Genomic DNA, 57,671 nt, shown 5'->3' with positions numbered 1-57,671 from the left:
GGCCCCGCACGCGCCTGGCCTGCGGCCTTCTGAGGGCCGGGCGGTACGGAGGGGGTCTCCGGGTACGCGAGGGGCCTCCGGCGGTCACCGGCGGCCTCCGGCACACCGAGGGGCGGCCACCCGGTCCGGGTGGCCGCCCCTGAGCGTTGCCTATGGATGCGTCTCGGTCTTACTTGCCCTTGGCGGCTTCCTTGAGCTTGGAGCCCGCGGAGACCTTCACGCTGTAGCCGGCCGGGATCTGGATCGGGTCACCGGTCTGCGGGTTACGAGCGGTGCGAGCGGCACGGTGGGTGCGCTCGAAGGTCAGAAAGCCGGGGATGGTGACCTTCTCGTCGCCCTTGGCGACGACCTCGCCGACCGTCTCGGCGAGAGCGGCCAGCACAGCGTCGGCGTCCTTGCGGGTCACCTCGGCGCGGTCGGCCAGGGCGGCCACCAGCTCACTGCGGTTCATGTTGTTACTCCCGTGTTCTTCTTGCCTGTGAGGCGTGAGATCGAAGCCGATGCTGCCAGGGCCCTCGGACAGTCCCCGGACCCGGGTCTGCTGACAGACCCTCGCGCCCGAATACGCATCCTGCCCCCACCAGCGGCGGGAAAGCCAATCCGGCACCCTCCGGAGTCACACGAAAAGCGCCACTGCCTCGTCGTCGTGACGTTCCGTGGACTCTGTGGAGACTCCTTGGAGCCTTGGAGCCCTGAACCCCCCGAAGGCCCTGAAAACCTCCCTGGAGCGGCGGGGCTCATGGTCCGCCACCCTAGAGGGGCCCGTGGGGCCCGGCGAATCGCGACGCGCCGGGTACGCGCGTACGTGGGGCGCGCCACAGCAGTGCGCCACCTGGGCGTATACCCGGATACGGGGACGGCACCGCGCGCCCGGCCGGGTCCCGGCGCCCGGCCGACGTGACCGCGGGCCGGGGGCCGAGGCCGGGCCCGGATTCGGGCCCGGAGGCCGGGATACTACGGGTCAGACCGACGTGGGGGTCGTCACACCGCCCGCGGCCGCCCTGGCCGCGTCGCGCACCGCGCCCGCCACCGCGCCCGCGACCTTGTCGTTGAAGACGGAGGGCACGATGTAGTTCGGGTTCAGCTCGTCCTCGCTGACGACATCCGCCAGCGCGGACGCCGCGGCCAGCATCATCTCCGTGTTGACCGTGCGGGACTGGGCGTCCAGCAGACCGCGGAAGACACCGGGGAAGACCAGCACGTTGTTGATCTGGTTGGGGAAGTCGGAGCGTCCCGTGGCCACGACGGCAGCCGTCTCGCGCGCGATCGCCGGTTCCACCTCGGGGTCCGGGTTGGCGAGCGCGAAGACGATCGCGCCGTCCGCCATGGCCGCGACATCGTCGCCGTCCAGCACGTTCGGGGCCGAGACGCCGATGAAGACGTCCGCGTCGACCACGGCCTGCTTCAGCGTGCCGGTGACACCCTCGGGGTTGGTGTTGTCGGCGATCCAGCGCAGCGGTGACCCGGGGGTCGCCTCGACCAGGTCCTCGCGGCCCGCGTGCACCACACCGTGGATGTCGGCGACCACCGCGTGCTTGACGCCCGCCGCGATCAGCAGCTTGAGGATGGCCGTGCCGGCCGCGCCCGCGCCGGACATCACGACCCGTACGTCCTCGATGGCCTTGCCCACCACACGCAGCGCGTTGGTCAGGGCCGCGAGCACCACGATCGCGGTGCCGTGCTGGTCGTCGTGGAAGACCGGGATGTCCAGGGCCTCGCGCAGCCGTGCCTCGATCTCGAAGCAGCGGGGCGCGGAGATGTCCTCCAGATTGATGCCCGCGAAGCCGGGGGCGATCGCCTTGACGATCTCGACGATGGCGTCGGTGTCCTGGGTGTCCAGGCAGATCGGCCAGGCGTCGATGCCGGCGAAGCGCTTGAAGAGGGCCGCCTTGCCCTCCATGACCGGCAGCGCGGCCATGGGACCGATGTTGCCGAGGCCGAGCACGGCGGAGCCGTCGGTCACGACCGCGACGGAGTTGCGCTTGATGGTCAGCCGGCGGGCGTCCTCGGGGTTCTCCGCGATGGCCATGCAGACACGGGCCACCCCCGGGGTGTAGATCATGGAGAGATCGTCACGGTTGCGGATGGGGTGCTTCGACTGCATCTCGATCTTGCCGCCGAGGTGCATCAGGAACGTACGGTCGGAGACCTTGCCGAGGACGACGCCCTCGATCCCGCGGAGCTGCGCGACGATCTGGTCCGCGTGTGCCGTGGAGGTCGCGGCGATCGTGACGTCGATCCGCAGCTTCTCGTGGCCGGAGGCGGTCACGTCAAGGCCGGTCACGGAGCCACCGGAGGACTCCACGGCCGTGGTGAGCTGGGAGACCGCGGTACCGCTCGCGGGCACCTCCAGCCTGACCGTCATCGAGTACGAGACGCTGGGCGCCGTTGCCATGACCGAGTTCCTCTGCTTTCCCTAGCCACTGTGCCGCGCCGCCCGGACCCCAGTCCCCGCGGCGCGTACCGATGGTCGCACCTACTACGGGGTAGCGGGTAAGGACCCCCACCATCGGAAGGCGCCTTCCACGATGCGGGAGACCCTAACAGCGGTACGCCCAACAGAAGCAGGCCCCCACCAATGGCTGGTGAAGGCCCGCTGACAGAAGTGTGGTCCGCACGCGAAGAAGCGGGCCCGAGAACTCCTTGGTGTGAAGACCCAAGAAGTGTCGGACCCGCGAACTTCTCCGTGTGAAGAAACGGAAAGAGTGAGATGGCACCGACCCGCCATGCTCGCCTCGCGGCAAGTGGTCGCTCGAAGCGACGAAGGTTGGGCCCGGGGGCTTGGATCGGGCCGGTGCCGTACCCAGGCTAACAAACCACTCCCGGAAGTGATTCCTCCGGTGCGAGTTGACTTGGAATCAATCCCGGAGCAGGTCCGGTACTCCCTCCGGGTCCGGCTCGTCACGGGCCGTCGAGACGACCGTGAGCTGCTGGGTCGCGCGGGTGAGCGCCACGTACAGCACCCGCAGCCCGGCCGGTGACTCGTCCGCGATCTCCGCGGGCGAGACCACGACCGTCGCGTCGTACTCCAGGCCCTTGGCCTCCAGGCTGCCCAGCGCCACCACCCGTTCGCCGAGCCCGGCCAGCCAGCGCGCCGCCTGCTCGCGCCGGTTCATGGCGACGACGACACCGACCGTGCCGTCGACCCGCTCCAGCAGCCGCCCCGCCTCGGCCCGTACGGCCGCGGCGAGATCCCCGTCCCGTACGACGGAGAAGCGCGGCTCCACGCCGGTGGAGCGCACCGCCCTCGGGGACTCCATCCCGGGCATCGCGAGGGCCAGCACCTTCGCCGCGAGCGCCGCGATCTCCGCCGGGTTGCGGTAGTTGACGGTCAGGGTGAAGCGGCGGCGCGGCCGGGTGCCGAGCGCCTCGTCGCGCGCCTCGCCCGCCTCGTCCGGGTCCGACCAGGACGACTGCGCCGCGTCGCCGACGACCGTCCAGGTGGCGTGCCGGCCGCGGCGGCCGACCATCCGCCACTGCATGGGGGTGAGGTCCTGTGCCTCGTCGACGATGACATGCGCGTACTCCGTACGCTCCGCCGCCAGCCGCTCCGCGCGCTCGCGCTGGGTCTCCTCGCGCTGCGGCATCAGCTCCTCCAGACCGGTGAGCTGGTCCAGCGGATCGAGTTCACGGCGCTTCCTGGGGCGCGCGGGCGTGCCCAGCAGGGTCTCCAGCTCGTCCAGCAGCGCCACGTCATGGACCGAGAGCGGGCCCTTGCCGTCGGCGCCCAGCCGCTTGAGCGAGCGCGCCAGCCGCCGGGTCTCGCCCTGGTTGAGGATCCGGCGGGACCAGCGGGCGAGCCGCCGCTCGTCGGCCATCGCGGCGAGCACCCCGCGCGGGGTCAGCTCGGGCCACCACGCGTCGAGGAACCCGATGAAGCTGTCCTCGGAGGTGACGTCCTCGTCGAAGGAGGAGCGCAGTTCGGCGGCCAGCTCGGGGTCGGTGTGGCGCCCGGCCGACCCGGACTTGGCCCACAGCGCGTCCAGCAGCAGCCGGCGGGCGCGCGGACGCAGCAGATTGACCGGCGCGGTCCCGCCGAGCACGGACTCGCGGATACGGCGCAGCTCGTCGGCTTCGAGTTCGATCCGGCGGCCGAAGGCGACGACCCGCAGCCGTACCGGCGCCCCGCCCCGGCCGCCGCGCGCCACGCCACCGTCGGCATACGCGGTGTCCTCGGTGTCCGGGGCCTCCCCGGCCTCCTGGGACTCCTCGGCCTGCCGGGACTCCTCGGGCTCCTCACCGAAGGCGAGCTGTCCCGCACCCGCGCCCGCGCTCACCGCGCGGCCCGTTCCCGCACCCGCGCCCACCGCGCGGCCCGGCCGTCCGCCACGGCCGCCGGGAGCCGTCGCCGGGGCGCCCTCCAGCGCTCCTCTGGCCGCCTTGCGCAGCACCTTCAGCATCCGCGCCGAGCCCTTGACCCGGGCGACGGCCGGTTCGTCGTACGCCGTGGCCTCCGCGCCGTCGACCAGCGACCCGACCGCGCGGATCGCGACCTGGCCCTCCTCGCCCAGCGAGGGGAGCACCCCCTCCGTGTACGCGACCAGCAGCGGCGTCGGCGAGACGACCAGGATGCCGCCCGCGTACCGCCGCCGGTCCTGGTAGAGCAGATACGCGGCGCGGTGCAGCGCCACCGCCGTCTTGCCGGTGCCGGGACCGCCCGACACCTCGGTGACGGACGCGGCCGGGGCCCGGATCACCAGGTCCTGTTCCGCCTGGATCGAGGAGACGATGTCCCGCATCGTGTGGCTGCGCGCCTGTCCGAGCGCGGCCATCAGCGCGCCGTCACCGATGACCGGCAGCGCCGCGCCGTCCAGCGACGCGGTCAGCTCGGGACGCATCAGATCGTCCTCGACCCCGAGGACCCTGCGGCCCTTGGAGCGGATGACCCTGCGCCGCACCACCCGGCCCGGATCGACCGGGGTGGAGCGGTAGAAGGGCGCGGCGGCCGGTGCGCGCCAGTCGATGACCAGCGGCGAGTAGTCGGAGTCCAGGACGCCGATCCGGCCGATGTGCAGGGTCTCGGCGATATCGGCCGTACGGTCCGCCCTGATGGCGTCGTCGGCGGGTTCGACCGAGGTGTAGGCGCCGTCCGGGCCCTTCTGCCCGTCCTTGCCGGGCAGCAGATCGATCCGCCCGAAGAGGAAGTCCTCGAATTCGTTGTTGAGCCGGTTGAGATGGATCCCGGCCCGGAAGACCTGGGCGTCGCGCTCGGCGAGCGCTCCGGGTGTGCCGACCTGCCCCCGTTTGGCGGCGTCGTGCATCAGGAACTCCGCCTCGTGGATCTTCTCCTCGAGGCGGCGGTACACCTGGTCCAGATGGCGCTGTTCGCCGTCGATCTCACGGTCGCGTACGGAGTCGTGCCCCGTGTCGCGTACCGGATCGACGGCCGGTCCAGCGGATTGAACAGCGGCATCCTGCGCGGCCACCGGGGCCCCCTTCATAACGTGCGTCGGGCAGCCGTCAACCGTACGCGAAGGGGGGCCGGTATGTCAGGCGTCGACCTCCACCAGTCGCTGTCCGTCGAACGTACGGACCTCGAAGTGATCGATGTCGTTGCTGTCCATGGCCGTGCCGCCGTGGACGTACAGCGGGCTCTTGGAGACCTTGTTCGGGCTGTCGGCGATGCCGTATCCCCACTTCGGCACCGACCAGGAGGTGACGACCTCCTCCTCGCCCGTCCTGGAGACGGCGACCAGACTGCACTTGAGCGGACCCTTCACATTCTTCAGCTCCAGGACCGTGTGCGTACCCCAGCCCTTCGGCTCCATCCCGATCGTCGCGCTGACCTTGGTCGTGGCGTCCGTCGCCCAGACCTTGTCCGGCATGTGGTTGAAGAACGCGTCCTCGGCCGGGCTGGTGGGGTGCGGGTCGGCGGCCTCGTTGCTGGTCCCGCCGTCCCCTCCGGCGACGGTGACGGCCACCACCGGACCGCCGATGATCAGCGCCGCGGCGGCGGCGACCAGATACATCCCGCGGCGCCTGCGCCGGGCGCGCCGGACGGCGACCTCGTCGACCAGCCGGCCGAGGAGCTGCGGGCTGGGCTGTACGGAGACGGACGGCGTCGGCAGCTCGGCCAGTGGCACCACGGGGGCCAGTGAGCCGAGCGAACCGGGCCCGCCGAGCGCCCCGGGCCCCGCGAACGGGTCCGGGCCGTCCGCCAGCATGGCCAGCATCGGCTCCATCCCGGAGAACTCCTCCAGGTTGACGGCGCAGATGCGGCAGCCGGCCAGATGCGCCTCGAAGGCGGTGGCCTCGGCGTCGTCGAGAATGCCGAGGACATACGCGCCGACGGCTTCGTGCACAGTACTTTCGTCGCCCAGTCCGTACTGCTCATGCGTGGTCATGCCGAGACCCCCCTCTCCTCCAGCGCGAGCTTCATGGAACGCAGCGCGTAGAACACCCGTGAACGCACCGTGCCGCTGGGTATGCCGAGCGTCTCGGCGGCCTCGTTGACCGTGCGTCCCTTGAAGTACGTCTCCACCAGGACTTCCCGGTGAGCGGGGGTCAAATCATCGAGCGCATCAGAGAGCGTCATCAGCCACAACGCCTTGTCGATCTCGTCCTCCGCGGGCATGACCTCCAGCGGCGACGGGTCGACCTCCTGCGGCCGGGCCTGCCGGCTGCGGTGACCGTCGATGACGATGCGCCGGGCGACCGTCACCAGCCAGGGTCGGACAGAGCCGGTCGCCCGGTTGAGCTGGCCGGCGTTCTTCCAGGCACGGATGAGTGTCTCCTGCACGACATCCTCGGCCCGCTGACGGTCGCCCGCGACAAGACGCAGTACGTAGGCGAGCAGCGGTCCGGCGTGCTCCCGGTAGAGGGCTCGCATCAACTCCTCGTCGGGGACGGAGACATTGGTGCGCGGTACCTCGCTCCGGTGCCGGGCCCGGTGAGGTCGGTCTTCGGCCACGGCCGCATCCTTGCGCACCTGAACCTCCCGGTCGAGACCTTGATGGCTGCTTCTCCCTCATCACTACGGACGCCCGCGCGCGGTCACTCAACGGAACCGGAAAAACTTTCAAGATCTTTTACGGGGAAGGGCGGGCGACCTGGGACGGGTTCGCCCCGGTCCGGACCCATGCGGAATCCATGGAGAAGCCGCGCGGGAAGTGTGTGGACCCTGCATGGAATCTGTGCGCCATCCGTGTTCACACCGGGTGGACTTGGCTCGAAATCACCTAGTAGGCCCTGTCCGGGACCGGAACCGGCTCAGGTGCCCGACGGGAAGCCCGTCGCCGGGGCCGGAGGCCGGGGCGTCACCGTGCCGGGCCAGCGTCACCGGACCGGGGCACGACCGTGCCGGAGAGTCACCGGCCGCCGCGACGCCACCGGCCGCCGGGACGTCACCGACTGCCGGGGCGACCGGACCCTGTCCGGTTCAGAACCCGTCCGGTCGGCCCCCGTCCGGTCAGACCCCGTCCGGGTGCCTAGGCGCGGGCGAGGGCCGCCCGGCGGCGGTGTCTGGCCACCCGTTCGCGGTTGCCGCAGACCTCGCTGGAGCACCAGCGGCGCCGTCGCCCCCGTGAGGTGTCCAGATAGACCCGCCGGCAGGTGTCACCCTCGCACTGCCGCAGCCTGGCCCGTGCCGCGGGGTCGGTGAGCAGTTCCACCGCGTCCCTGGCCACGGCCGCCAGCAGCGCGTCGCACTCGGGCTCGGTGCTCAGCGCCCGTACGAGCGCGCCGTCCTCGTCCCGTACGGCCCTGATCCCCGGCGGCGCCCCCGCGGCCAGCGCGTTGATCCGCTCCAGGGCGCCGGCCGCGTCCCGGCCGTCGATCTGGGCACGTACCAACTGCCCCACGCCGTCGCGCAGTTCGGCGAAGGACCGGACCCAGCAGGCGTCCACGGCCCGCAGTGGAGTTCCCTTCGGCACCAGTCCGGCGCCGATCAGCCACCCGCGGAGCGGGACGGCTCCGTCGAGTTGCTCACACCCTCTGGAGGTCGGCTCCGCCGTGGCCACCAGATCCAGGCAGACGCGCCCGGAGTCGAACCGCCACTCGTACGAGCCCATGCCCGCCGCCATGCCCGTCACCGCCTCGGGTTCACCGGTTGGGTGCCTTCCTTCTCAGAGTGCCTGCCCCCGGACGCGGCCGGAACCCCTGCTACCGGCCCGGGAAGTCGGGGCCGGAACCCGGCAGGAAGCTCAGGAGGCCTGGTTCGGCGGCCCGTTGTGCAGAATGCGCTGGAAGAGATGATGGTCCCGCCACTCTCCGTCGATATGAAGATAGAGCGGCGCGGTGCCGAACAGCTCGAAACCGCATTTGCGCAGCACCCGTTGCGAGGCCGCGTTGGCGAGCAGTGTGCTCGCCTCGACCCGGTGCAGACCCAACTCGTCGCGGGCCGCGCGGCAGACCTCTTCGACGGCGCGGGTGGCAAGGCCCCGGTTCAGATACGCGGCGTCGATCCAGTAGCCGAGGATCGCGTTGCGGAAGGCGCCGAGGGCGATGCTGGAGAGCGTGGCCTCACCGACGACGCGCGTGCCGTCGGCGAGCAGCCAGCGGCGCGCGGAGGGATCGGCGAGCCGCTCGGCCTGGAACCGCGCGGTGAAGTAATCCGGGGGGCGGTGGGGATCCCAGGGACGCAGATGGGCGCGATTGCGGACCAGTGCCTCGGCGACACTTCCGGCGTCGTCGGGGCCCGAGGGTCTGAGGCGGATGGAGGAGTGGGGGGCCATTCCCCGTACGGTACCGACGGCGCCGCGAAGTACCAGAGGGCCTCACGGAGGACACCCGTACCTGAGAACGCACCCGCACCGCACGGACCGGCACCGCGCGTACCAGTGCCGCACGTACCAGTGCCGCACGTGGCACGGACCGGCACCGCGCGGACCGTGCCACCCGTACCCATGGCAGCCATGCCCTGGGCGCTCGTACCCGTACCCGTACCCGTACCCGTACCCGTGCATGGGCGCACCGCCGGTGTCCGCCCCCCGCTCACTCGTCCGCGTACTTGGAGTCCGCCGCCGGGTCCAGCGCGAGTCGGTAGCCGCGCTTGACCACGGTGTGGATCAGCTTGGGCTCGCCCAGCGCGGTCCGCAGCCGGGCCATCGCGGTCTCCACGGCGTGCTCGTCACGGCCCGCGCCCGGCAGCGCGCGCAGCAGCTCCGCCCGGGAGACCACCCAGCCGGGCCTGCGGGCCAGGGCGTTCAGCAGCGCCATCCCCGCCGGCGGCACCGGCCGCAGCTCACCGTCGACCAGCACGGCATGGCCGCGGATCTCGACCCGGCGGCCCGCGACCGGCAGCGCCCGCGCACGCGCGGGCAGTTCCGCGCAGAGCACCTGGACGAGCGGTCCGAGCCGGAAGCGCTCCGGCTGAACGGTGTCTATCCCGCGCGCCTGGAGCGGCAGCGCGGTGACGGGCCCCACACAGGCCGCCAGCACATCGTGGTGCAGGGCGTCGAGCAGCGCGGACAGCCGGCCGCGCTCCTCGGCGCGGGACAGCAGCGCGGCGGCGGCCGGCGCGCTGGTGAAGGTGACGGCGTCCACGGCGCGGGCGACGGTCGCGTCGATGAGCCGGTCGACCGGGGCGAGATCCTCCGGTGGCATCCAGCGGTAGACGGGTACGACGACGACATCGGCGCCCCCGGCCCGTAGCGACTCCACGAATCCGGGCAGGGGTACGCCGTGCAGTTGCAGCGCGACCCGCCGGCCCTCGACCCCTTCGCCGAGCAGCCGGTCGAGCACCTCGGCCATCGACTCGGAGCCGGGCGACCAGGCCTCGACCAGTCCGGCGGCGCGGATGGCGCCCCTCACCTTGGGCCCCCGGGCGAGCAGTTCGACCCCGCGCAGACAGGCGAGCAGTTCCTCGCCGTGGCCCCAGCCGTCGGCCGCCTCGATCCAGCCCCGGAAGCCGATCGCCGTCGTCGCCACGACCACGTCGGGGACGTTGCCGATCAGTTCCTTGGTGGCGGCGAGGAGTTCGGTGTCATCGGCGAGCCGTACGATCCGCAGCGCGGGGGCGTGGACGACGGAACCGCCGCGCCGCTGGAGCAGCGCGCCCAGTTCATCGGCGCGCCGGGCGGCCGTGACACCGATCGTGAATCCCGCGAGGGGGCCGTGCTGTCGGCCGTCCATGCCTCCACCTCCCGGTCACCGGAGCGCATCGAGCCTGTCAACGGCGCGTGACAGGCTCGATGCGCCGGCATTTCCCCGTTGTTACGAACAACCGGGCTTCCACGGCTCACCCCTGTGCGCGGCCGGGCCTGGGCTCCCGCTCCGCCGGCAAGGTTCCGGCCCGCGCCCCGCGAAGGTATACCGCTGTACCGCCCAGGTCGGACCGGAGTGGAGCACGCGGAAGGCAGGCCCGTCCACGGGCCGGACCCCACTTCGAAGACACGGCCTAGGACCGTTTGCCCCGTGCCCCGGCGCGGGCGGCCCGGCGCGCGAGGACACACGCTGGCGCGACGCCTGGAGGACGAGAGTTACCAGCGCTGGCTCGCCCACCGGGCACAGGCACCGGGCGAATGGCGGCACGACGAGGCCTTCAGCGCCGTCGTCCACCTCACCCCCGCCGAGATGGCCGGGCTCGCCGGCGCCATCCGCGGGCTCCTGGCGGGGTACCGGGAGCGGGACGAGCACCCCTCGGCCCGCCCCGCCGACGCCGTGCCGGTGGCCGCGGTGGCACGGCTCTTCCCGCTGCTGGCAGCGGACTGACCGGCGCCGGCGGCGGACCGACCGGCCTCGTCGGGCCGCGCCGTCAGGTCCGTCAAGACCTTCAAGAGCCTCAAGCCCTCAGGCCGCCAAGCCGCCAGGCCCTCAGGCGTACTCGTTCTCCCGCGGCGCGAAGATCAGGTTCCGGCTCTTGCCTGGGCGCCCCTCGGCGATCGGGACGAGACGGCGGTCCGCCTCCGAGATCCAGCGGAACGTGTAGTCGAGATCCGCGAAGGGCCCGGTGAGTTCTTCCATCGGCGTCGACGCGAGCGCTTCGAGGATGATGACGGGCCGGTCGCGCTTGATGAGATGCCGCGCTCCGTCCAGGACGCTGGGCTCATGCCCCTCGACATCGATCTTGATCAGGTCGACGGGAGTGACCCCCAGCGTCTCGTCCAGGGTGACGAGTTGGACGCGCGCGGTGAACGCGCTGGCCGGCGGCTTGGCGAACTCCTCCAGCGAGGAGCCGGTGGAGAGCAGACCCGCCAGCGGGAAGCGGATGTTGATGTCCGCCCTGCCCGCTTCGTCCGAGACGCCTCGCTGGTGCAGCACGAGATTCCCGACACCGTTCGCCCGGTGGTTGACGGCCAGCCTGGCGTGAATGGGAGGCACCGGCTCGAAGGCGTGCACGGTGGCCCTGGGATTGGAGAGGGCCGCGATCATCGCGTAGTACCCGACGTGCGCGCCGACGTCGAGCACTATGCGGCTGGCGGCGGCCAGCCGGCTCCAGTGGTGCAGGCTCCCCATCTCATAGTCGAAGCGGCCGTTCCAGACGGTGTCCAGGGCCACGGCCTCGTCGTTCGCGCAGAACATGACGAACGGAGGACAGAGGCCGGACTCGATCTCCACCCACCCCTGGTAGGGAAACGCCTTGCGGTGGTTCTTGAGGATCTCGGAGGTCGTGGTCGGGCGGACGCGGGCGGCCTCCTTCCCCGTCCGCCGGTTCGCCTCGTCGAGATCGCGTATCCGGGTCCCGCGCGGCGCGACGGCCGGTCCGCGGGTCCGCGGCTTCCCGGAGGCACTCCTCATACGGGACGAGATCTTGCGGAGGATCTTCACACGGCTCCTCAGGAGTCTTCCAACGGAACTGCCGATCGAGTAGGCCGATGCTGTCGACGCCGGATGAACTGAGGGCGTGGGGATGTCGAACACGGGACGAATCATCGCCCCGCGACACCGGTCCAGGCCCCCCACACCAGGCACGGACCAACCCGGACACCGGACACCGGTCGCGGACACACAGCCGCGGACACCCGCCCCGATACCGGCCCCGATACCGGCCCCCGGCCCCCGACTTCAGCTCCGGGCAGCGCCCTCCCGGGTCCGGTGCTCCCGGGCCGCGCGCTCCCGGGCCTCCTTCGCTCCGTTCGGCCACAGACGCGGCGCGCGTTTCGCCGCCACGTCCTCCACCCAGCCCATCGCCATGATCATCAGAGCGATCAGGGGCCAGACCAGCACCAGCATCAGGGCCGTGTACGCGGAGTCCAGTTCGGCGGAGTACGCGTCGATGCCCGGGATGGACCAGAGCTGGTCGATGATCGGGACCGTGGCCAGTATCAACAGGTTGTGCCAGAGATAGATCGTCACGGCACGGTTGTTGGCGAGCGTGATCACGGTGTCGAACTGCCCGAGTCTGCCCGGGAGTTCCCGCCACGACGGTGAGTACTGGAGCAGGATCGCGCAGAAACCCAGCGACCACATCGCCTGGGCGAGCGGGATCTCGTCCAGATTCCAGCCCTCGTCGGTGAGATGGCCCGAGGCCCACCACAGGGCGAAGGCCATCGCGAACGTGGCCAGCGAGACCGTGATGTACCGCGGGACCTTGCGGAACGCGCCGTCGTTGTGGGCGAAGCCGAGGACCCAGCAGGCGCCGTAGACCGCGAAGTCGGAGACTGCCTCACCGGTCTCGCCGGGGATCTCCACCAGGCCCGAGCCGATGACGGCGGTGAGCGCGACGGGAAGGAGCAGGGCCGCCCACGGCACCTTGCGGAACGCCCACAGCAGCAGCGGGGATGCGATGACGAACCAGAGATAGGCGCGGATGTACCAGAGCGGACCGGCCGTCTGCTCGGCCCAGGTCTCCTCCAGCAGCCCGCTCGGGGAGCCGTTCTCGTAGGGGTACGGCGGGGAGCCGATCGGGACGATGTAGTTGGCCAGTCTGAGGAACCACCACAGCCCCTCCTCCCTGGCCGGCCGCCAGCCCAGTACGAACATCAGCGGTACGACGACCAGCGCGAACGCCCACACCGGCGGGAGCAGTCTGCGCAGCCTGCCGCGGATGACGCTCCACGGGGGCCGCTTCGACAGGGAGCGGGCCATCAGCGATCCGGCGAGCGCGAACATGACGCCCATGGAGGGGAAGAGGATCGTCAGCCAGGCCCAGCCGAAGACATGGAAGACCACGACCCTGACGAGCGCGACCGCCCGCAGCAGATCCAGATAGCGGTCCCGCCCGCCCGACGCCGGGCCGGACGCCGGGTCCGAGGCCGAGGCCGAGGCCGAGGCCGAGGCCGCCGGATCCTGGCCGTGCGCGGGACTGTGCGCCGGACCCTGCGCCGGACTGTGCGAGGGACCGTGCGCCGGCGCCTTGTGTTTCGCCCGGGGCACTCCCCCGGTGCCGACGGAATGAGCGTTCACGCGACAGGCCTCCGATCAGCGTCGCGCCCGCGCGGGCCCGGGATCGAGCCGGGCGCCTCCACCACTCCGGTACGGCGCAGCTTCTGCCACCGCAGCCGGCCACCGGTGAGCGCGGTGATCCAGGACTGGAGCAGCACCACATACATGAGCTGCCGGTACAGGATCTGCTGGAGGGGCAGCGAGATCAGATGGGTCATACGTTCCCCGTCGAGCCGGAAGGCGTACGCGGCGCAGACGGCCTGGATGAGCAGTACGCCGAGCCAGGCCACGATCGTCTTCTCGGTGGGGCCGAAGACCAGCCCGTACAGCAGGAACACATCGATCAGCGGGGCCAGCAGCGGCGCCAGCACCATGAAGAGCGAGACCAGCGGCAGTCCGACCCGCCCGAAGCGGCCGGAAGGACCGCGCTCGACGAGGGCGCGGCGGTGCTTCCAGATCGCCTGCATCGTGCCGTAACTCCAGCGGTACCGCTGCGACCAGAGCTGCTGCACCGACTCCGGGGCCTCGGTCCAGGCACGGGCGCGCTCGGCGTAGACCACCCGCCAGCCGTCGCGGTGCATGGCCATGGTGATGTCGGTGTCCTCGGCGAGGGTGTCCTCGCTCATCCCGCCCACCCGCTCCAGCGCCTCGCGCCGGAAGGCCCCGACCGCGCCCGGGATGGTGGGCATGCAGCGCAGCATGTCGTACATACGGCGGTCGAGGTTGAAGCCCATCACATACTCGATGTGCTGCCAGGCGCCGATGAGACTGTCGCGGTTGCCGACCTTGGCGTTGCCCGCGACCGCGCCGACGCGCGGATCGCCGAAGGGCTGCACCAGTTCCCGGACGGTGGACGGCTCGAAGACGGTGTCGCCGTCCATCATCACGATCAGATCGTGTGTGGCGTGCGCGATGCCGTTGTTGAGGGCGGCCGGCTTGCCGCCGTTCACCTGGCGTACGACATGGACATTGGGCAGCCAGAGCGCCTCGACGATGTCCGCGGTCCCGTCGGTCGAGCCGTCGTCGATGACGATGACCTCGACGGGATGGTCGCTCTCCATCAGCGAGCGCACCGTGTTGGCTATGCACTCGCGTTCGTTGTACGCGGGCACCAGTACGGTGACCGGTTCGGTGACGGGCCGCCCCCAGGTGAAGTCGCGCCGGCGCACCCGGCGCGCGTGCGCGAAGGAGAGCACCAGCATCAGACCGAACCGTACGAAGACCAGCACGCCGATCACGGAGAGCCCGACGACCAGGACGCCGGTGATGTTGTCCGAGAGGGCGACGGCTCCGACCCAGGCCTTGCCCTTCCACAGGGCCGCGCCGGTGACCGGGGTATGGGCGCTGGGGGCGCCGAGTGCCTCGGTGACCGTGGTGAACTCGTACCCCTTCTCCCGCATCTCCGGCAGGAACCGCCCCAGCGCGGCGACGGTCTGCGAACGGTCGCCGCCGGAGTCGTGCATCAGTACGATCGCGCCCTTGCCGCCCTTCGGGGTGGCGTTACGGCTGATCGCCTCGACGCCGGGGCGCTTCCAGTCCTCGCTGTCGGTGCTGTCGAGGACGGTGATGTAGCCGAGGCTGCCGATGTACTCGGCCACCGGCCAGGACTTGTTGTCCATGGCGGAGGAGAACGACGAGTACGGCGGCCGGAAGAGCGAGGTGCGGATGTCGGCCGCGCCCGCGAGCGCGAGCTGGTTCTGCGAGAGCTCCCAGTCGATCCGCGACTTCGTCTGGAAGGAGAGGTCGGGATGGTTGAAGGTGTGCAGCCCGATCTCATGGCCCTCGTCCACCATCCGCTTCACCAGGGCCGGATAGCGGGAGGCCATGGTGCCGGTGACGAAGAAGACGCCGTGGGCGTCGTACTCCTTCAGCTTGTCGAGGACCTTGGGTGTCCATACCGGGTCGGGGCCGTCGTCGAAGGTGAGGACGATCCTGTGGTCCGGGATGTTCAGCGCTCTGGCGGGGGTGGTGCCCCGCGCGTCGATGACCGGGCCGCCCTTGAGGATCCGCTGGGGCACCTGATCGGCGTCGACGGACTCGCGTACGCGGTGGTCGGCGAGGATCTCGCTGTGCACATAGCCGCGCAGCATCAGCATCGCGAACAGCGCGACGAGGATGAGCGAGGGGAGCAGGTACCGCATGGGCAGCCGATGGCGCCTGACCCGCGCGGCCTTGGTGTGACGGGCGTTGTGCCGGGTGTGGCCGCTGTTCTGGCCGCCGCTCTTCCGCCGGGCCTGTCTGCCGGTGGATCCGCCGGTGTGGGTCATCTAGCGTGCGCCTTCCATGGCCATCGGCTGGCCCTCTCCCGGCTGACCGCCGGTCACCGGTGGTGTCTCGACGGGCGGTGAGCCGGGCTCGGTGGTGGGCGGGTCGGGATCCGGGCTCGTCCCCGTGGGGGGTTCGCCACCGGTCCCGCCGCTGTCCCCGCCCGGATCGCCGCCGGTCCCGGGCGGTGTCGAGGGATCCGGATCGGTGCCGCCCGTACCGCCGGCCGAATCGGCGGGCGGCTTCGACGAGGCGGAGGTCCCTGGTACGGGCAGACCCGAGGCGTCGGTGCTGACGCTCTCCGAGGGCCGTGGAACGGTCTCGCCGTTCGAATCGGTCGGCGAGGGGGTGGCATCCGTCGGGCCGGGTGTCGCGCCGGCGGACTCGCTCGTCGTCGGCGTCGGCTGTATCTGGACGGTGTCCGGCTTCTTCTCGTCGGCGAGACCCGGTATCTGGAGCCAGGGCGCGCTGGAACTGCCGCCGATCAGAGCGACGACCAGCATCACCGCGTAACAGGCACAGGCGATCGCGACGATCCAGCCCGCCCTGCGGAATGTCTTGCTGCGACGTCCACTGGCGTCGACGAACACCGGGCCGTCGGACTCGGGACCTGATTCCCGCGCCGGGCCTGACTCCTGCGCGGGATGGGTGCCCGTGGGCAGTTCGGAGAGCTGACGGCCCACGCCGTCGAGTTCGACCGTGACATCACTCGGCTCATGCATATGCCCCGTTCGGGCATCTTCTCGCCATTTGTCCACCGTGCTACGCACATCCCCCACCACTGACAGTATTTGGGCGTCCCACGCGGCTGGCTGGATATCACTGCGGCGACCGAGCCCCCACCCGGACCGAGTACCCCCCTACCACACCGCACCCGAGCCACGAATGTAGCGCAGCGAGGCGGCGCGGGAGTTCAGCTTCCGAGGTTGCTGTGCATCAGTCCGGTGACAGTGGTGACGAACCGGCGAGGAGCCGGCTCGCAGCGAAAAGATCAAGCCAATCCTTGTCTTCCGCGAATCCGGCGGCGGCTCCGCGCATGACTGAGGCCCCACTGCCGGAGCAGTGGGGCCTCAGTCGTGCTTCACATGGGAATTGTGGAGATGGCGGGAATCGAACCCGCGTCCAACGGTGCGGAACCAGGACTTCTCCGAGCGCAGTCCGCTTCGCTTTTCTCAGCCCCGGAGATCACGCGGACAAGTCTCCGACGGGCTCAGTCACTGTTTGGTTTCCCGCTGCTCCCCGTGACCGGGCTCAACGGTTTAGTTCCCTAGCTGATGCCAGGATCCGGGTCGGGAACAGCCCCGGGCTGACACTCCGCGGAGTCTTCGCTAGCTGCTGATTAGGCAGCGAGAGCGAAGGCGGAGGAATCGCGCTTAGAAGTGGCGATTATTGTTTGCGACATATGGTTAACGAGATCATTGCCGCTTCCTCGGCTCGCTTCCCCTGCTTCGACATCCGCTGTCGAAACCGATCATCCCCATGTTGAGTTTTCAATCTTTGATTCTCGAAGCACGCACCCGCTGTGGGGTGCGAACCCATCGTACGTGATCAGCGCACGACGGTGCCAGCGTATTCCGCCGACGGGGCACCGACCGGGGTACCTGCGGGGCACCGACGGGTGCCCGGCTCAGTCGCTCACGCCCGCTGGCGGCGCTTCACCGCCGAGATCGCGCGGTCCGTCTCACGGCGGTCCTGCTTCTCGCGCAGCGTCTGGCGCTTGTCGTACTCCTTCTTGCCCTTCGCCAGCGCGATCTCGACCTTGGCCCGGCCGTCCTTGAAGTACAGGGCCAGGGGCACGATCGTGTGACCCGACTCCTGCGACTTGGACTCCAGCTTGTCGATCTCGGCGCGGTGCATCAGCAGCTTGCGCTTGCGCCGGGCGGTGTGGTTGGTCCACGTGCCCTGGCTGTACTCGGGCACATGCACGTTGTGCAGCCAGGCCTCGTGCCCGTCGATCTGGACGAAACCGTCCGCCAGTGAGGCCCGCCCCTGGCGCAGGGACTTCACCTCGGTGCCGGTCAGCACGAGACCGCACTCATAGGTGTCGAGAACGTGGTAATCGTGCCGCGCCTTCTTGTTCTGCGCGATCAGTTTGCGCCCTGTTTCCTTAGCCATAGTCCCGCCATTTTCGCACCCCGGCGCAACTTCTTTACCGTGTGCCGCCGAGACCGCTCAGCACCGTCGTGGCCCGCTCCTGGGCGCGTTCGCTCACCAGCAGATCCGGGGTGACGCCCCGGCCGTCCACGCCATGGCCGGCCGGAGTGCGGTAATGACCCACGGTCAGCTCGGCGACGGAGCCGTCGGGCAGCCGGCTCGGCATCTGCACCGAGCCCTTGCCGAAGGTGCGCGAGCCGACCGTGACGGACCGCCCGCGGTCCTGGAGGGCGCCGGTGACCAGCTCGGCGGCGCTCATCGTGCCACCGTCGACCAGCACCACCACGGGCCGGCCGGTGTCACCGCCGGAAGCCGCGTACAGGGCGCGCTGCTCACCTCGTATGTCGTACGTGGCGACCAGGCCCCCGTCGAGGAAGGCGGAGGCGGCCGTGACGGCCTCGGTGACCAGCCCTCCGGCGTTGCCCCGCAGATCGAGCAGGACGCCGACGCCCTCGGGCGCGCCGAGCACCGCGTCCCGTACCCGCTTGCCCGAGCCCTTGGTGAACGCCTCGACCGTGATCCGCAGCACATCACCGGCGATACGGTCGACCGTGACGGACCCGGTGGTGAGCCTGGCGCGGCGCAGGCTCTCCGACCATGAACGCCCGTCCCGCTCCAGCTCCAGGACGACGGTGGTCCCGACGGCGGCGGCCGTGGATCCCGCGGTGCCCGTTCCGGACGCCCGGGGCCCCGTCCCGGACGCGGCTCGGGCCCCCGGGCTCCTCGTATCGCCGCGCAGCAGCGCCATGACCTCGGTCACGGGCCGTCGCGCGACACCCGCGCCGTCGACGGTCCTGATGATGTCGCCGGCCCCGATACCGGCCTCGGCCGCCGGGCCACCGGGCTGGACCCGGGTCACCTCGATCAGCCCGCCGGCCGTCCGCCTGGCGCCGATCCCGACCCCGGTGTACGTGCCGTCGAGGGCCTGCTCGAACTCCTCGTACTGGTCCTTGTCGTACACCGCGCCCCAGCGGTCACCGCTGCGGCTGACGACCTCCTCGGCCGCCTCCGTGGCGGACTTCCCGTCGGCCATGGCCTCGGCCGCCGCCCTGGCGACCTCTTCCCGGTCGGCCGTGGCGGCGACGGTCCTGGTGGGGACGCGGGCCGTCTTCTCCTCGGCGCGCGGCAGCGAGTCCGTCGCGGCGGCCGTGGCGAGGACACTCGCGAACAGCACTGTCAGGGCCGCCCCGCGGCGGAAACCGCGGGATCTATGGTGCGACTCGGAACCCGACATGGCGTTGAGTCTAGGACAACACGGGACAGCCGAAGGAGGCTTGCCCCGACGCGGCCAGGGGCGCTTGTCACACCCGGAGGTACTTGCGCAGCGCGAGGAAAGCGGCCACGGCGGGCATCAGCAGACCGATCGCGATCACCAGCGGAAGCTTGGCGAGCACGGCGTCCCAGCCGATGAAGTTGACGAGCTGCATCTTGTCGGCGAGGGCGAGACCGTTGTCGACGAGGAAGTAGCGGCCCAGGATCAGCATCCCGCAGGCGACCACACCGCCGATCAGCCCGGCGAACGCGGCCTCCATGATGAACGGCATCTGGATGTAGAAGCTGGAGGCGCCCACCAGCCGCATGATCCCCGTCTCCCGGCGCCTGCTGAACGCCGACACCCGAACGGTGTTGACGATCAGCATCAGCGCGATGACGAGCATCAGCGCCATCACACAGAGCGCCGCGACATTCATGCCCTGCATCAGGGAGAAGAGGTTCTCCAGGATGTCCCGCTGGTCCTGGACGGACTCGACTCCGTCCCGGCCCGCGAAGGCCGTCGCCACCACCTGGTACTTCTCGGGGTCCTTGAGCTTGACCCGGAAGGACTCCGGCAGCTGGTCCGGGGTGATCGAGCCGGCGATCGGGGAGTCGCCGTACTTCTCCTTGTAGTGCTTGTACGCCTCGTCGGCCGTCTCGTAATGGACCGTCTCGACGATGTCCATCTTCTTCAGATCGGTCTCGATCTGCTTCTTCTGCTCACCCGTGACCGCGCCCTTGACGCATTTGGGCGCGGTCGTCGCGTCGGACTTGTTGCAGAGGAAGATGGAGACATTGACCTTGTCGTACCAGTAGTCCTTCATCACGCTGACCTGGTCGCGCATGAGCAGCGCGCCGCCGAACAGGGCGAGCGAGAGGGCTACGGAGACGATGACGGCGAAGGTCATCGTGAGATTGCGACGGAGACCGACGCCGATCTCCGACAGGACGAACTGGGCGCGCATGGCGTCCTTTCAGCTTTTCGATTCAGCTTTCGGTGCTCAGTGCTGGTAGCCGTAGACGCCGCGTGCCTGGTCGCGCACCAGCCGGCCCTTTTCCAGCTCGATCACACGCTTGCGCATCTGGTCGACGATGTTCTGGTCGTGGGTCGCCATCACGACGGTGGTGCCTGTGCGGTTGATACGGTCCAGCAGCTTCATGATGCCGACGGAGGTCTGCGGGTCCAGGTTTCCGGTCGGCTCGTCCGCGATCAGCAGCAGCGGACGGTTGACGAAGGCCCGCGCGATCGCGACGCGCTGCTGCTCACCACCGGAGAGCTCGCCGGGCATCCGGTCCTCCTTGCCGCCGAGACCGACGAGGTCGAGGACCTGGGGGACGGACTTGCGGATCTCGCCGCGGGACTTGCCGATGACCTCCTGGGCGAAGGCCACGTTCTCGGCGACGGTCTTGTTCGGCAGCAGCCGGAAGTCCTGGAACACGGTGCCCAGCTGGCGGCGCATCTGCGGCACCTTCCAGTTGGACAGGCGCGCGAGGTCCTTGCCGAGGACATGCACCATGCCGTGGCTGGTGCGCTCCTCACGCAGGAGCAGTCTCAGGAAGGTCGACTTGCCGGAACCGGACGAGCCGACCAGGAAGACGAACTCCCCCTTCTCGATTTCGAGGGAGACATCACGCAGGGCGGGACGGTTCTGCTTCGGATAGGTCTTGGAGACGTTGTCGAATCGGATCACGGGATGCACCACACACGGTCGGCCGGGAGATACGGGAGTACGGGAGTGGGTGAGGGAGAAGGTGGGGAGTAAGGCAGTAGGTGAGCGAGACCTTACGCGAAGCGGACAGGGCCGCGCAGTCCGCGTCCGGGGTTGGGACAGGACGGGCACCGGCGGTACGTCCGGTCTTGGGGCGCTTTATCACGGATGCACGGTGACCGCCAGCGGTGATGGGCCCGCCGGTATGCCACCGGCCGCGCCGAAAGCGTCGGGAACTGGCACAGTGGGGTGGGGAACGGTCGTGTTTCCCGGAGCGTTGAGCGGAGTGACACTGGCTGCGGCTCCGCCGCGCGGTGAGGAGGAATGCGCATGACCTACGACCGATTGGTGTGCGCCAACTGCGCGGGACCCGTCAGCGAGGGCAGGTGCCGCGTCTGCCGTGCCAACAGGGAGCGACTTCAGCAGCAGGGCCCCCTGGGCGGGCTGAGCCCGGTGGCTCTGCTGACGCTGCTCGTCCTGCTGGTGGCGGCGGTGGCGCTGGTCGCCACGCATCAGCCCGCCTGAACCGGGCCGGACCGGGCTCCGGGCTCCACCAGGCAGAGGCCTGGCCGGACCGGACTCTCCGGAGCACACACCCGCCAGGGACGTAGCGGCCCTCGGGGCGGCACAGGCCCACCTTGGGGCCACACGGCTCGGGCACTCGCCCTCATGGGCATACAGAGGGGCCCGGACGCCTTGATCGGCGTCCGGGCCCCTCCGCGTTCTTGTCTGTGCGTTTCTGTTCTGCGCTGTGCGTTTCCGTACGCGCCTACACGGCGGTACGGCCACCGCCCACCAGACGCGGCAGCATCCGGAAGCCGATACCGCCCGCGATCATGGTCGCGGCGCCGATCAGCAGGAACGAGGTCTCGGCGGCGCCGGTCTCCGCCAGCTCCTCCTTGGCCGCACCCTGCTGCACCGGCTGGGAACCGGCGCTGTCGGTGTCGGTGTTGTCGACGCACTCGGCGCCGTCAAGGTCGACGGTGCAGGTACCCGCGCCGCCGTCGCCACCGCCGCCCGTGGCACTTCCGTCACCCGGGTCGTCGGTCGGGTCCGTGGTGGGGTCGGGATCCGCGCTGGGATCCGTCGTCGGGTCCTCCGTCGGAGGCTCCTCGGTGGGAGGCTCCTCCGTGGGCGGCTCCTCGGTAGGCGGCTCCTCGGTGGGGGGCTCCTCCGTCGGAGGCTCCTCGGTCGGGGGCTCCTCCGTGGGCGGCTCCTCGGTCGGCGGGTCCGGGATCACGGTCGGCGGGTCGGAGGGCGTGTCGCCGGTCGGGTCGTCGTCGATACCGGTGAGACCGACGTCGACGGAGACACCCGCGACCTCGGTTCCGAAACCGACGGCCTGAGCGGCGCCCGCGATGGTCAGTGAGGCGCCCGCGGCGATCACCGCGCCGGCGGCCACGCGCGCCACGCGGATCCGCGTCTTCTTGGTCATCTGCTTGCTACCCCCAGTAGCTCATTCGTCAGTGGTGCAGCGTCCGGCGCGGCGGCCATGGGGGGTCCGTATGCGCTCCGCCCCCGGTCGCACGCGCCTCGAATTACGCATGCCGCGCGCCAGCTTTCCGACTTTTCATATACGCGTCAAGGCGGTTGCGCGAGCGATGACCGTTATCGCGACAGTTGTCCGCGCGCGGGAGCGCAACTGTGACGAAAAAGGAACTGCCCTCCGGTGGAAGGCAGTTCCCTTGTCGACAAAGCGCGAATCTACTTGTCCTGCTGCTTGCGCCAGCGAATTCCCGCTTCCAGGAAACCGTCGATCTCACCGTCGAGCACACCCTGCGGATTGCCGACCTCGAACTCCGTCCGCAGGTCCTTGACCATCTGATAGGGGTGCAGAACGTACGAACGCATCTGGTTGCCCCAGGAGTTGCCGCCGTCGCCCTTGAGCGCGTCCATCCTCGCCTGCTCCTCCTGGCGGCGGCGTTCGAGCAGCTTCGCCTGGAGGACGTTCATGGCGCTCGCCTTGTTCTGGATCTGCGAGCGCTCGTTCTGGCAGGAGACGACGATGCCGGTCGGGAGATGCGTGATACGGACCGCGGAGTCGGTGGTGTTGACGCCCTGTCCGCCGGGTCCGGAGGCGCGGTAGACATCCACGCGCAGCTCGGACTCGTCGATCTCGACATGGTCGCTGGACTCCACGACCGGGAGCACCTCGACACCGGCGAAGGAGGTCTGCCGACGTCCCTGGTTGTCGAACGGCGAGATCCGGACGAGCCGGTGGGTGCCCTGCTCCACGGAGAGCGTGCCGTACGCGTAAGGCGCCTTGACGACGAAGGTGGTCGACTTGATGCCGGCCTCCTCCGCGAACGAGGTCTCGTAGACCTCGGTGCCGTAGCCGTGCCGCTCGGCCCAGCGCAGATACATCCGCTGGAGCTGCTCGGCGAAGTCGGCGGCGTCGACGCCACCCGCCTCGGCCCGGATGTTGACGAGCGCCTCGCGCTCGTCGTACTCGCCGGACAGGAGCGTACGGACCTCCATCTCGTCCAGCGCCTTGCGCACCGACTCCAGCTCGGACTCGGCCTCGGCCCGGGTGTCCGGGTCGTCCTCGGCCTCGGCCAGCTCGAAGAGCACTTCGAGGTCGTCGATCCGCCCGCGGAGTGCCTCCGTCTTGCGGACCTCGGCCTGAATGTGCGAGAGCTTGCTGGTGATCTTCTGCGCCGCCTCCGGGTCGTCCCAGAGGGACGGGGCCGCGGCCTGCTCCTCCAGTACGGCGATGTCGGCCCTCAACTTGTCGAGGTCCAGGACGGCCTCGATCGACCCCATGGTCGAGGAGAGGGACTTCAGCTCTTCGGATACATCGACGACTGCCACGGCTCCAGCGTAGCCCCTCTTCTTTTGGGCTCGGTTCCTGCTTCTTTTTTGGGGCTCGGTTCGCCTCCGGGGCGCTTCATGTCGGCGCCGGCGGGCGACAGCGGCCGGAACATGTCCGCACCCCGAGGCGGCCGAGGAGAACGGGACCCGGGTCGGCCCGCCCCGGCCGCCCCTGGGGTGCGGAGACGTTCCGGCCCCGCACGGCCGCCGGCGAGTGAGCCGAAGGGCGCGCCGCTGTCGAAAGGGAGAGCGCGCGCAGGTCCGTGAGGAACGAGCGGACCGAGCACGGTCGACCGTCGACAGTGGCAGAAAGCGCCCGGAGGCGAACCGAGCCCTTAAAAAGAACCGACAGCCAGCCAGCCGCCGACCGCCAGTAGCAGGACCACCAGCACCGAGACCGCCCCCAGGGTGAGCCGGCGCTTGCGTACCGTCTCCGCCTTGTGGCGGGCCGAGCCCGGCCTGCGCTGGCCCGGGGAGCGGGGTGCGCGGGCCGTGCCGCGGGCGCCGCCCGCCAGTTCGTCCGGGCCCGGGACGCGCATGCTCGTGTGGGTGTCCCGGTTGGAGTCGGGCGCCGCGCCCGGGACGAGCGGGACCGCGCCGCGGCGGCGCGGTCGCTCGGGGGCCGGCTGCCCCGGCTCCTCGTACGGGGACGGCGGCTCGGTGGGTTCCGCGTCGGGCTCGTCCACGTCCAGCGGGGGGATGCCCGCCAGCAGCGGCAGCTGTTCGCGCAGCCGGGCCGCCAGCTCGGACGCGCGCAGCCGGGAGGCCGGGGCCTTGGCCAGGCACTGCACCAGGAGCTGCCACAGCTCCTCGGGGATACCGGGGAGCGGGACGACGGTCTCGGTGACATGCCGGCGCAGTACGGCGCCGGGGTGGCCGCCGCCGAACGGTGTGAAGCCCGCCAGCAGCTCGTACAGGACCGTGGCCAGCGCGTAGATGTCGACAGCCGCGCGCGGTGGCAGGCCCTCGACGATCTCGGGCGCCAGATAGTCGGGGGTGCCGATGATCCTGGTCGCCTTGGTGCGCCGCGGGGTGTCGATCAGCTTCGCGACCCCGAAGTCGGTCAGCAGCGCCGGGTGCGCGCCGCCGGGGCCGAGCGGGCCCTCCATGTCGAGCAGGATGTTCTCCGGCTTGACGTCGCGGTGGACGATTCCGGCCGCGTGCGCGGCGGCGAGACCGTCGGCGACGTCGGCGATGATCGCGACCGCCGCCTCGGGGGCGAGCCGGCGCTCCCGGTCGAGCCGGGTACGCAGATCCGTGCCGCGGACCAGTTCCATGACCAGCGCCAGATCGTTGCCGTCCACGACGAGATCACGGACGCCGACCACCCGGGGATGGTCGAGCCCGAGCAGGGCGGTGCGTTCCTGTACGAAGCGCCCGACCAGTTCCTGGTCGGAGGCGAGATCCTCACGCAACAGCTTGATGGCCACGGGCCCTTCGGGCCCTTCCCCGAGCCACACCGTGCCCGCGCTGCCCCGCCCCAGAATCTGATGGGCGGTGTACCGGCTGCCGATATTCCGTGCCAAGACTGCTCCCTCAGCGGCTGGCGTTACCCATCAAAGTACGCGGGTATCGGGGCTTTCCGTACGGGATCCCGGGGGTTGTCCCCCCTGGGATCACTGCCCCGGAAGCGAACCCGAGCCGGAGCCCGGGTCCGAACCGCCCAGCTCCGAGAACCAGTCCGTCACCGTCGAAAACGCGTCACTTATGGCCGTCCAGTAGCTCTTGCCCTCGGCGACCCAGTCCTGAAGAGGTGTCAGTTCCCAGATGAGCCAGCCCGCGACGAAGAGCAGGACGAGTGTGAACAGACAGCCCTTGAGACAGCCCAGACCGGGGATCCGCATCGGATTCGCGCCGCGCTGCCGCGGCTCGCGCGGCTGACGCGGTACCGGCTGCTGGGGCGGTGGCTGAGGGGGCGCGTACTGCTGCTGCCGCGGCGGTTGGTACCGCTGCTGCTGGGGCTGAGGGGGCTGGGGCGCGTACTGCTGCGGGGGCCGGTCCTGGCGCTGGGGCCGCTGCTGCTGACGCGCGGGCGGCTGCTGGGGCGGCGGCTGCTGCTGGTGCCGGGGGGCCTGCGGACGCTGCGGACGGCGGCGCAGCGGGTCCTGGTCCGGGTCCAGATACTGCACCTGGGTCTGCTCGTTGCGGTCGCGCGCGGCCTGGAGCTGGCTCTGCCAGGGGTGCGGGCCCTCGGGCTCCGGTGTCCCGTCGGGGCGCGGCGGTACGGGCGGCATGACCGCCGTCGGGTCGGCGGCGCCGGACGGTCCGCCGAATCCCGGGCCGCCGGGTCCGCCCGTGGAGGGCATGACGCTGGTCGCCGCGTTCGGATCGTACGAGCCCGCGTTGCTCGGCAGGACCTGTGTCGGGTCGGCGGCACCGGGCAGATCGGGCACCGGCGCGGGCGCCGGGTCGGGCGCGAGCAGTGCGCCGACACCCAGTGCCGCGTCGACCTGGGCGGGGCTGGAGTGCACCCCGACACCGGCGGCGACGGTCCGCAGGGCGCGGGCGAGGTTCTGGGCGCTGGGCCGCTGGGCCGGGTCCTTGCGCAGACAGCGCTCTATGACCGTCCACAGCGGCTCGGGCACGGTGGTCGGGCGGCGGGGCTCCTCGCTGAGATGGCGGTGGAGCACCTCCAGCGCGGTCGCGCCGGCGAACGGCGGATGGCCGGTGACCAGTTCGTACAGCAGGATGCCCGCGCCGTAGATGTCGACGGCGGAGGTCTGCGGGCGGCCTTCGGCGGACTCCGGCGCGACATAGGCGGGGGTGCCGACGAACTCGTGTGTACGGGTCAGTCCCGGGGAGTCGGCGAGACGGGCGATGCCGAAGTCCGTGAGCATCGGGTGCATCCCGGCGCCGTCGTCCTTCAGGAGGACGTTGGCGGGCTTGAGGTCCCGGTGCACGACGCCGTCGGCGTGGCTGGCGGCGAGCGCGTCCGCGATCTGGGCGGTCAGCAGGGCCGCCGCGACCGGGGAGAACGGGCCGTTGTCCCGCAGATAGCGGTGCAGATCGGGACCGTCGACGAGATCCATGACGAGCGCGAGGAGATCGCCCTCCACGACCAGGTCGCGGGTGCGCACGATATTGGGGTGGGTGAGCCGGAGCAGCACGGAGCGCTCGCGCAGGAAGCGCATCACGACGTCCGCGTCGTTCGCCAGCTCTTCCTTGAGGACCTTGATCGCGACAGTCTCGCCGGGCTGGCCGGCCACGGCCGCCTCGGCGCCCGCGGTCTCCCGCTGACGGGCGCGCCAGACGGTGCCCGTGGCACCGCGTCCGAGCGGCTCTTCGAGCAGGTACTTGCTGCCTACCGGCCGCACGTCATGCGCTCCCTGCTGGTCGTGGTCTTCCGTGCCCCGGGCGCCCCGGGCTTCCGACCCACTTTAGACCGCCCGAACGGGTCCCCGAACGGATCACGGAACGGATCACCGGCCGGTCATCTTCCTGTCCCGCACCGGTCGCGTTCGGAGGAAAGACGCTCACATCCGGCGGTTGGTTGCCGAACAGCAGGTCGGAGGGCATCACAGATGGTCACAAGCTGTCTCGAAGCGACGAACAGGCAGGCACTTTTGCGCCAACAGCCGACTATTCAAGATCACTTGCCCTCGGCCGCCGGGCGTGTTGTCACTGGCAGGTGCGAGGATGCCCCCAGCACGCGAAGGTGTGGAGTGGGGAGTCGCACCGTCCGTGCCGACCTGTACCGGGCGACGCGTCCGTGCGTGGTGGGGGGAATCACAGAGCGTCCCCCTGCCGGGCACCCCGCGCAGAAGGGACCGCTGACGGCCATGCAGATCCGGCTGACCGTCCTCGCGCCACGCGGCGGCCACGCCGCGGGACGCGCGTGCGACGTGCTCGTCACCGCCCCGGCCGGGACGGCGCTGGCCGCCGTCGCCTCCGCCCTCGCCACCGCCGTCTCGGGCCCGGACGCCTCCGGCGCCGTCGTGGTGTACGCGGGCCGGGAGCGGCTCGACGCCCAGCGCTGCGCCCTCGGCGAGCCGCCGCTGATCGACGGCGCGGTGCTCTCGCTCCAGGTCCCCGGCGAGGACGACGCGCCCTCGGACGACGCACCGGCCCAGCTCCATGTGGTGGCGGGTCCGGACGCGGGCGGGGTGCATCTCCTGCACGGAGGACGGATCAGAATCGGCCGCTCCGCCGACGCCGACGTCCCTCTGGACGACCCGGACGTGTCACGGATCCACTGCGCGGTGACGGTCGCCGACGACGGCCGGGTCTCCGTCGCCGATCTGGGATCCACGAACGGCACGACGCTGGAGGGCGCCCCCGTCGGCGACCGTCCGGTGCCGCTCGCGCCCGGCGCGCTGCTGCGGCTCGGTGAGTCCGTGCTCAGGCTCACCTCGGGCGGCCGTCCGGCCGCGCTCTCCACGGCCCCGGACGGCGAGGGCCATCTGCGGATCGTCCGTCCCGGAGGACCCGGAGGACCCGGAGGACCGGGCGGTCCTGGCGGTCCTGGCGGTCCCGGTACGGCGGAAGCCCAGGACCCCGCCGGTGCGGACGGCCCGGGAGGACTCCCGTACGGCCCGGCCGCCGGAAGCGGTCAGGGCGGCTCCGGCCGGCCGGCGCGCGCCACCGGAAGCGGTCCGGCGACGGGTGCGTACGGCACGGGCGGATTCGGCACGGACGGCTCGGGATACGGACCGGAGGGCGCCTCACCGGGCCCGCAGTACGGCAGCGGTCTGCGCGAGCCCGCTCCCGCGCACGGCGGCCCGGCATCCGGCGCCCGGGACGGCGCGGCGGCCGGACCGGGCCCCGCTCCCGGCACGGCCGGCGACACGGACACGGAGTCCCGGGGGCGTGGCGAAGGTCATACGGCCCGTGGATACGGCGGCTCGGTGCCGGCCGGCGCCTCCAGCCGGGTCCTGGGCCCGCAGTACGGCAATCCCCCCGGCGCCCCGCGCGTGCCCGATCCCCGCAGCGCCGATACGCATTACGGCTTCCGCGGCCGTATGGAGGACGCCCCGGACGGGGCCCACAGCAGGGCGGGCGCGCCGGAGCCCGCGGACGGCGCCCCCTGGCAGACGGAGAGCGGCGCCCGGCAGTCCGGCGCGGGCCCGGCCGAGGACGGCCCGCACTCCCACAGCCGTACGTCCGGACCCCGGCGGCAGCCCACCCCCGCGCGGGGCACCGAATCACCCGAGGCGGCGGCCCGGCGGCGGGGCGGCATAGGCGCCTGGGCGCGGCGTCTCACCGGCGGCCGGGACGAGGAGCTGCCCGAAGCCGGTCCGGGCGGTCCCGGCGGGTCCGGTGCGGGCGCCGGACCCGCCCCGCTCGCCGAGCCCTGTCCCGACCCGGCCGAGGTGCTGCTGACCGCGCTCGGTCCCGGCCCCCGGCTGTGGGAGCGCGACAGCCGCCACCCCGACGCACTGGTCGTCCGGCTGGGCACGGCGGACCGCCCGGCCTCGGGCGCCGCGCGACCGCCGGCCGCCGCGCCGGTGACGGTCGGGCTGCGCGAGGCCGGTTCACTCGCCCTGGCGGGCCCCCGGGAGCGGCTGAGCGGTATGGCCCGCTGGACCGTGGCCCAGCTCGCCGCGCTGCACTCCCCCGCCGATCTGGAGATCGTGCTGATCTCCACGGACCGCGCCCGCACGGTGGAGGAGCGTGTCCAGGACTGGGGCTGGCTCGGCTGGCTCCCCCATACGCGGCCCGCGCACGGCCAGGACTGCCGGCTGCTGCTCGCCTTCGACCGGGACCAGGCGGGCGCCAGGACGGCGGAGCTGATCCGCCGGCTGGACGACGGCCCGCTCGGTCCCGGCTGGGCCTCCGCCGATCCCTGGACCATCACGGAGGCGGCGGCCCGCCACGACGGCCCGTACACCCTGGTGATCGTGGACGGCGATCCCGGCTCGGCGGCGCTGCGCGAGTCGACGGCGCGGCTCGCGGGCGCCGGGGCGGCGGCCGGTGTCCATCTGCTCTGTCTCGCCGAGACTCCGGCGGCCTCTCCGTTCACCCCGGTCTCCGCGACGTACGAGATGGCGTGCGCGGCCTCGCTCCCGTTCCGGGAGTGCGGGGCGGTCGCCCTGCTGAGCGGCGATGTCGCCACCTCGCTGCGGGTGCTCAGGACCTCCGTCGGCCAGCCCGCGGGGCATGGCACGGTCGCGGTGGTGGACGCGGTCTCACCGGCCTGGGCGGAGCGGTTCGGCCGGGCGCTGGCACCGCTGCGCGCCGCCGCGGCCGGCGGCCGGGGCCGTCCCACGGCGGCGCTGCCCCGATCGGCCCGGCTGCTCGACGAGTTGGGCCTCGCGCGCGCCACCCCCGCCTCCCTGATGGCCCGTTGGGCGTCCGCGGCGGACGGTACGGGCGACTGCACGGCGGTCCTCGGCGCCGGGCCGCGCGGCCCGCTGAGCGTGGATCTCACGGAGGAGGGCCCGCATCTGCTGATCGAGGGCCCGGCGGGCAGCGGCCGTACGGAACTGCTGCGCTCCGTCGCCGCCTCGCTCGCGGCGGCGGCCCGGCCCGACCGGCTGGGGCTGCTGCTGGTCGACGGCGCGGGGGGCGAGCGCGGTGAAGGGCTCTCGGTCTGTACGGAACTGCCGCATGTGACCGAGCATCTCATCGCCTCCGACCCGGTCAGGATGCGGGAGTTCGCCCAGGCGCTGGGCGCCGAGCTGAAGCGGCGGGCCGAGCTGCTGGGCACCGCGCACTTCGACGAGTGGCACAGCGAACAGGACGCGCGCGAGGTGTCGGAGCGGCTGATCGGCCAGCGCGCGCCGAGCGCCGCCGAGCAACGGACCGTACGGCGCGGCGAGTCGGGCGCCGACCAGTCGGAGCGGCAGCCGGACGGTTCACGCCAGGACGGGTCACGCCACGACGGATCACGCGGCGACGGGCACCGTGGCGACGGCCACCGCGGCGACGGGCTCCGTGGCGAACCGGAGTCGCCCGCCCGGGGCACGCTCAGACTCCGTACCACCATGGGCCGTCCCGCTCCCGGACAGCGGCCCGCGCCGCTGCCCCGGCTCGTCGTGCTCGTCGACGACTTCGACGCCCTGGTCGCGCCCGCGCTCGGCAGCCCGGGACGGCCGGCGGCCGGTTCCGTCGTCCGGGCCCTGGAGGCCGTGGCCAGGGACGGCGAGCGTCTCGGGGTGCATCTCGTGGCGGCCTCGGCGCGCCCCGAGCGCACGGTCGACACGGAGCTGGCGCAGGGCGCGCGGCTGCGGGTCGTGCTGGACGCGCCGTCCGTCACGCCCTCGCCCGACGATCCGGCGCCGGGCCGGGGCAGGCTCGGACATCCGGACGGCCGGGTCACCCCGTTCCAGGGCGGCAGGGTCACCGGGCGCATTCCGCGCACGGCGACGCTCAGGCCCACGGTCGCGGTGGTGGAGTGGGAGCGGATGGGCGATCCGCCGGCCCGCCGTCCGGTCAGGGAGCTGGGCAACGGACCGACGGATCTCGCGCTGCTCGCCAGCGCGCTCGACCGGGCCGCGCGCTCGGTGGACGCCGTCCCTGTCGCCCCACTGACCCCGGCTCACCCATGACCATCCCGGGCTCACCCGTGAAACCCCGAAGATCCCTTTACGTCCATCGCTCCACGTCACGAGCCCATCACGATCACCGAGTTGGCACCGACAGCGGTATTGCGGCGCCCGGTCACCCCGCGTAGGACTGTGCGCACGGGACGAGTGCAGCGCCGCCAACGTCACGGCCGCGCCGCCGGTTCCACCCGCGTAGAACCGTACGCACCAGGACAGAGACGGGGCAGTGATGGGCACAACTCGTAGAGCAGGCAAGGCGCTTGGCACGGGCCGAGGGGGATGGGGCACCCGCAGGGCCGCCGTGGCGATCGTCGCCGTCGGTGCCGTGGCCCTCAGCGGCTGCGGCGGCGATTCGGGCGACGACAAGGGCTCGGACGGCGGCGCGAGCAAGGAGCCCGCCGCGGCCAGCGTCCAACTGCCCAAGCTCGACGGCGAGAACATCCAGGTGGCGGCTGTCTGGACCGGGCCGGAGCAGGAGAACTTCACCAAGGTTCTGACGGAGTTCGAGAAGCGCACCGGCGCGAAGGTCACGTTCGTCCCCGCGCAGGACCCGATCGTCAACTTCCTCGGTACGAAAATAGCCGGTGGCAGCCCTCCGGACGTGGCGATGCTGCCTCAGGTCGGCGCGATCCAGCAGGCCGTGGAGAAGAAGTGGGCCAAGCCGGCCGGCGCCGAGGCGAAGGCCCAGCTCACCAAGAACTACAGCAAGGTCTGGCAGGACCTCGGCGCGGTGGACGGCGAGCAGTACGGCGTCTACTTCAAGGCCGCCAACAAGTCCCTGGTCTGGTACAACAACGCCGCGTTCGAGAACGCGGGCGCGTCGGTGCCCAAGACCTGGACCGACTTCCTGTCCACGGCCGAGACGATCTCGGCGTCGGGCGTCACCCCGGTCTCGGTCGGCGGCGCCGACGGCTGGACCCTCACCGACTGGTTCGAGAACATCTATCTCTCCCAGGCGGGCCCGGAGAAGTACGACCAGCTCGCCCAGCACGAGATCCCCTGGACCGACGGTTCCGTGCGGGACGCGCTGACCACGCTCGGCCAGCTCTTCGGCAAGCCGGCCCTGATCGCGGGCGGCGCGGACGGCGCGCTCCAGACCGAGTTCCCCGCCTCCGTCACCCAGACCTTCACCGGCGGCGACCAGCCCAAGGCCGCGATGGTCTTCGAGGGTGACTTCGTCGGTATCAACATCGCCGAGACCGAGGCCAAGATCGGTACGGACGCCAAGGTCTTCCCGTTCCCGGCGGTCGGCCCCGACGCCCCGGTGGTGACGGGCGGCGACGCGGCCGTGGCGCTCAAGGACAGCAAGGGCGCCCAGGCGCTGCTGACCTTCCTGGCCTCCACGGACGCCGCGAAGATCTGGGCGGAGTCGGGCGGCTTCGTCTCGCCGAACAAGTCCCTGGACACCGCCGCGTACCCGAACGACGTCCAGCGCGACATCGCCAAGGCGCTGATCGCCGCGGGCGACGACGTCCGCTTCGACATGTCGGACCAGATGCCGCAGTCGTTCGGCGGTACCCCCGGCAAGGGTGAGTGGAAGGCGCTTCAGGACTTCCTGAAGAACCCGAAGGACGTCGCGGGGGCCCAGCAGAAGCTGGAGTCGGACGCGGCCAAGGCGTACCAGAGCTGACGCGATGACGTCGGCGGCGACGGGGGGCACCACGCCGGTGCCCCCCGGTACACACAAACGCAAGAGCGTGACAGGCACACGTAAACTCGTCGCGGCCGGCTTTCTGCTGCCCGCGCTGGTGCTGCTGGGCGCGCTCGTGGTCTACCCCATCGGGTACTCGGTCTACCGCTCCTTCTTCGACAAGTCCGGTGACTCCTTCGCCGGGTTCGACAACTATGTGGAGATCTTCACCGACGACACCATCCTGACCGCGGTCCAGAACAACGCGATCTGGGTGGTGGTGGCGCCCACCGTCGCCACGGCTCTCGGTCTGATCTTCGCCGTACTCACCGAACGGGTGCGCTGGGGCACGGCGTTCAAGCTGATCGTCTTCATGCCGATGGCGATCTCGATGCTCGCCGCGGGCATCATCTTCCGGCTGGTGTACGAGCAGGACCCGGACCGCGGGGTCGCCAACGCGGTCTGGGTGGGCGTGCACGACACCTTCAACGAGTCGGCGGGCTTCCCCAACGCCCATCCGCTGCCGGTGCATCCGCTGGAGCCGGCGGGCGGCGGCGCGTTCATCACCAAGGAGCCCGTGCGCGCGGGCAGTCCGGTCCAGTTGCCGCTGGTGGGCGTGGCACCGGCGAAGATGCCGTCCGACGCGGGGACCGCCAGGGCGGCGACGGCCGAGGACGGCCGGGTCACCGGCACCGCCTGGCTGGACTTCACCCGGGGCGGCGGCGGCAGGCCCAATGTCATCGACACCCGCGAACTCGGCCTCAGGGGCATCGCGGTGGAGGCCGTCAAGGACGGCAAGGTGGTCGCCTCGGCGACGGCCGGGGCCGACGGTACGTTCAGCCTGCCCGCGGCGGCCGACGGGGCCCGGCTCAGACTCCCCGAGGCCAACTTCAGAGAGCCGTACAACGGCGTGGACTGGCTCGGTCCCTCCCTGGTCACCCCGGCCATCATCGGCAGCTATCTGTGGATGTGGGCCGGGTTCGCGATGGTGCTGATCGCGGCGGGGCTGGCGAGCGTGCCCCGGGAACTCATGGAGGCCGCCCGGGTGGACGGCGCCAACGAGTGGCAGGTCTTCCGCCGGATCACCGTGCCGCTGCTGGCGCCGGTCCTCGCGGTCGTCCTGGTCACGCTGATGATCAATGTGTTGAAGATCTTCGACCTGGTCTTCATCATCGCGCCGGGCTCGTCGCAGGACGACGCGAATGTGCTGGCGCTCCAGCTCTACCGCTCGTCGTTCGGCACGGACGCGGATCTCGGGGTCGGCAGCGCCATCGCCGTACTGCTGCTCCTGCTGGTGATCCCGGTGATGCTCTTCAATGTCCGGCGGATGCGGAAGGAGACACGTCGATGAACTCCGACCGTCTCCCCCGGCCCGCCCCCGCTCCCGCCCACTGCCGGGAGTCCGGGGACCGCCCCCCGGGACAGCACAGCGACGCACGGCGGACGCGACGGGAGACACGCCGATGACCACGGACGATACGACGGTCAAGGCGCGGCAGCCCCTCGCCGGCCGGATCGCGGCCCGCGCGGGCGGCGGCGCGATGCGGGTCTTTCTGATCCTGGTCGGCCTGTTCTGGCTGATGCCGACGATCGGGCTGCTGCTCTCCTCGCTGCGCGACTCCTCGGACATCGCCGGAAGCGGCTGGTGGCAGGTCTTCACGGCCCCCGCCCAGCTCACCACCGAGAACTACTCGCGGCTCCTCGACAACGACACGATCACCAACTCGCTGTTCTCCACGATCCTGATCACCGTCCCCTCGACGGTCCTGGTCGTGGTGATCGGCTCGCTGGCCGGATACGCCTTCGCCTGGATGGACTTCCCCGGCCGCGACTGGTGGTTCCTGGTGGTCGTGGGGCTGCTGGTGGTCCCGGTACAGGTCGCCCTGGTGCCGGTCTCGAAGCTGTTCGGCGCCATCGGCATCTTCGAGACGACCTTCGGCGTGGTCATCTTCCATGTCTCCTTCGGTCTCCCCTTCGCGATCTTCCTGCTGCGGAACTTCTTCGCGGAGATCCCGAAGGAGCTGCTGGAGGCGGCCCGGCTCGACGGGGCGGGCGAGATACGGCTGTTCACACGGGTGGTGATGCCGCTCGGCGGTCCCGCGATCGCCTCGCTCGGCATCTTCCAGTTCCTCTGGGTCTGGAACGACATGCTGGTCGCGCTGATCTTCGCGGACTCGGACAGCCCGCCGATCACGGTCGCGCTCCAGCAGCAGGTACGGCAGTTCGGCAACAACATCGACGTGCTGGCGCCCGGCGCCTTCGTCTCGATGGTGATTCCGCTGGTCGTGTTCTTCGCGTTCCAGCGGCAGTTCGTGACGGGTGTGATGGCGGGAGCCGTCAAGTAACCGTCAGTCGCGCGTCAACCGCACGCCGCAGGGCGTCGCGGGACGCCGTACGGAGAAGCCCGGGGAGGGCCGGTCACGGGACGGCCGGCCCTCCCCGCCTCCCGTACGGCACGCCGGCCGGACAGGACGCCCTCGGCCGGGGACGACACCGTCAGCCGGACACGGCACATCAGCCGTGGCGGACCGCCGCCACCGCCGAGGCCGCCAGATCGTCCAGATACCCCTTGGGCAGATCACCGCGGACCACCACCAGCCGCCAGTAGAGCGGTCCGACGATCAGATCGAGGGCCCGGTCCGCGTCCGCGCCCTCCGGGAGCTCGCCCCGTTCGACGGCCTCCCGGACGATCACCGCGGCGATACCCCGCTGTCCGTCCAGCAGCGCCGTCTTGATCGCGTCGGCGATCTCGGGATGGCGGGCCGCCTCCACCAGCAGATCCGGGATGACCTGCGAGGCGACCGGGTGACGCAGGGCATGGGAGGCCACTTCCAGCAGGGCCCGCACATCGCCGTAGAGCGAACCGGTCGAGGGAGCGGGCAGCCCCTGCGCCGCGAAGGCGGAGACCAGATCGAGGACGAGCGCCAGCTTGGACTTCCACCGGCGGTAGACGGCGGTCTTGCCGACGCCCGCCCGGCGCGCGATGCCCTCGATGGACATCCGGGCGAAGCCGACCGCGGCCAGTTCCTCGAAGACGGCGGCGCGGATGGCGTCGGTCACATCCTCCCGGAGCACGGCGGCTCCCGCGGGGACACGGCGTGAGGTGCGGGGGTCCGTGGTCATGGACACCGAGCATAGCGTCACCACGGCGTTACGACGACACGGTTGCGTCGCGACGTACTCCGACCTACCTTGGTCGTCACGACGATACGGTCCCGTTCCGTCGCGAGCTCTCCTTGAGCGCCCCCCTCAGCGCTGTAGCGCCGTCCCAGCCGACGTCGAAAGCCGACATTCGTGAGCCAGCCGATCGCACCGACCGCACCAGCCCCCGGCCCGGACCGGGCGCCGGACCCCGCGCCCCGGACACCCGGGACATCTCCGCCCAGGACCCCGTCCCGGTCCGCCGCCGGGACCGACACCGAGACCGACCTCAGCGCCCTCGCCCGCCGGCACGGACTGAGGGTGAGCGGCGCCCGGCCGACGCTGCCCGAGTATCTCCGCGGCCTCTGGTCACGGCGGCACTTCATCACCGCCTTCGCCACCGCCCGGCTCACCGCTCAGTACAGCCAGGCGAAGCTCGGCCAGATCTGGCAGATCATGACCCCGCTCCTCAACGCGGCGGTCTACTACTTCATCTTCGGCATCCTGCTCGGCACCAGGAAGGGTGTGCCGGACTTCGTCCCGTTCCTGGTCACGGGCGTCTTCATCTGGACCTTCACCGCCAGCTCGATCATGGCGGGCACCCGTGCGATCTCCGGGAACCTCGGTCTCGTACGGGCCCTGCACTTCCCACGCGCCGCCCTGCCGATCGCCCTCGCCCTCCAGCAGCTCCAGCAACTGCTCTTCTCCATGGCCGCGCTCACGGTGATCCTGGTCTGCTTCGGCCAGTACCCCGGGCCGAGCTGGCTGCTGGTGCCGCCGGTCCTGGCGCTCCAGTCGCTGTTCAACACCGGCGTCTCGATGGCCGTGGCGCGGCTGGCGGCCAGGACCCCGGACATCTCCCAGCTCATGCCGTTCGTCCTGCGCACCTGGATGTACGCGTCGGGCGTGATGTGGAGCGTCGACAAGGTGGCCGACAACGCCCAGCTGCCGCACTGGGTCGCGGTGGCCCTGGAGTGCAATCCGGCCGCCGTCTATATCGATCTGATGCGTTTCGCGCTCATCGACAGCTTCACCGCCGACCGGCTGCCCCCGCACATCTGGGCCGTGGCCCTCGGCTGGGCCCTCTTCGCCGGGATCGGCGGATTCTTGTTCTTCTGGAAGGCCGAGGAGGAGTACGGACGTGGCTGACCGCATCCCCGACGACACCAGCGACGACCTCACCGGCGCGACCGATCCCACCGGCACCACCGCCGACACCGCCGGAACCACCGACCCCACCGGCACCACCGGCACCGTCGCCGAACGCGTCCCCACCGTCGTCGCCGACGGGGTCCACATCACCTATACGGTCCATGGCACCCGGAGCGGCCGGGGCAGCGCCACCTCCGCCCTGAGCCGGATCGTCTCGCGCCGGGGCACCCCCGGCGCGCGCCAGGTGCACGCCGTACGGGGTGTCAGCTTCGCGGCGTACAAGGGCGAGGCGATCGGTCTGATCGGCTCCAACGGATCGGGCAAGTCGACCCTGCTCAAGGCCGTCGCGGGGCTGCTGCCGCCGACGAAGGGCAGGATCTTCACCCGCGGCCAGCCCTCGCTCCTCGGCGTCAACGCGGCGCTGATGAGCGATCTGACGGGCGAGCGCAATGTCATCCTCGGCGGGCTGGCGATGGGCATGTCCCGCGAGCAGGTACGGGAGCGCTACGACGACATCGTGGAGTTCTCCGGGATCAACGAGAAGGACGACTTCATCTCGCTGCCGATGCGGACGTACTCCTCGGGCATGGGCGCCCGGCTGCGCTTCTCGATCGCCGCCGCCAAGAGCCATGAGGTCCTGCTGATCGACGAGGCCCTCTCCACCGGTGACGCCAGCTTCCAGCGCCGCAGCCAGCAGCGCATCACCGAACTCCGCAAGGAGGCGGGCACGGTCTTCCTGGTCAGCCACAGCAACAAGACGATCACCGAGACCTGCGACCGGGCGCTCTGGCTGGAGTCGGGGACGCTGCGGATGGACGGCCCGGCGGAGGAGGTCGTCGCGGCGTACGAGGAGTTCACCGGCAAGAAGAAATAACGCCGGAAACAGCGCCAATTCGGGTTAATGTGCCGGTCGATGACAAACCGTCCGACCGGCACGGCCGGCGCCCCCGAGCCCACGTCCGCCCGTACGCCCCTCGATCCGTCCGCACGCGGCTCCGACCGTGCCTCCACCCGTGCCCGCGCCCGCGCCTTCGCCCGGATTCCCCGGATTCCGCGTATCCCCCTTGGCCCCCGGATCCCCCGGACCGTCCGCCGCCCCGGCCGCCGTGCGCTGCTCACCTGCGCGGTCTGGACCGTCTGGGTCCTGACACGGCTGGCGATGCTCTGGCTGATCCTGCACGACACCCTCGGCGTGGGCGCGGTCGGCCGCGAGGTGCACGGCGTCTACCGGCACTGGTACGAGCAGCTCAAGCTGGGCTCGTACCCGCTCGACGATGTGACCTGGCAGTACCCGCCGGGCGCCGGAGCGGTGCTGCTCTTCCCCGCGCTGCTGCCGTGGCTGACGTACTTCCAGGCGTTCGTCGCCCTGGCCCTGCTCTCCGACGTGGTCATCACCCTCGCCCTGACGGTGGCGGGGCGCGGCCCGGGATCATCGGCCACCGGGGTCTGGCTGTGGGTGTGCGGACTGCCGCTGCTGCTGCACACCCCGCTCGTGCGCTACGACGTACAGGCCACCGCCCTCGCCGTACTCGCCCTGCTCACGGTCCGCCGCCATCCCCTGACCGGCGGGGTGCTCGCCGGGCTCGGCGCGATGGTGAAGGTCTGGCCGGCGCTGACCCTGCTGGGTACGCCCCGGGGCCGTACGACCCGCGCCGCCTGGATCTCCGCCGCGGTCGGCGCTCTCGCGCTGCTGGGTGTTCTCGCCCTGCACTTCTCGCGCCCGCTGGACTTTCTGCGGCAGCAGGGCGGCCGGGGCGTCCAGATCGAGTCGCTCGGCGGCACCGCGCTCTCCCTGGCCCGGCTGGCGGGCTGGTCCGGCAGCGTCGAATACCGTTACGGCGCCTTCGAGTTCACCGGTCCGCATGTGCCGGTCGTATCGCTGGCCGCGCTGTCGCTGACCGCGTCGGCCTTCTGCTGGCTGCTCCTGTGGCGGGTACGTGCCGTCCGCTGGACGACGGCCACCCCGTTCGACGCGGCGCTGACGGCCGTGCTCCTCTTCACCGTCACCAGCCGGGTGATCAGCCCGCAGTATCTGATCTGGCTGCTGGGACTGGCCGCGGTCTGTCTCACCTCACGGGCGACCACCCAGCGCCCGGTCGCGCTGCTGCTGCTCCCCGCGACGGCCCTCAGCGCCGTCGGCTACCCCGTGCTCTATCTGGACGTCATGGCGGTCACCCCGCTGGGCTGTGGGGTGATGGCGCTCAGAAACGGACTTCTGCTGGCGGCGGCGCTGCTGGCCTGCCGACGGCTGTGGACCGGAACACGGGGAGGAGCGCCCGGCTAGTGCGGTGACCGGACGCCCCTCGCCTGTCCTCAGCCGGTCACCGCCGGACGGCCGGACGGCCGGACTTGAATTCATCCGAACGGGGGTCTCTCCGAACCGGCCTCCAGCCGGAGAGATTCACTCGAACGGGAACAGGTCACCCGCGCGCCTTCCGCCGGACGAGTCCCGAGTCCCCGCCGACACGACGGCCCCCGCGAGGCCGTCGTCCCGTCACCCGTCACCCGTCAGCTGTGCGTGCGCAGCAGCGTCCGCATCGTCCTCATCGCGACCGACAGATTCGCCAGATCGAACGCGTCCGAGTTCTGGATCTCCTCCAGCGTCGCCCGCGCACGGGAGAGGATCGGCGCGTTCTTCTGCTCCCACGCGGTGAAGCGCTCCTCGGGCGTCGAGTTCCCGTTGCCCACGGTCAGCACATCCGCGGTCAGGGCGGCATGCGCCGCGTACAGGTCCTCGCGGATGGCGGCCCGCGCCATCGACTGCCAGCGGTCGGCCCGCGGCAGCTCCACGATCCGGTCCCTGAGCTGGGTGATCGACAGCCGCTCACCGAGGTCGTAGTACACCTCGGCGACGGAGAGCGGGTCCTGTCCCGTACGGTCCGCGATCGCGACGATGTCGAGCGTCGGGAAGGCGGACGAGAACCCCGCCACCCGTACGGCGAGTTCCTCGGGAACGCCCGCGTTCGTCAGCTCCGCCAGGATGCGCTGGTACCACTCCATCTCCGCGCCGCGCAGCATCGTGGGCAACTGCGCCCAGACCCGCTCGACCCCCGCCGCGAAGAACTCGATGGTGCCGGCGATCTCCAGCGGCTGCGGCCGGTTGCCCAGCAGCCAGCGCGTACCGCGCTCGACCAGTCGGCGCGAGTGCAGTCTGATCCGGGTCTGGACGGCGGCCGGGACCTTGTTGTCCAGCGCCTCCACGGCGTCCCAGACCGCGCCGAGACCGAAGATGTCCCTGGCCGAGGCCTGGGCCCGGACGACCTCCTCGATCGAGGCCCCGGTCTCCTCGCGCAGCCGGTGCAGGAAGGTCGAACCACCGCTGTTGACGGTGTCGTTGACCAGGACCGTCGTGACGATCTCACGGCGCAGGGCGTGTGTGTCGATCCGGTCCGGGAACCGCTCGCGCAGCGCCGAGGGGAAGTACGCGTGCAGCAGCTTGCGCAGATACGGGTCGTCCGGCAGATCGGTGTGGATCAGCTCGTCGGCCACCGTGATCTTGGTGTACGCGAGCAGCACCGCGAGCTCCGGCTGGGACAGGCCCTTGCCGGTGTTGAGCAGTTCACGGATCTGCCGGTCGCTCGGCAGGAACTCCAGCGCCCGGTCGAGATGCCCGTCCCGCTCCAGCCTGCGGATGAACCGGTGGTGGGCGTGGAGGAGGGACGGCGACTGGGCGGAGCCGTTGCCGAGGGCGGTGTTCTGCGCGTAGTTGTTGCGCAGCACCAGCGCGCCGACCTCGTCGGTCATCTCGGCGAGCAGCTTGTTGCGCTGCTTGACGGTCATGTCGCCTTCGGACACCAGCCCGTTCAGCAGGATCTTGATGTTCACCTCGTGGTCGGAGGTGTCCACACCCGCGCTGTTGTCGATGGCGTCGGTGTTGACCTTGCCGCCCTCGCCGCCCGCGCCGCGCCGCGCGAACTCGATCCGGCCGAGCTGGGTCAGCCCCAGATTGCCGCCCTCGCCGACGACCTCGACCCGAAGGTCCTCGCCGTTGACGCGGATCGCGTCATTGGCCTTGTCGCCGACATCGGCGTTCGACTCGGTGGAGGCCTTGACGTACGTACCGATTCCGCCGTTCCACAGCAGGTCCACCGGGGCCTGGAGGATCGCCTTCATCAGCTCGGCGGGCGTCAGCTTGGTGACTCCCGGCTGGATCCCCAGGGCATCGCGCACATGCGCGTTGACCGGGATCGACTTGGCGGTCCGGGGGTGGATACCGCCGCCCTGCGAGAGCAGTCGTTTGTCGTAGTCGGCCCACGAGGAGCGCGGCAGCTCGAACATCCTGCGGCGCTCGGCGTACGAGGTGGCCGCGTCCGGGTGCGGATCGAGGAAGATATGCCGGTGGTCGAAGGCCGCCACCAGCCGGATGTGCTCGGAGAGCAGCATGCCGTTGCCGAACACGTCACCGGACATGTCGCCGACGCCGACGACCGTGAAGTCCTCGGACTGGGTGTCGTGGCCCAGCTCACGGAAGTGCCGCTTCACCGACTCCCAGGCGCCACGGGCCGTGATGCCCATGCCCTTGTGGTCGTAGCCCGCGCTGCCGCCGGAGGCGAAGGCGTCCCCGAGCCAGAAGTCGTAGGCGAGCGCGACCTCGTTGGCGATGTCGGAGAAGCTCGCGGTGCCCTTGTCCGCGGCGACGACCAGATAGGTGTCGTCCTCGTCGTGGCGGACCACATCGGCCGGCGGCACGACCTCGCCCGCGACCAGGTTGTCGGTGATGTCGAGCAGCGCCGAGATGAAGATCTTGTACGAGGCGATGCCCTCGGCCAGCCAGGCGTCCCGGTCCACGGCCGGGTCGGGAAGCTGCTTGGCGACAAAGCCGCCCTTGGCGCCCACCGGCACGATCACGGTGTTCTTGACCATCTGCGCCTTGACCAGGCCGAGGACCTCCGTACGGAAATCCTCACGCCGGTCGGACCAGCGCAGACCACCGCGGGCGACCTTGCCGAAACGCAGATGGACGCCCTCGACCCGGGGCGAGTACACCCAGATCTCGAACGCCGGCCGGGGCGCGGGCAGATCGGGGATGGCCTGCGGGTCGAACTTCATCGACACATAGCTGTGGTACCCGCCGCCCTGCTTCCTCCCGCCCTTCCTGTCGCCGCGCCCGTCGGCGCTCTGGAAGAAGTTGGTGCGGAGCGTGGCCTTGATGAGGGTGAGGAAGGACCTGAGGATCCGGTCCTCGTCCAGGCTCGCGACCTGGTCGAGGGCTCCGTCCAGCTCCTCCAGCATCGCCTCCGTCAGCTCCGTACCGGCGCGCTGGCGCTCCGGCGACATCCGGGCCTCGAAGAGGGAGACCAGCAGCCGGGTGGTGTGGACATTGCTGCGGAGGGTGTCCTCCATGTAGTCCTGGCTGAAGGTCGTGCCCGACTGGCGCAGATACTTGGCGTAGGCACGCAGCACCATCGCCTGCCGCCAGTCCAGACCGGCGCTCAGGACCAGGGAGTTGAAGCCGTCGTTCTCCGCCGCGCCCGTCCAGACCGCGGCGAAGGCGTCCTGGAAGCGCTCACGGGCGTCATCGGCGAGATAGTCGCCGTCGGCGCCGCCCAGCGGCATCCGCAGACCGAAGTCGTAGATCCACGCCGTCGAACGGTCCGCGCAGCGCAGCTCGTACGGCCGCTCGTCGACGACCTCGACACCGAGCCGCTGGAGCACGGGAAGGACGGCGGAGAGGGAGACCTGCTCGCCCGAGCGGTAGATCTTGAAGCGGCGCTCGCCCGGTCCCGCGCCGACCGGCTCGTAGAGGGAGAGCGAGAAGTCCGACTCCGCCTTGTCGAGGGCCTCCAGATGGACCAGGTCCGCGACGGCGGCGCGCGGCGAGTGGTCGGCCTTGTATCCCTCCGGGAAGGCGTTGCCGTAGTGGCGCAGCAGCTCGGCGGCGCGCTCCTCGCCGCATTCGGCGTTCAGCGCCTCGCCGAAGGCGTCGGACCAGGAACGGGCGGCCTCGACGAGCCGGGCCTCGATCCGGTCGGTGTCGGCGTCGGTGAGCTTGGCCAGTTCGGTGCCCCGGGGGACCCGGACCACGAAGTGAAGCCGCGAAAGAATCGATTCTGTGTTCCAGGCGGTGAAGTCGACGCTGGAGCCGCCCAGTTCCTCCTTGAGGATGTCGATCAGCCGCAGCCGGACACCGGTGGTGTAGCGGTCGCGCGGCAGATAGACGAGGGCCGAGTAGTAGCGCCCGTACTCGTCCTGGCGCAGATAGAGCCGCAGCCGCCTGCGCTCCTGGAGGTAGAGCACGCTGGTGACGATCGAGCGGAGCTGGTCGACCGGTGTCTGGAACAGCTCGTCGCGCGGGTAGGTCTCCAGGATCTGGAGCAGATCGCGGCCGTCATGGCTGTTGGGCGAGAAGCCCGCGCCCGCCAGCACCTCGTCGACCTTGCGCCGGATCACCGGGACGCGCCGTACGGACTCGGTGTACGCGGCCGAGGAGAAGAGCCCCAGGAAGCGCCGCTCGCCGACGACATTGCCCTTGTCGTCGAACTTCTTCACCCCGACATAGTCGAGATAGCCCGACCGGTGCACGGTGGCGCGGCTGTTGGCCTTGGTGAGGACGAGCAGCTTGTGCTCGCGGGCCTTGGCGCGGGCGTCGGCGGGCAGCCGACTGAAGGAGGGGCTGACCGGGTGGTCGTCGTCCTCGGTGTGCTGGGGGTCGGAGCGCAGCACACCGAGTCCGGTACCGGCCACGGCGGACAGGGCGTCGGAGTCCGTGAGCTGATACTCGCGGTACCCCAGGAAGGTGAAGTGGTCGGCGGCGAGCCAGCGCAGCAGCTCACGGGCCTCCTCCACCTCCTGGTCACGCAGATCGTCGGCGGTCGGCTCGGTGGGCAGTTCCTCGGCGATGCGCAGCGCGGCGTCGCGCATCTTCTCCCAGTCCTCGACGGTCTCGCGGACGTCGGACAGGACACGGAGCAGATCGGAGGTCATCTGCTTGAGATCGGCGCGGTCGGTCTCGCGGTCGATCTCGACATGGATCCAGGACTCGACGAGCACATCGTGCGCGCGTTCCGCCTCGGCCTCGCTCCCCTCGGGAAGCACTTCGATCAGCTTGCCGGTGACATCACGGCGTACGACGACCTGCGGGTGGATCACCGCGTGGATGCCGCGGCCCTGCCGGGAGAGCTCGTTGGTGACGGAGTCGACGAGGAACGGCATGTCGTCGGTGACGACCTCGACCACGGAGTGGCTGCACGTCCAGCCGTTCTCCTCGACCGACGGGGTGTGCACCCGCACGCTGGCCGTCCCCTGGGGACGGTGCCCCGCCAGCCGGTAGTGCGAAAGCGCCGCGCCGAGGATGTCGACCGGGTCGCGGTCGGCGAGGTCCTCGGGTGCGGTGTGCAGGTAGTAACGCTGGAGGTACGCGCGCAGCGCCCCTTGGCCGAGGCCGGCGGGTTCGCCCGCGGCGTCGGTACCGTCGCCGGCGAGGCCGCCGGGACCGCTCCTGCGGCCCTTGCCATGAGGCCCGGCCGCTGCCTCGTCCTTCCGGGGGCCGCCCCCCAGCCCCCCGGTCCACCCCGCCGGGCTGTTCTCAGCGGCCCGAGCCGCCTGTTCCAGCAGCTCGGCCTTGGCTTCGTCCAGCTTGGTCTGCATGTCCTCTGGCTCCTGTCGCGCGCCGTTGCGTGACGTAGGTGAAGGAAGCGACGCAACGCCACGACGCGGGGTTTCCGGTCGAGGTCGACGTTATGCCGCGATGAGAGATGTCCGGGGCGTTATTGGCCAATTTTGGCGACCGGTCCGGATCCTGGCGATCAGCGATCACCCGGACGCTGTGGCGCTCCGGGCACGGGCGGGGAGCCTCGCTGCTCCCACGGCTTATCGCGCTGATCACCGCCCAAGGTTATCGCTCCTCCCCGGGGAGCCGTCATGAGCCGCATGTGTACAAAAGAGGGCCAATAAGTTTGACACTCCGGACAGCGACACGGACCGCGCCGACCGGGACGGGAGGCGGTCGGCGGGACGACACTGGTCGGCAGTCGGACAGATCGCCCCACCCTTCCGGGAGCAGTCATGGCAGCCAAGGTTCTGATCGTCACCGGCGACGCCGCCGAGTCCCTCGAAGTCCTCTATCCCTACCAGCGTCTGCGCGAGGAGGGGTACGAGGTCCATATCGCGGCGCCGTCCCGCAAGAAACTCCGGTTCGTCGTCCACGACTTCGAGCCCGGCTTCGACACCTACACCGAGAAACCCGGCTACACCTGGCCCGCCGACCTGGCCTTCTCCGAGGTCGACCCCACCCAGTACGCCGCTGTCGTCATCCCCGGGGGCCGCGCTCCCGAGTACCTCAGGGGCGATCCGGAGCTGCGCAAGATCCTCAAGTCCTTCTTCGACGCCGACAAGCCGGTCGCCCAGATCTGCCACGGCCCGCTGCTGACCGCCGCCCTGGGCGAGCTGGCCGGCCGCCGGGTGACCGCCTATCCGGCGCTGGAACTCGACATGCAGGCGGCCGGTGCCACCTTCCAGGACAGCGAGGCGGTCGTGGACGGCAATATCGTCTCCTCCCGCGCCTGGCCGGACCACTCGGCCTGGATGCGGGAATTCCTGACGATCCTCCGGGCGAAGGCCCCGCTGGCCTGAGCCACGCCGGCCAGGGCCGCCCCGAGACCGCACCGGGACCGCACCGCGGCGGCCCGCGGTGGCGGGCAGCGGCCGTCGGCCCGCCCGTACCGTCGGCCGCTGCCCGTCACCGCCCGCAGCCGCGCAGAAGGCGGGCGGGGCCGTCCGGCGCGGTGACGCTTCAGCGCGTCACAGGTCCCGCGCCGTCGCGACCGCCTCCGCCAGCGTGTCCACCACCGGAACGCCCATCGTCTCCAGGCCGGCCCTGCTGTTCGTACCGCCGGTGTAGAGCACGGCGCGGGCGCCCACATGCGCCGCCGCCACCGCGTCGTCGACCGCGTCGCCGATCACCACCGTGCGCTCGGCGGATATCGCGCCCACGGAGGCCAGCGCGGTCAGATGGCGCTCCATGTACAGCGCCTTGCTGCCGCCGGACGGCCCCGTGCGTCCGTCGACCCGGAGGAAGTGGCTCTCGATCCCGTACCCCCGCACCGTGGGAACGAACTCCTCGTGCCCGTACATGCTCAGCAGCGACTGGCTGCGGCCGTCCAGCCGCCACTGGGCCAGCAGCTCCTCGACGCCCTCCGTCAGCGTGCACGCCGCGCGCCGCTCGGTGTAGTAGCGGTGGAAGGCCGCGTCCATGACGGTCCACTCCGCGTCGCTCGGCAGGCGGCCCATCATCCGCTCGTAGAACCGCGGGATCGGTACGCAGTACAGCTCGCGGTAGCGGTCGAGGGTGATGGGCTCCAGGCCGATGTCCGCGAAGGCGGCGTTCGTCGCCCCGATGACCGCGTCGATGTCGTCGAGAATCGTGCCGTTCCAGTCCCAGACCAGATGCGTGTTCTGCTTCCCCATGGCAGAAACCGTACCGGCCGGGTACGACAACGGTCCTGGCCGAGGCCGCCGACGGCCCGAGGCCCCCGGCGCTCAGCCGATGAGGTTCGGAATCTCCTGGACCCCGTACCAGAGCAGTTCGTGGTCCTCCGCGCCGTCCACCGTGAACTGGGCGTCGTCGTCCCCGTGGTCCGCCGCGCCCAGCGCCGCCGCCGCGGCCGACACGTCCTCCTCCGCCTCGTCGGAGTCGACATGCACCGCCGCCGCCTTCGTCAGCGCGATCGCCGAGGCGATCCGCACCTCGCCCAGCGCCCCCGCGTCCAGTCCGCGGTCCGGGTCCGACACGGCTTCCTTGTCGGGTACGTCGGCCGCGAGGACCACCCGGCGCCGCCCCACGCCCGGATCGGCGGCGAGCAGCCGGAGCGAGGCGGCGGCGGCCCGGTTCAGGGCCGCGTACTCCAGCTCCTCGATGTCGTCGGAGACGTACCACTCACGCAGTCCCGGGGTCACGGCATAGGCGATCAGCGGCCCCGGTCCGGCCTCGCCCGTCTTGTGCGCCTCTGCGAGACCGGACAGGGTCAGGGGGACATAGACGCGCATGAGGTGGCCGCTTTCATCGTCGGGAGAGCACTCAGGATACGTCCGGGAGTCCCTCTTCGGGGTGACGCTCATGAGCTTCCGGGCGTCCACCGAGGTCCGCGCCCCGCCCCGCCCTCCGGCCCGGCACCGCGCCCGGATCACACGGATAGGTGATTCCGGCACTCCGTGCCCCGTCGGCGTACCCGCCTTGCGGGCGTGCCTTCACGCCCCGTAAAAGATCCCACACCACAAGTTACCGACCGGTATCGGACCGGACGGGCAGAACGGGGGCGATCTGCGTGAAGACCACCGGCACCATCCGCACCACCGCACGCACCGGCACCACCGCACGCACGGACACCACCGTGCGCGTGAAGTCCATCACTCCCAGCGGCGCCAGGGCGGACCGCGCGGCGGCCAGGACCGTCGCGGGGGCGCGGCCCCCGGGCAGGCGCGACCAGCGCGGGCCCGGCACCCCACGTCCGCGGCGGAGCCGGCATGTCACCCCGCACGAACTCTTCGCGGAGCGTCTGCTCGCCGTCCTCAGCGGCCGTCGCCCGGTGCACTGGATGCTCGGCCAGACCATCGGAGAGGCGTACGAGCAGCTCGTGCGGCTCGCGCCCGGCACCCCGCTCAGGGCCCGGGGCGTGCTCCCCGTCATCCGTACCTGCCACGGCTTCCAGCCACGGCCCGGTGTGATCGAGGCCTGCGCCAGCATCGCCGCCGGGGAGCAGGTCCGCGCCATGGCCTTCCGGCTGGAGCAGAGCGCCGATCTGCGCTGGCGCTGCGCCGCCGTCGAACTCGGCGGCGAACGGACCACGGAACGGGCCACGGAACGGACCGGCGAGTGGACAGGCGAACGGACCGACGCCCGAACCGGCGGCCGGAACTGACCCGGGACCGACCCGGAGCCGATCCGAAAGCCATGCGGCGGCGCACACGGGGACGGGCCGGGGCGCACAGTGAGTGCGCGCCCCGGCCCGTCCCCGGCGATCCGCTCCGGTCCGCCTACCGCTTACTTCTTGCGACGACGGCCGCCGCTGCCGCCGCCCTTCTGCGCCTTACGGCGCTCGGCGCGCGTCAGCCCGTCCGTCGTGGACCGGGTCGGCCCGTCCGCGTTCTGGAAGTCGCCCTCGACGATGCCGCCCTCCCCGTCCACGGTGGGCGCGGAGAAGTGCAGCCGGTCGGGCCGCTGCGGCGCGTCGAGCCCCTTGGCGCGGATCTCCGGCCGGGCCGTGCCCGCCGCCACCGCGTCCTGCTTGGTGAGCGAGGGACGCTCGGCCGCGTCCTGCACCGGAACCTCCTCGACCTGCTGCTCGACCTGGACCTCCAGGTTGAACAGATAGCCGACGGACTCCTCCTTGATGCCGTCCATCATGGCGTTGAACATGTCGAAGCCCTCGCGCTGGTACTCGACCAGCGGGTCCTTCTGGGCCATCGCGCGGAGGCCGATGCCCTCCTGGAGGTAGTCCATCTCGTAGAGGTGCTCACGCCACTTGCGGTCCAGGACGGAGAGCACCACGCGCCGCTCCAGCTCACGCATGATGTCCGAGCCGAGCTGGTTCTCACGCTCCTCGTACTGCGCGTGGACGTCGTCCTTGATGGACTCCGCGATGAACTCGGCGGTGATCCCGGCGCGGTCGCCGGCCGCCTCCTCCAGCTCCTCGACGGTGGCCTTCACCGGGTAGAGCTGCTTGAAGGCGCCCCACAGCCGGTCGAGGTCCCACTCCTCGGCGAAGCCCTCGACGGTCTCCGCCTGGATGTACGCGTCGATCGTGTCGTCCATGAAGTGACGCACCTGCTCGTGCAGGTCCTCGCCCTCCAGGACTCGGCGGCGCTCGCCGTAGATGACCTCGCGCTGCCGGTTGAGGACCTCGTCGTACTTCAGGACGTTCTTACGCGTCTCGAAGTTCTGCTGCTCGACCTGCGACTGCGCGGAGGCGATGGCGCGCGTCACCATCTTGTTCTCGATGGGGACGTCGTCCGGCACATTGGCCATGGCCATGACCCGCTCGACCATCTGCGCCTTGAACAGCCGCATCAGGTCGTCGCCGAGCGACAGATAGAACCGGGACTCGCCCGGGTCTCCCTGACGTCCGGACCGGCCTCGGAGCTGGTTGTCGATACGGCGTGACTCGTGCCGCTCGGTGCCGAGGACATAGAGCCCGCCGAGCTCCTTGACCTCCTCGAACTCCGCCTTGACCGCCTGCTCGGCCTTCTCCAGCGCGGCGGGCAGGGCCGCCGCCCACTCCTCGACATGCTCAACGGGGTCCAGACCGCGCTGGCGCAGCTCCGCCTCGGCCAGATCGTCGGGGTTGCCGCCGAGCTTGATGTCCGTACCACGGCCGGCCATGTTCGTGGCGACGGTGACGGCGCCCTTGCGGCCGGCCTGGGCGACGATCGTCGCCTCCCGGTCGTGCTGCTTGGCGTTGAGCACTTCGTGCTGGACGCCGCGCTTGTTGAGCTGCTGCGAGAGGTACTCGGACTTCTCGACCGAGGTGGTGCCGACCAGGATCGGCTGGCCCTTCTCGTGCTTCTCCGCGATGTCGTCGACGACCGCGGCGAACTTGGCGACCTCGGTGCGGTAGATCAGATCGGACTGGTCCATCCGGACCATCGGCCGGTTCGTCGGGATCGGCACGACGCCCAGCTTGTAGATCTGGTGGAACTCGGCGGCCTCGGTCATGGCCGTACCGGTCATACCGGAGAGCTTGCCGTAGAGGCGGAAGAAGTTCTGAAGGGTGATCGTGGCGAGGGTCTGGTTCTCGTCCTTGATGTCCACCCCTTCCTTCGCCTCGATCGCCTGGTGCATGCCCTCGTTGTAGCGGCGGCCGGCCAGGATACGGCCGGTGTGCTCGTCGACGATCATGACTTCGCCGTCGATGACGACATAGTCCTTGTCGTTCTTGAAGAGTTCCTTGGCCTTGATGGCGTTGTTCAGATAACCCACCAGCGGGGTGTTCACCGACTCGTACAGATTGTCGATACCCAGCCAGTCCTCGACCTTCGAGACGCCCGGCTCATGGATGGCGACGGTGCGCTTCTTCTCGTCGACCTCGTAGTCGCCGGTCTCCTCGATGCCCTTGAGCGGATTGCCCGCCTCGCCCCTGGTCAGCCGGGTGACCAGCTTGGCGAAGTCGCCGTACCACTTGGTGGCCTGGTCGGCGGGTCCGGAGATGATCAGCGGCGTACGGGCCTCGTCCACGAGGATCGAGTCGACCTCGTCGACGATCGCGTAGTTGTGGCCGCGCTGGACCAGCTCCTCCTGCGACCACGCCATGTTGTCGCGGAGGTAGTCGAAGCCGAACTCGTTGTTCGTGCCGTACGTGATGTCGCAGGCGTACTGCTCGCGGCGCTGCGCGGGCGTCATGTTCGCCAGGATGCAGCCGACTTCGAGGCCGAGGAACTTGTGGACGCGGCCCATCATCTCGGAGTCGCGCTCGGCCAGATAGTCGTTCACCGTGATCAGGTGGACGCCCTTGCCGGACAGCGCGTTCAGATAGGCGGGCAGCGTGCCGACGAGGGTCTTGCCCTCACCGGTCTTCATCTCGGCGACAAAGCCGAGGTGCAGCGCGGCGCCGCCCATGAGCTGGACGTCGTAGTGACGCTGGCCGAGGACGCGCTTGGCCGCCTCGCGTACGGTCGCGAAAGCCTCGGGGAGCAGGTCGTCCAGGCTCTCGCCGTCGGCGAACCGCTCCTTGTACTCGGCGGTGAGCGCCCTCAACTCGGCGTCGGAGAGGCTCACGAAGTCCTCTTCGATGGAGTTGACCTGGTCCGCGATGCGGTGCAGTTTGCGCAGGATCTTGCCTTCGCCTGCACGCATGAGCTTGTTGAAGACGGACACTGAGGTTGGTCTCCTTGCCGGTCGGGCCTGGCACGTGGGTCGGATACGGACACGGGCGCGGGCACGGCAGGCGGGCCCCACCGCAACGGCCATCGTAAGCGAGGACCCGCCTGTGCCGGGAGGGCCGCCGTCACGCGGGTCTGCTGTCACCCGCAAGAAGAACGCGCGGAACCCGCCGAAGGTGCCGGTGCGACGGGAAAAGTAGTCGTGACAAGGAGCACGCCCCGGCAGAATCCGGGCATGGAACCCCTGATCCTCACCACCGGGCGGCTGCGGCTCCGGCCGCCGTCGCCCGCCGACACCGACGACATCCTCGCGGCCTGCCAGGATACGGAGATCCAGCGGTGGATACCGGTGCCCTCGCCCTACGAACGGCAGCACGCGGAGGACTTCACCGGGCGGATGGTCCCGGACGGCTGGAGCCGGGACACGGAGTACACCTTCGCCGTGGAGCCGCGCGGCGGCGGCCCCGTGATCGCCGCGCTCAGCCTGCACCACCCACGCCCCGGCACCTGGGAGGTCGGCTTCTGGACGGCCAGGGAGCACCGGGGCCGCGGCTATATGACGGAGGCCGTGACGGCGGTGGCCCGCTGGGCCTTCACCGCACTGGCCGCGGAGCGGCTGGAATGGCGTGCCGAGGTGGGCAACGCGGGCTCGCGGGCCGTCGCGGAGAAGGCCGGTTTCGCGGTGGAGGGAGTGCTGCGCGCGGGGCTGCTCAACAAGGGCACCCTGCGTGACTGCTGGATCGGCGCGCTGCTCCCGTCCGATCTGGGGCTGCCGAGCGTGCATCCCTATCTGCCCGCGCGGGGAGTGCGGGCGGATACGGCGGAAAATGGCCCCGCCCCGGTTCCGGACGTACCCGCCCGGACCTGAGTGTCAGTGGCGCCGTCTATCGTGCGGACCATGACGACTGTGCCACCCGCCGCCGAGCTGTCCGCCGACGACGCCCGCCGTATAGCACTGCGTGCCCAGGGATTCCTCGGCGCGCCCGACCGGCGTGGCGGCGTCCGGGGCGTTCTGCGCCATCTCGGCGCCGTCCAGCTCGACACCATCTCGGTGCTGGCGCGGTCGCACGAGCTGATTCCGTACGCACGGCTGGGCGCCGTCGGCCGCAGGAAGGTCGAGGACGCCTACTGGACGCCCGCGCCCGTCGGAGGACCGTCACCGAGCCCGCACGCCTTCGAGTACTGGTCCCACGCGGCGTGCATCCTGCCGATCGAGGAGTGGCCGCACTTCGCCTTCCGCCGCCGCGCCTACCGCGCCCGCCCGCACTGGGAACACAAGCTGACCGACGGCGCGTACGAATCGGTGATCAAGCAGTTGCGCGTGGAGGGCCCGCTGACCGCCACGGAGCTGGGCGGCGCCAAGAACGGCGGCCCGTGGTGGGACTGGTCGGAGGCGAAGGTCGCCGTCGAGCGCGCGCTGATGCTCGGCGAGGTCGTGTGCACCGGCCGGCGCAGCTGGAAGCGGGTGTACGACCTCGCGGAGCGCGCCGTCCCCGACGCGCTCCTCCATGACGATCTGGACGACCGGGAGTGTCTGCGCCGGCTCGTCCAGCTCGCGGGCCGGTCGCTCGGCGTGGGCACGCGCGCCGATATCGCGGACTACCACCGTCTCAAGGGCGAGCAGTTCGACGCCGTGGTCGCGGACTCGGGACTGATGCCGGTGACGGTCGAGGGGTGGGGCAAGCCCGCCTGGGCCGATCCCGAGGCGCTGGCCAGCGTTCCCCGCGGACGGCACCGTACGACCCTGCTGTCACCGTTCGACTCGCTGATCTGGGAGCGTTCCCGCACGGAACGGATCTTCGGCTTCACCCACCGGCTGGAGGCCTATACGCCCAAGCCCAAGCGGGTGTACGGCTACTTCGCGATGCCGCTGCTGTCCGGCGGCAGACTGCTGGGCCGTGTCGACCCGGCGCGCGAGGGGAAGACGCTGGTGGCCAAGCAGGTCTCCCTGGAGACCCGCAAAGCCGTGCTTCCCATGGCCCAGGCCCTGCGGGAAGCGGCGGAGTGGGTCGGCTGCTCGGACGTACGGGTGGAGCGGGTACGGGTGGCGCAGGTGGACGCACCGGAGCTGCGCGTCCCTCTGGCCGACGCGCTCACCGCCGTCTGACCGCCGCCCGACCGCCGTCCGGCTCTTCGGTGACCGGCTCAGCGGATTTCGAGAATCTTCTCCCGCATCGCGTAGACCACGGCCTCCATCCTGGAGTGCAATTGCAGCTTCTCCAGGATGTTGCGGACATGGTTCTTCACGGTGTTCTCGGAGATGAACAACTCCTTGGCGATATCACGGTTGTTCATTCCTGTGGCCACCAGCTTGAGGACTTCCAGTTCACGGTCGGTCAGCCGTGGCGCGGGGACAAGTCTCCGCTCGTCGGTCCGCTGAATCATCGACTTGAACTCGGTCAGCAGCTTGGACGCCATGGACGGACTGATCTGTGACTGTCCGTCGGCCACGGCGCGGATGGCGGTGGCCACCTCGTCGGTGGAGATCTCCTTGAGGAGATAGCCGGTGGCGCCGGCCTTGATCGCGTCGTAGAGGTCGGCCTCCTCGTCGCTGATCGTCAGCATGATGATCTTGGCACTGGGGGCCACTTCCTTGATGGAGGTGCAGGCCTCGATACCGCCGCGCTTGGGCATCCGTACATCCATCAGCACGATGTCCGGCAGCAGATCGGCTGCCTTGTCCACGGCCTCCGCGCCGTCGCCCGCCTCGCCGATGACCTGGATGTCCTCCTCCTGGGCGAGGACGATCTCCAGTCCACGGCGGAAGAGGGCGTGGTCGTCCACGACAAGGACCCGGATGGGCTCCTTGCGGGAGCCGCCCCGTTCCGTGTCGGCGTCGGACCGGGCGCCGCCGACCGTGTCATCGGCATCGTCCGCGCTGTGCACCGGTCCGAAGCTGTCCGCCATCGTTCCTCCCCCTGAAGGCCGTGGTCCGAGTTCACAAGAGCCGGCCAACCGCAGTTCGCAGACCACTTGTTGGCTTGCGACGCCATGATTTCATGCCTGGATGACAGAGCGGTGATCCTTCGGTCCGCACGCCGGTGCCCCTGAGGCGCGGGGGGCGCTCAGGGGCACCGCCGGAGCACGGATCCCGGCCGGACTGCCGGCCGGCCTTCGGGCCGTCCGCCGGCCGCGTGCGTGCGACGGCTCAGCCGCCGAGGGCGCCGCCCGCGCCGCCGGCTCCAGAACCGGCGAACGGGTCCGTCCTGAGGTGGATCACACCGTAGTCGTATGCATGGCGCCGGTAGACGACGCTGGGTTCCTTGGTGTCGGAATCGACGAAGAGATAGAAGTCGTGCCCGACCAGTTCCATCTCGTAGAGCGCCTGATCGAGCGTCATCGGTGCCGCCGCGTGGTTCTTCTCCCGGACCACCAGAGGCCCTTCACCCTGTACCTCCAGTGTGCCGATCCTGGTGGTCGGGACGGCCTCGGCGGCCGCCTGCTCCGCGGCGGTCTGGCCGTTGGCGTTCAACTGAGCCACGTCAGGAACGACTTCGACGACCTCGGCGGCCGAAAGCCGCCCGCTGCCACGCCGGTTGTGGCGCTTCTCGTGCTGCTTGCGCAGCCGGGCCTCCAGCTTGCCGGTGGCCAGATCGAGCGCCGCGTACGGATCGGCCGCGGCCGCCTCCGCACGGATCACGGGGCCACGGGAGTGGAGCGTGATCTCCACCCGGTCGCACCGGTCGGCCTGCCGCGGATTGTGCTCCTTGGACACCTCGACGTCGAGGCTGATCACCTTGCCGTCGAGCTTCTGGATCTTCTCCAGCTTGAGCTTCTCGGCCACGTGCTTGCGGAACCGCTCGGGCACCTCGGTCTTGCGGCCCTTGACGACGATGTCCACGCAGAACTCCGTTCCCGGATCACTCCGCCTCATTGCGGAGTTACTCCCTGTTGCACCAGACCCCAGTAGTCACCGGAGCCTCGGACTTGGTGACTTTCACCTCCTCCTCCCCCGTCGGCATGATCCCCACCCCCCGAAGTTTCGGAGGTTCTGAAAACGCCGAGCAGACCAGTGCATTCAGCGAGTCATGGCTTCCGCCATTCCTCATAACCGAACATAGCCCTCCCGGACGGGTGTCGGCACCCGCTACCGGCATGTACCTCTGTTCAGGTCTTTTTCTTCCCCGTTTACCAGCAACGATGCAAGATCCCGATCAGTTCCGGTTTATTTCGAAGGACAGGGGCGGAGCGGCCACAACTGCCGCGCTCACCTGTACGTATCCCGGAATGCCGGACCCCATTGCGGCACGCAGTGCCCTCGCCGCCTCGACGAGCGAAGAACCGGTTGTCATGAGATCGTCCACCAGCACCACCCGGCCGCCGGCCAGCAGTCGCGCGCCCCCGCCGGCCACTTCCAGCGCCCCCGAGAGATTCACCCGTCTGCGGCGGGCGTCGAGACCCGCCTGGTCGGCCACCGCGCGTCGCTGCCGCAGCACCGGCAGCACCCGGCACGGCCGGCCCGCGCGTCTCAGCTCACCCGCGGCGGCCAGCGCCATCCGGCGGGTCGCGTCATGTCCGCGCGCTCCGACCGCGCGGCGCGCGGACGGCATCGGCACGAGCAGCAGCGGTCCCACCCCCGTACCGGACGGCGCGGCGGCCCGCACGGCCCCCGCCAGGGCTCGGCCCAACGGCGCGGCCAGCCCGAGCGCGCCCCGCTCCTTGTGCGCCAGGAGAACGGCCCGTACGGCGTCCTCGTACGGCGCCGCCGCGTGCACCACCGGCAGTCCCGTCGGCTCGGGAACCGGCCGCACCCGGCAGGGCCACGTCCCGTACAGGGCGCGGCCGCACTCCTCGCACAGCGGCGTCCTGGGACTGCCGCATCCGCCACAGGCGACCGGCAGCACCAGGCCGGTGATCTCGCGCCACCACCCCCGCATGGGACCCACTGTGCCAATGACGGAAGCCCCCGGCCACCCCTGTGGATGACTGGTTCCGGTAAAGCTCAGGGCCGGGGTGCCCCGCTCCCGCCGAGGCGGTCACCGCCCGTACGGACACGCCGACGTGGAGGTACGCGACCGCCCCCGCCGCCGGTACTCCGCCGCCGCGGATCGGCCGCGGACAGGCGCCGCCGGACGCGTGGGCGTGGCGTGGTCAGCCGGGATAGACCGGCGACGAGCCCTCCTCGACCATCGTCTGCCAGTTCGCCCCCATGGGCAGCCCCACGATCCCCGCGTCCTGGGTATCGGCCACCAGCGGCTGCCGGTCGTCGTCGGCCGCCGCGATCGCCGTCACCGGGGAGAGTCCCGGCAGCACGCCCGCCGCCGAGGTCGACCCGTCGGTCTGGATGTAGCGCACCTGCTCCACACCGCCGGACTCCTTGCCGACCACCACCAGCCGGCTGGGGCCCGCCCAGGACACCGCCGTCACCGACTCCATCTGCGGGGCGACCGGCTGGAGTCCCCTCACGGACACCTCGGACTCGGCCCCGGAGCCGTCCCGCTCCACCCGTCCGATCCGCAAGGTGATCCGCCCGTCCTCGGCCAGCAGCAGCGCGATCCGTACACCGTCCGCCGAGACGCGCAGCGCCTCGATACGCGCGCCGCCCAGCCCGTCGACCGTGACCTGCCGCGGCGCGCCGGTGCCGTCCGCGAACCGCAGCAGACGCGGTTGCCCGGGATCCCGGTCGGCGATCCACAGATCCCCGTGTCCGTCCCAACTCGGCGCGGACAGCCGGTCCTGCGGGCGTGCGCCCTTGCTCTCCACGAGCGGGTCGCCCAACTCGCCGTCCGAGAGTATGGAGGCCACATGGAGCGACTTGGCGTCCTCCGAGACGCCCGCCGCGTGCTTCTCGTCACGCGCCACCGCAACCGAGCCGAGCTTCGGCCCGTCCTTGCCGAACGGCCCGAGGACCCGCACCGGGTCGACGCTCTCGTCACTGCCGATGTGAAGCGTCGACAACCGCCCGCCGCTGTCGACGAAGTACGGGTTGTCGGGCTGCCCGGTGGTGCGGTCGGGCGCGAACTCCTCGGCCTGGTCCCCGCTGAGCACACAGAGCGAGGAGCCGTCCGCCAGCAACTCGACCTGGCTGACCGGGGTGGAGGTCAGGTCCCGCAGCGTGAAGAGCAATTGCGCGGCCATCTTGCGGCACTGGCTGCGCCCCGCCTTGGACGCCTTCTCGTTCAGCGGCACCTTCAGCGCGTTCCGGTCGTCGAACTCCAGTGATCTGGTGCCCTTCTGAAGGGCCGTACCGGCCGGGAAGGGCGAGTCGACCACGGGCTTCAACCAGTGCGTCGGTCCGTCGAGCAGCACCTTCACCGCCTGGGTGACCGGATCCATCCGCGTCGTGGGGTCTATTCGCTGACGGATGTAGACCGGGTCCGCGACCAGCCAGTTCTCCCCCGATGCGAAGTAGTACTTGTTCATGGAGCGGTAGTTGCGCTGGAAGTCCGACTCGCCGAGCACCAGCCCCGGCGGCAGGCTGTCGATGCGCCACTCGTTGGTGTCCGCACCGGTCGTCTCCTGCACCAGATGGATCGTTCCGTTGTACGGCGTCGGCTCGATCGGCTGGTAGACATGCGCGGCGTCCACATCGGCGATCCGGTCCCCGTACAGCGGATAGGTGCGACCGGGGTCACCGGAGCCGGCGGGCGGCTCCTTGACCGGAGCGGGATCGGGCGCGGCGCGCAGTACGGTCGTGCCCTCCCCCGGCTTCCAGTCCCTGGACGCCTCTTTCGTCAGATACTTCCTGGCCATCGCGAAGTCGGGATCGTCACTGGTCATGGCCTCCAGGAAGCCGTCGACGATCTCATCGGGCCCCGCCTTCTCGCGGGGCGGCACGGCGTACACCCGCACCTGCGACTCACCCGGCGGCGATGCCTTCACCGGCTCCACATCCCCGCTGTCCGGGATCGACGCGCACCCGGCCAGCAGCGCGGCGACGGCCGCCAGCAGGACCGGCGCGCTCACCGCCCGTCCCAGGCCGTACCGACGGCGGTCAGCGCCCACGAATCGTGTCCTCCCGTTCCGGAATCTGCTCGGCGGGACCACCGGACTCAC

General features: G+C 70.8%; 42 protein-coding genes, 1 other RNA gene and 1 pseudogene (1 of these 44 cut by a window edge). 13 read left to right on the top strand and 31 right to left on the bottom strand.

Going from position 1 to position 57,671, the window contains the following annotated elements; translation table 11 throughout:
• Nucleotides 1-169 precede the first annotated feature (169 nt).
• From OG214_RS24940 to OG214_RS24905, 8 genes are all read right to left on the bottom strand, one after another.
• Nucleotides 170-451 (bottom strand): HU family DNA-binding protein, encoded by a 282-nt coding sequence (locus OG214_RS24940; protein ID WP_004571953.1) that lies wholly within the window; start codon nt 449-451, stop codon nt 170-172.
• A gap of 510 nt (nt 452-961) precedes the next feature.
• Entirely contained in the window at nt 962-2,395 is a 1,434-nt protein-coding gene (locus OG214_RS24935) for an NAD-dependent malic enzyme (protein WP_363081868.1), read from the bottom strand.
• A 463-nt stretch (nt 2,396-2,858) separates the two neighbouring features.
• On the bottom strand, nt 2,859-5,426 hold the full coding sequence (locus tag OG214_RS24930; protein WP_405986007.1) for a HelD family protein: 2,568 nt from the start codon (nt 5,424-5,426) through the stop codon (nt 2,859-2,861).
• A 63-nt stretch (nt 5,427-5,489) separates the two neighbouring features.
• A complete protein-coding gene (locus tag OG214_RS24925; protein WP_363081866.1) occupies nt 5,490-6,344 on the bottom strand; it encodes a zf-HC2 domain-containing protein in 855 nt (284 codons plus the stop codon).
• A complete protein-coding gene (locus OG214_RS24920; protein ID WP_093602753.1) occupies nt 6,341-6,928 on the bottom strand; it encodes a sigma-70 family RNA polymerase sigma factor in 588 nt (195 codons plus the stop codon). Before OG214_RS24920 ends, OG214_RS24925 begins: the two co-directional genes overlap by 4 nt.
• 499 nt (nt 6,929-7,427) lie before the next feature.
• On the bottom strand, nt 7,428-8,021 hold the full coding sequence (locus OG214_RS24915) for a CGNR zinc finger domain-containing protein (RefSeq protein WP_405986006.1): 594 nt from the start codon (nt 8,019-8,021) through the stop codon (nt 7,428-7,430).
• 120 nt (nt 8,022-8,141) lie between these two features.
• Complete coding sequence (locus tag OG214_RS24910; protein ID WP_405986005.1) at nt 8,142-8,672, bottom strand: GNAT family N-acetyltransferase; 531 nt, start codon at nt 8,670-8,672, stop codon at nt 8,142-8,144.
• Between the two features lie 259 nt (nt 8,673-8,931).
• Complete coding sequence (locus OG214_RS24905) at nt 8,932-10,071, bottom strand: uroporphyrinogen-III synthase (RefSeq protein WP_405986004.1); 1,140 nt, start codon at nt 10,069-10,071, stop codon at nt 8,932-8,934.
• A gap of 321 nt (nt 10,072-10,392) precedes the next feature.
• On the opposite strand from OG214_RS24905, the pseudogene OG214_RS24900 reads away from it, so the two are divergent.
• Nucleotides 10,393-10,650, top strand: a pseudogene (locus OG214_RS24900) (ArsR family transcriptional regulator); the annotation flags it as partial.
• Between the two features lie 102 nt (nt 10,651-10,752).
• Here the strand turns inward: OG214_RS24900 and OG214_RS24895 are convergent.
• The 9 genes from OG214_RS24895 to ftsE all read right to left on the bottom strand — a co-directional run bounded on the left by OG214_RS24895 (nt 10,753) and on the right by ftsE (nt 20,627).
• The gene (locus tag OG214_RS24895) at nt 10,753-11,706 is read right to left on the bottom strand and encodes an FkbM family methyltransferase (protein ID WP_405986003.1); all 954 of its coding nucleotides are present in this window, start codon (nt 11,704-11,706) and stop codon (nt 10,753-10,755) included.
• Between the two features lie 237 nt (nt 11,707-11,943).
• A complete protein-coding gene (locus tag OG214_RS24890) occupies nt 11,944-13,284 on the bottom strand; it encodes an acyltransferase (RefSeq protein ID WP_405986002.1) in 1,341 nt (446 codons plus the stop codon).
• Entirely contained in the window at nt 13,281-15,404 is a 2,124-nt protein-coding gene (locus tag OG214_RS24885; protein WP_363081871.1) for a bifunctional polysaccharide deacetylase/glycosyltransferase family 2 protein, read from the bottom strand. Before OG214_RS24885 ends, OG214_RS24890 begins: the two co-directional genes overlap by 4 nt.
• Before the next feature lie 126 nt (nt 15,405-15,530).
• A complete protein-coding gene (locus OG214_RS24880; protein WP_363081860.1) occupies nt 15,531-16,250 on the bottom strand; it encodes a hypothetical protein in 720 nt (239 codons plus the stop codon).
• 370 nt (nt 16,251-16,620) lie between these two features.
• Nucleotides 16,621-17,007, bottom strand: a transfer-messenger RNA (tmRNA) gene (ssrA, locus tag OG214_RS24875).
• 156 nt (nt 17,008-17,163) lie between these two features.
• Entirely contained in the window at nt 17,164-17,643 is a 480-nt protein-coding gene (gene smpB, locus OG214_RS24870) for an SsrA-binding protein SmpB (RefSeq protein WP_363081859.1), read from the bottom strand.
• A gap of 34 nt (nt 17,644-17,677) precedes the next feature.
• Nucleotides 17,678-18,916 (bottom strand): S41 family peptidase, encoded by a 1,239-nt coding sequence (locus OG214_RS24865; RefSeq protein ID WP_405986001.1) that lies wholly within the window; start codon nt 18,914-18,916, stop codon nt 17,678-17,680.
• Between the two features lie 67 nt (nt 18,917-18,983).
• Nucleotides 18,984-19,901, bottom strand: coding sequence for a permease-like cell division protein FtsX (gene ftsX / locus OG214_RS24860; RefSeq protein ID WP_363081857.1), 918 nt, complete (start codon nt 19,899-19,901; stop codon nt 18,984-18,986).
• A 36-nt stretch (nt 19,902-19,937) separates the two neighbouring features.
• Nucleotides 19,938-20,627: a cell division ATP-binding protein FtsE gene (gene ftsE / locus OG214_RS24855; protein WP_046503740.1), complete on the bottom strand. Its 690-nt coding sequence runs from the start codon at nt 20,625-20,627 to the stop codon at nt 19,938-19,940.
• Between the two features lie 348 nt (nt 20,628-20,975).
• Here ftsE and OG214_RS24850 point away from each other — a divergent pair, with 348 nt between their 5' ends.
• Entirely contained in the window at nt 20,976-21,170 is a 195-nt protein-coding gene (locus OG214_RS24850) for a hypothetical protein (RefSeq protein WP_363081856.1), read from the top strand.
• 244 nt (nt 21,171-21,414) lie between these two features.
• Here the strand turns inward: OG214_RS24850 and OG214_RS24845 are convergent, their stop codons facing one another.
• The 4 genes from OG214_RS24845 to OG214_RS24830 all read right to left on the bottom strand — a co-directional run bounded on the left by OG214_RS24845 (nt 21,415) and on the right by OG214_RS24830 (nt 26,770).
• A complete protein-coding gene (locus OG214_RS24845) occupies nt 21,415-22,080 on the bottom strand; it encodes an LPXTG cell wall anchor domain-containing protein (RefSeq protein WP_363086270.1) in 666 nt (221 codons plus the stop codon).
• Between the two features lie 269 nt (nt 22,081-22,349).
• Nucleotides 22,350-23,456 (bottom strand): peptide chain release factor 2, encoded by a 1,107-nt coding sequence (gene prfB, locus OG214_RS24840; protein WP_363086271.1) that lies wholly within the window; start codon nt 23,454-23,456, stop codon nt 22,350-22,352.
• A gap of 335 nt (nt 23,457-23,791) precedes the next feature.
• The gene (locus OG214_RS24835; protein WP_405986000.1) at nt 23,792-24,982 is read right to left on the bottom strand and encodes a protein kinase domain-containing protein; all 1,191 of its coding nucleotides are present in this window, start codon (nt 24,980-24,982) and stop codon (nt 23,792-23,794) included.
• Between the two features lie 90 nt (nt 24,983-25,072).
• Nucleotides 25,073-26,770 carry a serine/threonine-protein kinase gene (locus OG214_RS24830; RefSeq protein WP_383037100.1) on the bottom strand — a complete coding sequence of 566 codons (1,698 nt, stop codon included), beginning with the start codon at nt 26,768-26,770 and terminating at the stop codon, nt 25,073-25,075.
• A gap of 465 nt (nt 26,771-27,235) precedes the next feature.
• Here OG214_RS24830 and OG214_RS24825 point away from each other — a divergent pair, with 465 nt between their 5' ends.
• The 4 genes from OG214_RS24825 to OG214_RS24810 all read left to right on the top strand — a co-directional run bounded on the left by OG214_RS24825 (nt 27,236) and on the right by OG214_RS24810 (nt 34,915).
• Nucleotides 27,236-30,943 carry an FtsK/SpoIIIE domain-containing protein gene (locus OG214_RS24825; protein ID WP_405985999.1) on the top strand — a complete coding sequence of 1,236 codons (3,708 nt, stop codon included), beginning with the start codon at nt 27,236-27,238 and terminating at the stop codon, nt 30,941-30,943.
• Between the two features lie 226 nt (nt 30,944-31,169).
• Nucleotides 31,170-32,570 (top strand): ABC transporter substrate-binding protein, encoded by a 1,401-nt coding sequence (locus OG214_RS24820; RefSeq protein ID WP_363083695.1) that lies wholly within the window; start codon nt 31,170-31,172, stop codon nt 32,568-32,570.
• A gap of 4 nt (nt 32,571-32,574) precedes the next feature.
• A complete protein-coding gene (locus tag OG214_RS24815; RefSeq protein ID WP_405985998.1) occupies nt 32,575-33,921 on the top strand; it encodes a carbohydrate ABC transporter permease in 1,347 nt (448 codons plus the stop codon).
• Nucleotides 33,922-34,033: 112 nt separating this feature from the next.
• The gene (locus OG214_RS24810; RefSeq protein ID WP_363083698.1) at nt 34,034-34,915 is read left to right on the top strand and encodes a carbohydrate ABC transporter permease; all 882 of its coding nucleotides are present in this window, start codon (nt 34,034-34,036) and stop codon (nt 34,913-34,915) included.
• Between the two features lie 169 nt (nt 34,916-35,084).
• On the opposite strand, the gene OG214_RS24805 is transcribed toward OG214_RS24810, so the two are convergent.
• On the bottom strand, nt 35,085-35,693 hold the full coding sequence (locus tag OG214_RS24805) for a TetR/AcrR family transcriptional regulator (protein ID WP_363083699.1): 609 nt from the start codon (nt 35,691-35,693) through the stop codon (nt 35,085-35,087).
• 171 nt (nt 35,694-35,864) lie between these two features.
• Between OG214_RS24805 and OG214_RS24800 the strand changes: the two genes are divergently transcribed.
• From OG214_RS24800 to OG214_RS24790, 3 genes are all read left to right on the top strand, one after another.
• Nucleotides 35,865-36,860 (top strand): ABC transporter permease, encoded by a 996-nt coding sequence (locus OG214_RS24800; RefSeq protein ID WP_405985997.1) that lies wholly within the window; start codon nt 35,865-35,867, stop codon nt 36,858-36,860.
• Nucleotides 36,861-37,008: 148 nt separating this feature from the next.
• On the top strand, nt 37,009-37,737 hold the full coding sequence (locus OG214_RS24795) for an ABC transporter ATP-binding protein (protein WP_405987609.1): 729 nt from the start codon (nt 37,009-37,011) through the stop codon (nt 37,735-37,737).
• A 39-nt stretch (nt 37,738-37,776) separates the two neighbouring features.
• Nucleotides 37,777-39,147 (top strand): glycosyltransferase 87 family protein, encoded by a 1,371-nt coding sequence (locus tag OG214_RS24790; RefSeq protein ID WP_405985996.1) that lies wholly within the window; start codon nt 37,777-37,779, stop codon nt 39,145-39,147.
• Nucleotides 39,148-39,371: 224 nt separating this feature from the next.
• Here the strand turns inward: OG214_RS24790 and OG214_RS24785 are convergent, their stop codons facing one another.
• Entirely contained in the window at nt 39,372-44,450 is a 5,079-nt protein-coding gene (locus OG214_RS24785) for an NAD-glutamate dehydrogenase (RefSeq protein ID WP_405985995.1), read from the bottom strand.
• 417 nt (nt 44,451-44,867) lie between these two features.
• Here OG214_RS24785 and OG214_RS24780 point away from each other — a divergent pair, with 417 nt between their 5' ends.
• Nucleotides 44,868-45,434, top strand: coding sequence for a DJ-1/PfpI family protein (locus OG214_RS24780; RefSeq protein ID WP_363081366.1), 567 nt, complete (start codon nt 44,868-44,870; stop codon nt 45,432-45,434).
• A gap of 168 nt (nt 45,435-45,602) precedes the next feature.
• Here OG214_RS24780 and OG214_RS24775 read toward each other — a convergent pair whose 3' ends face one another.
• Both OG214_RS24775 and OG214_RS24770 read right to left on the bottom strand, forming a co-directional pair.
• Nucleotides 45,603-46,268, bottom strand: a complete 666-nt coding sequence (locus OG214_RS24775; RefSeq protein WP_405985994.1) for an HAD family hydrolase — start codon at nt 46,266-46,268, stop codon at nt 45,603-45,605.
• A 72-nt stretch (nt 46,269-46,340) separates the two neighbouring features.
• Complete coding sequence (locus OG214_RS24770) at nt 46,341-46,847, bottom strand: DUF6912 family protein (protein ID WP_363081368.1); 507 nt, start codon at nt 46,845-46,847, stop codon at nt 46,341-46,343.
• A 359-nt stretch (nt 46,848-47,206) separates the two neighbouring features.
• Here OG214_RS24770 and OG214_RS24765 point away from each other — a divergent pair, with 359 nt between their 5' ends.
• Nucleotides 47,207-47,719, top strand: coding sequence for an Rv3235 family protein (locus OG214_RS24765; RefSeq protein ID WP_405987608.1), 513 nt, complete (start codon nt 47,207-47,209; stop codon nt 47,717-47,719).
• A 122-nt stretch (nt 47,720-47,841) separates the two neighbouring features.
• On the opposite strand, the gene secA is transcribed toward OG214_RS24765, so the two are convergent.
• On the bottom strand, nt 47,842-50,670 hold the full coding sequence (secA, locus tag OG214_RS24760) for a preprotein translocase subunit SecA (RefSeq protein WP_363081369.1): 2,829 nt from the start codon (nt 50,668-50,670) through the stop codon (nt 47,842-47,844).
• A 240-nt stretch (nt 50,671-50,910) separates the two neighbouring features.
• Here secA and OG214_RS24755 point away from each other — a divergent pair, with 240 nt between their 5' ends.
• On the top strand, nt 50,911-51,543 hold the full coding sequence (locus OG214_RS24755) for a GNAT family N-acetyltransferase (protein WP_363081370.1): 633 nt from the start codon (nt 50,911-50,913) through the stop codon (nt 51,541-51,543).
• Nucleotides 51,544-51,573: 30 nt separating this feature from the next.
• Complete coding sequence (locus OG214_RS24750) at nt 51,574-52,782, top strand: winged helix-turn-helix domain-containing protein (RefSeq protein ID WP_405985993.1); 1,209 nt, start codon at nt 51,574-51,576, stop codon at nt 52,780-52,782.
• A gap of 38 nt (nt 52,783-52,820) precedes the next feature.
• Here OG214_RS24750 and OG214_RS24745 read toward each other — a convergent pair whose 3' ends face one another.
• The 5 genes from OG214_RS24745 to mtrB form a co-directional block, all read right to left on the bottom strand.
• Nucleotides 52,821-53,582: a response regulator transcription factor gene (locus OG214_RS24745; RefSeq protein ID WP_093603980.1), complete on the bottom strand. Its 762-nt coding sequence runs from the start codon at nt 53,580-53,582 to the stop codon at nt 52,821-52,823.
• 241 nt (nt 53,583-53,823) lie between these two features.
• Nucleotides 53,824-54,516, bottom strand: a complete 693-nt coding sequence (hpf, locus tag OG214_RS24740) for a ribosome hibernation-promoting factor, HPF/YfiA family (RefSeq protein ID WP_382853076.1) — start codon at nt 54,514-54,516, stop codon at nt 53,824-53,826.
• 313 nt (nt 54,517-54,829) lie between these two features.
• Nucleotides 54,830-55,552 carry a ComF family protein gene (locus OG214_RS24735; protein WP_363081374.1) on the bottom strand — a complete coding sequence of 241 codons (723 nt, stop codon included), beginning with the start codon at nt 55,550-55,552 and terminating at the stop codon, nt 54,830-54,832.
• Between the two features lie 214 nt (nt 55,553-55,766).
• Nucleotides 55,767-57,620: an LpqB family beta-propeller domain-containing protein gene (locus OG214_RS24730; RefSeq protein WP_363081375.1), complete on the bottom strand. Its 1,854-nt coding sequence runs from the start codon at nt 57,618-57,620 to the stop codon at nt 55,767-55,769.
• Nucleotides 57,610-57,671: the final stretch of an MtrAB system histidine kinase MtrB gene (gene mtrB / locus OG214_RS24725; protein ID WP_405985992.1), read on the bottom strand. 2,020 nt of this gene lie beyond the right edge of the window; 62 of the gene's 2,082 nt are visible here — the last part of the coding sequence; its start codon lies beyond the right edge, outside the window; the stop codon is at nt 57,610-57,612. The genes OG214_RS24730 and mtrB overlap by 11 nt, the downstream gene beginning before the upstream one ends.

This window comes from Streptomyces sp. NBC_00872 (assembly GCF_045161915.1).
GTDB lineage: Bacteria > Actinomycetota > Actinomycetes > Streptomycetales > Streptomycetaceae > Streptomyces.
Note: the sequence above shows the minus strand (reverse complement) of the source record. Positions and strands in the feature narration are given on the sequence as shown.

What these genes read in the sequence shown, in the direction of transcription:
- OG214_RS24940 (WP_004571953.1), bottom strand. Translation starts at nt 451, where the DNA reads ATGAACCGCAGTGAGCTGGTGGCCGCCCTGGCCGACCGCGCCGAGGTG.
- OG214_RS24935 (WP_363081868.1), bottom strand. Translation starts at nt 2,395, where the DNA reads ATGGCAACGGCGCCCAGCGTCTCGTACTCGATGACGGTCAGGCTGGAG.
- OG214_RS24925 (WP_363081866.1), bottom strand. Translation starts at nt 6,344, where the DNA reads ATGACCACGCATGAGCAGTACGGACTGGGCGACGAAAGTACTGTGCAC.
- OG214_RS24915 (WP_405986006.1), bottom strand. Translation starts at nt 8,021, where the DNA reads ATGGCGGCGGGCATGGGCTCGTACGAGTGGCGGTTCGACTCCGGGCGC.
- OG214_RS24910 (WP_405986005.1), bottom strand. Translation starts at nt 8,672, where the DNA reads ATGGCCCCCCACTCCTCCATCCGCCTCAGACCCTCGGGCCCCGACGAC.
- OG214_RS24905 (WP_405986004.1), bottom strand. Translation starts at nt 10,071, where the DNA reads ATGGACGGCCGACAGCACGGCCCCCTCGCGGGATTCACGATCGGTGTC.
- OG214_RS24885 (WP_363081871.1), bottom strand. Translation starts at nt 15,404, where the DNA reads ATGCGGTACCTGCTCCCCTCGCTCATCCTCGTCGCGCTGTTCGCGATG.
- OG214_RS24880 (WP_363081860.1), bottom strand. Translation starts at nt 16,250, where the DNA reads ATGCATGAGCCGAGTGATGTCACGGTCGAACTCGACGGCGTGGGCCGT.
- smpB (WP_363081859.1), bottom strand. Translation starts at nt 17,643, where the DNA reads ATGGCTAAGGAAACAGGGCGCAAACTGATCGCGCAGAACAAGAAGGCG.
- OG214_RS24865 (WP_405986001.1), bottom strand. Translation starts at nt 18,916, where the DNA reads ATGTCGGGTTCCGAGTCGCACCATAGATCCCGCGGTTTCCGCCGCGGG.
- ftsX (WP_363081857.1), bottom strand. Translation starts at nt 19,901, where the DNA reads ATGCGCGCCCAGTTCGTCCTGTCGGAGATCGGCGTCGGTCTCCGTCGC.
- OG214_RS24850 (WP_363081856.1), top strand. Translation starts at nt 20,976, where the DNA reads ATGACCTACGACCGATTGGTGTGCGCCAACTGCGCGGGACCCGTCAGC.
- OG214_RS24845 (WP_363086270.1), bottom strand. Translation starts at nt 22,080, where the DNA reads ATGACCAAGAAGACGCGGATCCGCGTGGCGCGCGTGGCCGCCGGCGCG.
- OG214_RS24825 (WP_405985999.1), top strand. Translation starts at nt 27,236, where the DNA reads ATGCAGATCCGGCTGACCGTCCTCGCGCCACGCGGCGGCCACGCCGCG.
- OG214_RS24820 (WP_363083695.1), top strand. Translation starts at nt 31,170, where the DNA reads ATGGGCACAACTCGTAGAGCAGGCAAGGCGCTTGGCACGGGCCGAGGG.
- OG214_RS24815 (WP_405985998.1), top strand. Translation starts at nt 32,575, where the DNA reads ATGACGTCGGCGGCGACGGGGGGCACCACGCCGGTGCCCCCCGGTACA.
- OG214_RS24810 (WP_363083698.1), top strand. Translation starts at nt 34,034, where the DNA reads ATGACCACGGACGATACGACGGTCAAGGCGCGGCAGCCCCTCGCCGGC.
- OG214_RS24805 (WP_363083699.1), bottom strand. Translation starts at nt 35,693, where the DNA reads ATGACCACGGACCCCCGCACCTCACGCCGTGTCCCCGCGGGAGCCGCC.
- OG214_RS24790 (WP_405985996.1), top strand. Translation starts at nt 37,777, where the DNA reads ATGACAAACCGTCCGACCGGCACGGCCGGCGCCCCCGAGCCCACGTCC.
- OG214_RS24785 (WP_405985995.1), bottom strand. Translation starts at nt 44,450, where the DNA reads ATGCAGACCAAGCTGGACGAAGCCAAGGCCGAGCTGCTGGAACAGGCG.
- OG214_RS24780 (WP_363081366.1), top strand. Translation starts at nt 44,868, where the DNA reads ATGGCAGCCAAGGTTCTGATCGTCACCGGCGACGCCGCCGAGTCCCTC.
- OG214_RS24775 (WP_405985994.1), bottom strand. Translation starts at nt 46,268, where the DNA reads ATGGGGAAGCAGAACACGCATCTGGTCTGGGACTGGAACGGCACGATT.
- OG214_RS24770 (WP_363081368.1), bottom strand. Translation starts at nt 46,847, where the DNA reads ATGCGCGTCTATGTCCCCCTGACCCTGTCCGGTCTCGCAGAGGCGCAC.
- OG214_RS24755 (WP_363081370.1), top strand. Translation starts at nt 50,911, where the DNA reads ATGGAACCCCTGATCCTCACCACCGGGCGGCTGCGGCTCCGGCCGCCG.
- OG214_RS24750 (WP_405985993.1), top strand. Translation starts at nt 51,574, where the DNA reads ATGACGACTGTGCCACCCGCCGCCGAGCTGTCCGCCGACGACGCCCGC.
- OG214_RS24745 (WP_093603980.1), bottom strand. Translation starts at nt 53,582, where the DNA reads ATGGCGGACAGCTTCGGACCGGTGCACAGCGCGGACGATGCCGATGAC.
- OG214_RS24735 (WP_363081374.1), bottom strand. Translation starts at nt 55,552, where the DNA reads ATGCGGGGGTGGTGGCGCGAGATCACCGGCCTGGTGCTGCCGGTCGCC.